Origin of the sequence: Streptomyces sp. NA04227 (genome assembly GCF_013364195.1) — a bacterium.
Classification (GTDB): Bacteria; Actinomycetota; Actinomycetes; order Streptomycetales; family Streptomycetaceae; genus Streptomyces.
In genome coordinates, this window is record NZ_CP054918.1 from 1,038,090 (window position 1) to 1,095,760 (window position 57,671).

Here is a 57,671-nt window from a genome sequence, read left to right on the forward strand (position 1 = left end):
GCTCGGGGCCGCGGGTGCGCCCGCGTTCCTCCGGCACGAGTGCGCCGTCCCAGCCGCCGAGCGGGGTCCCGGGGAAGCCCGGTGCGTGGGTTTCCGTTCGGTGACCCACGTGGGCAGCGGCTTCACTGCCGCCATGAGCTCTCACTCGCGCACTTCGCGCACTGGACCTGGCCATGCCCCCACCCTTGAGCTGACCACCGAGGTCGCGCAACACCCCGCGGTGTTCGCCGCCGCCTTCAACTCCGGTGACATCCGGGCGGTACTCGGGGTGTACGAACCCGGCGCCGTCTTCGTCCCCCGCCCGGGCCACCCGGTGAAGGGGCGCGAACTGGCCACGCGCACCGAGGAGTTCCTCGCCCTGGGCCTGCCGATCGCCCTCCGACCCCGGCACATCTACGAGACGGGCGACCTCGCCCTGCTGGTGGTCGACTGGACCATCGAGGGCACGGGCGCGGACGGGGTGCCGGTACACCTGGAGGGCACCGCGACCGATGTCGCCCGGCGGGGCGTGGACGGGCTGTGGCGTTATGTCATCGACAACCCGTTCGGAACCGTGCCGCCCGCCTGACGTCACGCCTCGCCCCGGCCAGTGGTCTGCCTCCAAGTCAGTGGATCGCCACCAAGACCGAGGGCCGGCCCGCGCGCCGCGGGCCGGCCCCTGGTGCCGGGTCCCGGTCCGCCCGGGCAAGCGGGCGGACCGGAGTAGGGGTGGGACGGGTCAGCCGATCTCGGCGCCGTAGACGGAGAGCGCCTCGGTCACCGGCTGGAAGAAGGTCTCGCCGCCGGAGGAGCAGTTGCCGCTGCCGCCGGAGGTGAGGCCGAGCGCCTGGTCACCGGCGAACAGCGAGCCGCCGGAGTCGCCGGGCTCCGCGCAGACGTCGGTCTGGATGAGCCCCTCGACCGTGCCCTCGGCGTAGTTCACCGTGGCGTTCAGGCCCGTGACGGTGCCGTCGTGGACCTGGGTGGTGGAGCCGCTGCGGGTGACCTGCTGGCCCTCGGTGGCCTCGGCGGCGCCGGTGATGGGCTGGGTGCTGCCGTTGTAGAGGTCCACCTCGCTGGGGTGCGCGGTGTCGCCCGTGTACTTCACCAGGCCGTAGTCGTCGCCGGGGAAGCTGGAACCGGCGTTCTCACCGATGACCGGGCCGCCCTGGCTCTCCGACCAGCTGCTGATCGCCTCGGTGCAGTGGCCCGCGGTGAGGAAGTGCGGGGCACCGTCCTTGACGACGTTGAAGCCGAGCGAGCAGCGGCCGCCGCCGCCCCAGATGGCGTCGCCGCCGGCGATCATCGGTTTGAACTCGCCCTTGCTGTGCTTGAGTTCGACCGTGCTGCCGAGGCCCTTGACGACCTCGGTCAGCTTGGCGAGCTCGGCGCCCTTGACCGTACGGTCCGCGGTGACGACGACCTTGTTGGCCGAGTTGTCGACGGTCCACGCGGTGCCGGGGATGGTGGCCCGGTCCTTGAGCGTGGCGCGGGCGCCGTTCAGCGCGGCGAGCGAGTTCTCCACGACTCTGGCCTTGGCACCGGCCGACTCGACGGTCTCGGCGGCGTCCTGGTTCAGGACGTTGACGACGAGGTGCCTGCCCTGGGCGTCGTAGTACGTACCCGCGGCGTCGGCGCCGAGGTCCTTGGTGAGGGAGGAAGCGAGCTTTCCGGCCGCCGTCGCCGAGAGGGAGTCGGCGGTGACATCGCTGTCGGCGTTCGCGGACTGGACCGTAAGGCCTGCGACGACCATGGCGGCGACACTGGCACCCGCGATCGCGGCACGCCTGGGGGAAACGCGTCGGTGCTTCACGTACGTCCTCCTGTGGGGGGACGGCTCCGGGGTCACGTGGGGTTCGCCCGGAACCGGAAGGCTTATCGGCACGAGCCCGGCACTCGCCCGGTGAACCGAGTAAGTGCCGCGTCCATGCCAACGGTTGCATCCACTATCCCCATGGCCGTCGGACACCGACAAGCTCCACTTCCGGTCGCGTCACAGGGGGCGCACAGACCCCCGTCCGCCTCATCCGTGCGCCGGATCGCGCCCACTCCGCCCCTTTCCTCATGCGGGTATCTCCGGGGCTCCGCTCCCGGGCACACCCGGATCGGCCTGTCCTGTTCTGGCCCGTTTGAAGGGCGAGTTGAGGTCCTGGACACCACCGGGCCCCCACCCCGCCCGCGAACACGCAGCGCGATGTGTCACCATGCGCGCCCCTTCGCCCATCGATACGCCCATCGATACGCACTTCGGTTCGCGCTTCGGTTCGCATTCCGGTTCGCGCTTCAGTACGAACTTCGGTACGAACTTCGCGCGGGCGCGCACACAACGACGCGGCCCCCGCGCACCGGATGGGTGCGCGGGGGCCGCCCTCACAGGATCAGCCGTACCGAACCGAATTCCGCCGGACGTCAGTAGACGCTGACTCCGTAGGCGCTGAGCGCCTCGGTGACCGGCTGGAAGAAGGTGGTGCCGCCGGAGGAGCAGTTGCCGCTGCCGCCGGAGGTCAGGCCGTACGCGGTGCCGTTGCTGCCGTAGAGCGGGCCGCCGGAGTCACCGGGCTCGGCGCAGACCGTGGTCTGGATGAGGCCGGAGACGATGTCACCGCCGCCGTAGTTGACGGTCGCGTTGAGGGCGGTGACCCGGCCGCTGTGCGTACCCGTGGTGGAGCCGTCACGGATGACGGTGGTGCCCACGCTCGGGGTGGCCGCGCGGGTGATGTCCACACCGTTCGCGGTACCGGGCTTGCTGATGGAGGTGTTGGTGTACCGGACGATGCCGTAGTCGTTGCCCGGGAAGCTGGAGCCCGAGGTGGAGCCGAGCGTGGTGGTGTGACCGGAGTTCGACCACCAGGTGCCCGCGCCGTCGGTGCAGTGACCCGCGGTCAGGAAGTACTGGGTCCCGGCGCTGTTGCGGACGTTGAAGCCGAGGGAGCAGCGCCAGCTGCTCGCGTAGATGGCGTCACCGCCCTGGATCAGCTTGTTGAACTTGCCGGGGGTGCGCTTGACCTGAAGAGCGTCGGCCTTGCTTCCGGCGTCCTTCTTGATCTGGGCGATCTCCGCCTTGGAGACGGTGCTGTCGACCGTGACGACCACGCGGTTCGTCTTGGCGTCGACGGCCCAGGCGGTGCCCGCGACGTCGGACTCCAGGACCGAGTCGCTGACCTGGCCGAGCTCGGTCGCGCTGAAGGTGCTCGACTCGTCGGCGTTCGCCGCGGGGATCGCGAGGGCGCCCACGGCAACCAGACCGGAGGCGACGGCGATCAGACGGGTACGTCTCGCGACGCCACTGCGGGGGGTAGTGCGCTTCAACCTCACTGACGTTCCTCCTGGGGAACTCGGGGGCCCGCGTGGGGTCGGGGCCCGTGAGACGCAGTCGGGAACCGGCGGTTCCGGGTTCCGGATCAGCCGTGCTCCTGACAAGCGCTGCTCGGAGTATTCGGGCACGGATTGAGCGGCACAAGGCTTACTTTCAGCCGTCTACTCCCGGGCGTCACCGTGCCGAGCACAGGCCACTGAGCTTCCTTGGATCCCGTTCCGGCACACATCTCACACTGAGTGTTTCTTTCCGGTGAACTCGGCGCCCTGACCACGACCCCATCCCTCACCCACTCAACTCCCTGCTCACAGCGGCCATCAGACCTCTGTGGCCCCGTCCGGCGACGGCCGGATCGTCGACAGTCGACGCTCCGGCACCCCGGCGGACCGAGCGGAGCCGCACTCCCCCGCGAAGCCAACTCCCTTGTTCTTGCGCTGACTTGAAATTAACCCTGTGGCTCGGGTTCTCATCTTGGTGTGCTATGAGACATCGGGTGAAAACCCGGTCGGGAACGGGCGGATGACGCGTCGGCGACCATTCGCTCCGGCGCCCCTGGCACACGCGCCCCGGCGCGGAGCCCGGCCACCCGGCGCCCCTCGCACGCCCCTTCACCTACCGGCGCTGCTCCGCGCCCCGCGCGTAGTACTTCTCGACGTAGTGCTGCCCGACGCTCAGCACCGAGGTGACGACCGTGTACCAGAGGGTGGCGACCAGGAGCAGCGGGATGACCTGGTAGGTGCGGTGGTAGACGAGTTGCACCGAGTAGAGCAGGTCCTGAACCGCGATCACGCTGATGATCGAGGTGCCCTTGAGCGTGCCGATCAGCATGTTGCCCGCCGGAGGCACGATGAAGCGCATCGCCTGCGGCAGCACGATCCGCCGCCAGCACCTCAGACGGCCGAAGCCGAGCGCCTGGGCGGCCTCGATCTGGCCGTGCTCGACGGAGAGGATCCCGCCGCGGACGACCTCGGCCGCGTACGCCGCCTCGTGCAGGGTCAGACCGATGACGGCGATGGTGACGGGGCCGAGCAGGTCGACCGTTCGGACGCCCAGGATCTGCGGGTACAGCGCCCCGATGTTGAACCAGAACAGCAGCTGGACCAGGATCGGCACCGACCGGAACAGCCAGACATAGCCCCAACTCACCGCGCGCAGCACGGGGTTGGCGGACAGTCGCATCACGGCGAGCAGCGCGCCCAGGGCGAATCCGAGTGCCATGACGACCGCGGTCAGCCACAGCGAGAGCCACAGCCCGCGCAGCACCGAGGCCGAGGTGAAGTAGTCGCCGACGACGTTCCACTGGAACGCCTCGTTGCGCACCACGGACTGGACGACTCCGGCCAGCAGGGCGAGCACCACCACGGCGGCGATCCACTGCCCGTAACGGCGGCGCGGGACGACGAGAAGCGGGGAAGGGTCCAGGGCGCCGGGTGTCTTCCCGGCGGTCGGCCCGGTCTTGTCGAGGGTGTCGAAGGACATGTGAAGGCTCCGAGACGTTCGGTTCGAACGCTGAACATGGCGAAGTGCCTTCACACCGGCGGGCCGCGGCGCGCCGTTCGGCCGAGCCCCTCAGCAGGGCCGAACCTTGAGAGTACGGCCGGATCTCGGCGCTCTGTCAAGGCCGTCCATACTGTGAGCCGGGCGCCCAAGGGGCAGTTGACGCACCCACGGATGCCTGTTCCACTTGTGCCATGCATCCGCGGCAGAGCCTGGTCAAGCGCTCCCACATCGACTTCGGTCGCGTGTGGTCCGCCTCGTGTCTGATATCTCCGCGAGCCTGACGGCCCGCCCCTTTGACGGCTCGACCCTCCCTAGGGCCTGACCGTCCGAGCGTTTCCTGCCCGACAGTTCGACTGCCCGAGCCTCTGGTCAGACGGTCCGGTTCGTCCACTCGTACGCAGCCGACGCCCGCCCCACTGCCTTTCCTTCTGCCTTCCCCTGCTTTCCCCTGCCTTCACACGCACCGAGCACGGTGCACCCCCTCCCCTCGCGATGCCCGTGCACCGGCCTCCCACGCCGGTGCGCGCTTTCCCGAACCTCCCTAACCTCTCCAACCTCCCGAACCATCCCGAACGACCCTCACCGATCCCGAACGCCCTTGCCCGCCCGGCGAGTTCAGCCAAAGCGGGCGGGGCCGCACGGCCGGGCCGTCCCCTGGAGTCACGTCAGCCATGAAGAGTTTTCTGCGCCCGACGGCGCGCCACACCACGCTGTTCGCCCTGATCACCGCTGCCACACTGCTGAGCCTGACGGCCTGCTCGGAGGGCGAGGCCGGAGGGCCGGGGGCGGGCGGGCCCGGCGGCGAACCGGGAGCGGTTCCCACCCAGGACGTGGTGTCCTCGGTCACCAAGGACGAGGCGGCGGCCAGGCTGCTGCCCGCCGAGGTGCGCGAGCGCGGCTCCCTGCGCCTGGCGAGCAGTGTCGGCGGCACCCCGCCCTCCAGTACCTATCTCCCGGACGGCAGAACGGTCGCCGGTGTCGACATCGACGTGGCGGACGCCGTGGGCAAGGTGCTCGGCATCAAGCTGAAGCGGGAGGTGGCGAGCTTCGAGGCGATCCTGCCCGCACTCTCCAGCGGCAAGTACGACCTCGGTACGGGCAACTTCGGCGTCACCGAACCACGCCGCAAGACCATCGACTTCGTCACCTACATCAACGACGGCCAGGCCTTCGCCGCCCGTCAGGACAGCGACTTGGACCGAGTGACGGACCTCAGGCAACTGTGCGGCCTGACCGTCGCGACGGGCGCGGGCACCACCTTCGAGGCCACCCTGGAGGACAACAAGCACGTCTGCGCCGACGCGGGCGAGAAGGCGTACGAGGTGAAGACCTATGCCGAGCAGGGCGCGCTCTGGTCGGCACTGCACCAGGGCCGGGCCGACGTGGTGATGAGCACCATCAACGGACTGCGCTACGCGGTGGCCCAGCAACAGGGACTGAAGTTCCTGAACGAGTACCACCGGCTCGATGTCGGCTTCGCGTTCAAGAAGGGCACCCCGCTGGCGCCCGCTTTCCAGGCAGCCGTCAACACCCTTATCAAGAACGGCACTTACGAGCGCATCCTGCGCAAGTGGGACACCCAGAAGTCCGCCCTCGACACCTCCCGCATCTCACCGCCCGAGATCAAGGACTGAGGCCGCGGCACCGCCTTGGCGATCCGGTGCCCACCCGCCTCGGTTCAGCAACCGCAGTCGCAGCACTCACAGCATTCGCAGCACTCACCACAGCTTCCGCAGTCACCGCAGTCGCAGTTGTTGCAGCAGCCCTGACGCGGCTGCCGCGACCAGGGATCCTCGTATTCGTCGGAGCAGCAGACCTGGCACGTACAGAAGAGGCCGAGAGCCACCGCGCACCCGGCGAGAAGTCCGCGCCGGGGCCGGTGCGGTGGCCGGGAACCGCCACCACCGCCGCCCCAGCCGCCGTCGTCCGGTCCGCCGGGTCCGGCCGGGCCGCCCGGCGCGGGCGGGGTGATCAGCGGATTCCCGTAGTTGTCGACGGGCTGGGACCACTCCGTCCCGGGCGCGGCCCCGGGCATCATCGGCTGCGAACTGCCGTACGCCGCGGGGCCGTAGGAACCGAGGGGCGCGGTGCCGCCGGAGAGCGCGGTGCCGGATGCGGCCGCGCCCGGCCCGTGGCCGCAGCTCGCCGTGCCGAAGGCGCGGTCGACGGAGCGGCGCAGTTCGTGGACGAGCAGAACGTGGACCAGCTTGCCGCGGACGAACTCGGTCTCGCGCAGGGCGAGCCGGATGCCGTGCAGCGCGTCGTCGGCGAGCCTGCGCGCCTCGGCGCGCGAGGTGCCGGTGGCGGTGAGCGGGTTCCAGGCGCCCGCCGCGGCGTCGGACTCCCTGTCCTCCACGGCGTCGAGGAGATGGGCGAGCCGCCCGAAGAGGCGTCCCGCCTCGGCGAGCGGTGCGGCGTTGTCCGGCCGCCCGGCGAGCGTCGCGGTGTACGCGAAGGCCGCGGCGGTTGCGGTCTCGGTGGGCTCGGTGACCGTGAGCAGCGGCGTGCCCGGACCGGCCAGGGCCTCTATTCGGGGCTGGCGGTCCACCGCGTCGAGCAGTACGGCGGTGTCGAAGCCGACGTCGGCGCCGGTGCGCCGCCCCGCGCGGTCCCAGCCCGAGGCCACCTTGCGCGCGGCCACGGCCAGCGGCCGGCGCGCCAACACCCCGTCCCCGTCGGTGAGATGGTCCCGCATCTTGGCCGAGGCCAGCACCAGCGAGACCGCGGCCGCCAGCCGGGCGCCCTCGCCGCGCGCCACCGAAGCGGTACGCATCCCGCGCAGCGGACAGGGTCCGGCGGTACGCCTGCCGTCCTCCACGCTGCCGGACTGAGCCTCCGTCAGAACCGAGATGAGCAGGCCGTCGTAGTTGGTGACGACCCGTGCGAACTGTCCGTGGTCGCTGCGCAGGGCCAGACAGAGTCCGCACAAATGCGCCATCCACTCGGACTTCAGTCCCCCGCCCAACCGGTGCGAGCAGGGCCTGACGATCCCGAACACGACGATTCCCCCACGGTCGTACGATCACTTTCACGGCATCGTAACGAGGGAGCCGTTCACCCGTACGCGCCGCCCGTCACCCGTACGCCGCGAAGAATCATATTTCACTCTCCATCAGCACCCGTGCCGGGCAAGATCCTTGGGAATGCGGCGAGTGTGACGGACCCTGTGAGGGCGTGTGTGCACCAGTCACGTCACGAAAAGCCCGCACGGCGGCTATCTGCTTGGCGTGAGATCCGCATCATGGACCACGATAGGGAAAAGAAACCGGAAGACCGGCTGTGAGAGGAGGCGTCCATGGGATCGGTGCGCAAGGCGAGTGCCTGGCTCGGCCTCGTCGACGACAACGCCGACGAGCGTTACTACGACGGATACGAAGACGACTCGGCCGAGGGGCCCGAGCAGGTCGAGGCGTGGGTGACCGACCCGCGGGTGCGGGTCGCGACGGAATCCGCCCAGGAGCACGGGCGCCGGATCGGCACGGTCACTCCGGACAGCTTCCGCGACGCCCGCGGCATCGGCGAGCTCTTCCGGGCCGGTGTCCCGGTCATCATGAACCTCACGTCCATGGAGCCCGCCGACGCCAAGCGCGTCGTCGACTTCGCGGCCGGACTGACCTTCGGACTGCACGGCTCGATCGAGCGTGTCGCGAACCGTGTCTTCCTGCTGACCCCGGCCAACACCGAGATCGTCACCGGACAGAGCTCCGGCCGCGCGTCCGACGGTTTCTTCAACCAGAGCTGAGCAAGGCCCTCACCCCGGGCGTTCCCGTTTACCGGAACGCGTCGAGTCCGGTGAGGGCCTTGCCCAGTACGAGCTGGTGCATCTCGACCGTTCCCTCGTAGGTGAGCACCGATTCGAGATTCGTGGCGTGCCGCATCACCGGGTATTCGAGCGAGATCCCGTTCGCGCCGAGAATGGTCCGCGAGGTCCGGCAGATCTCGATGGCCTCGCGCACGTTGTTGAGCTTGCCGAAGCTGACCTGCTCGGGGCGCAGGCGGCCGGCGTCCATCCGGCGGCCCAGGTGGTGGGCGAGCAGAACACCCTTGTGCAGTTCGACGGCCATGTCCGCCAACTTGGCCTGGGTCAGCTGGAATTGACCGATCGGTCGGTCGAACTGCTCCCTGGTCCGGGAGTACTCCAGAGCCGACTCGAACGAGGCGCGGGCCGCGCCCATCGCTCCCCAGGTGATGCCGTAGCGCGCGTGGCTCAGACAACTCAGCGGTCCGCGCAGCCCGGTGACCTCGGGCAGTACGGCGTCGGCGGGCAACCGCACCTCGTCCAGGACGAGTTCACTGGTGACCGAGGCGCGCAGGGACCACTTGTGCTTGATGTCGGGTGCCGAGAAGCCGGGACTGTCGGTGGGCACGACGAAGCCGCGGATGCCCTCGTCGGTCTGCGCCCAGACCACGGCGACCGCGGACACCGAACCGTTGGTGATCCACATCTTGCGGCCGGTGAGGATCCAGTCCGAGCCGTCGCGCTTGGCGTAGGTGCGCATCGCGGCGGGGTCGGACCCGTGGTCGGGCTCGGTGAGACCGAAGCAGCCGATGAGTTCGCCCGCGGCCATGCCCGGCAGCCAGCGCTGCTTCTGCTCCTCGGACCCGAAGCGGTGGATCGCGTACATGGCGAGGGAGCCCTGCACGGAGACCAGCGAGCGCAGACCCGAGTCGGCGGCCTCCAGCTCCAGACAGGCCAGGCCGTATTGGACGGCGGTGGCGCCCGCGCAGCCGTAACCCTGCAGGGACATGCCGAGAGCACCCAGCGAGCCGAGCTGCCTGGCAAGACCGCGGATGTCGGGAAGCTCGCCGGACTCGTACCACTCGGCGATGTGCGGCAGGACGTTGTCGGCTGCCCAGGCGCGAACGGAGTCGCGGATCGCGAGGTCCTCGGGGCTCAGCAGGTCGTCGATACCGAGCGGGTCGGCGGGGTTGAAGGGCGGCAGCTTCGAGGGTGCGGACATGGCGGGCGGCCTCCGGCGCGTAAAACTAGCAGCGGTAGTTACGATGTGTCGTCGACGGTACGACGAGCCGGGCACTACGTCCAGATCCCCCCGGTCGGCGCGGGCCGGAGCCCCTCGGTCAGCGCAGGGACTCGGCGGTGACAGGGGTGCGTGCCGACTGCGCGGGCAGCGGGACCTGGGACTTCTGCTGCCCCTCGGCCGGTGCGGCCGCGGCCTCCCGCTCGGCGCGGTCGGCTCCCGGGGCGCGCTTGGTGAGCCGGGCGCCGGCGGTGTGCTCCGTGCGCTCGGCCTTTTCCGTGGACTCCGCGGGCCCGGCGCACTCGGTGTGTTCCGCGTGCTCGGCGCCCGCGGGGCAGTCCATGGCCTTCGGCAGCCGCAGCGCGGCCACCGCTCCGAGCAGCAGCAGGACGGCGCTGACCAGGAGCGTGACATGCAACCCGGTCATGAAGGCGTCGCGCGCCGCCGCCCGCAGCGCCGCGCCCGTGGGGCCACCGAGCCGGTCGGAGACCTCGTAGGCCTCCCCGAGCGAGTGGCTCGCCTCGGCCGAGGCGCCGGAGGGGACCCCCTCGACCTTGTCCAGACCCGGCGAGTACACGGCGTTCATCACGCTGCCGAGGAGGGCGATACCGATTCCCGCTCCGAGCTGGTACGAGGTCTCGCCGATCGCGGCCGCCGCGCCCGCCTGGGACTTGGGAGCCTCGCTGAGCATCGACTCGTAGGCGCCGAAGAGGGTGACCTCGATACCGAAGCCGAGCAGGACGAAACCGAACAGCATCAGCGGTGGATTGTCCTCGCCGCCGATGCCGGTGAGCGTGACCACCGCGGCCGCCGTCAGACAGAACCCCGCGCAGACCATGCGGCGTGGCCCGAAACGCTGGAGCAGCCAGGAACCGGCCAGGCCCGCGGCCATGGCGGCGAAGGTGAGCGGCACCAGTCGCAGGCCGGTCTCCAGCGGGGACAGACCGAGGACGAGCTGGAGGTACTGCGCCGCGATGAGCTGGAGGCCGACGAGCGCGAGGAGGGCGAGGACGATGCAGCCGACCGAGGTGGAGAAGGCGGGCCGCGCGAACATCGCCAGGTCGATCAGCGGATGCGGACGGCGGCGCTGACGGCGCAGGAAGGCGGCCAGCAGCGCCACTCCGAGGAGCGTCGGCAGCAGGGTGGCGGGGCTCAGCAGGTCCTCGCCGCCGCCCGCCCGCTTGACGCCCATCACCACGCCGAACAGCCCGGACGCGGCCATCAGTGCCCCGACCACGTCCCAGGGCCCTTCCTGCTCGCCGCGGGACTCGGGCAGCAGCGCACGGCCCACGGGCAGGCTCACCAGCATGAGCGGGATGTTGATCAGGAAGACCGAGCCCCACCAGAAGTGCTCGATGAGGAAGCCGCCGAGCAGCGGTCCGACCGCGGCGCCGACCGCGGCCACGGCGCTCCAGACACCGATGGCCAGGGCCCGTTCCCTGCGGTCGGGGAAAACCTCTCGCAGGATGGAGAGCGTGGCGGGCATGATCATGGCACCGCCCATACCGAGCAGGGCACGGGCGAGGATCAGGACGACCGGGGTGTGCGCGAAGGCGGCCAGCGCGGAGGCGATACCGAACAGGGCGTAGCCGAGCAGCAGCACCCGGCGGCGGCCGATGCGGTCGCCCAGGGTGCCGAACAGGATCAGCAGCGAGGCGCAGACCAGCGGGTAGCTGTCGACGATCCACAGGAGCTGGACCGAGCTGGGACGCAGGTCCTCGCTCACCGCGGGCACGGCCACGTGCAGGACGGTGGCGTCCACGGCGACGAGCAGCAGGCTGGCACACAGGACCACGAGGACCAGCCAGCGGTTGGCGCCGTCCTCGTGACGGTGCCGGGCGGCGGCCGTGAGGCGGGACGTGGCCGTGGTCGTCCCGGACATGTACTACCTCCCTGATGTTCCTCGCACGCGGCGGGCGTGGGGGACGCTGCGCCCCGCGGGTTCGCGGTCGGCGGTGCGCCGGGCTTGGGTGGGCCCTGGGCAGCCTGCCTGCGAAAGCGAGTGAGCCGTCAGAGTACGCGAGATCATCACCCTTCCGCGTGGCGGGCCTCTCACGAAAAGGCCGAGCGAATGTGGCCCCGGCCACTTCCGCACAGGCGGTACGCCCCCGTATGCGCCCCCGGGATCACACCCCGCACACGCGGCGATACGTACCACGACGCACCGCGACCGCACCCGGGCAGCGCCCCGGCTCGCCGGGTGACGTACAGGAAAACGCGTACAAATGTCCTGGTGAACACCGTGCGGATGACCGATAAATGGGCCTGCCATGAATTCGGGGAAAGATTGCGGGAAGTCGCGTCGCTAAATCGCGGAAACGCTGCCGAATTACTCCGTCGGTGAGAGCAATGCCACATCACATGGTCATCACAAAGCCTCCGATTCGACGGGGTCACCAGCTCACTCCCTGTAGCTTCGGTTTCGTGCGTACCGAACGAAACCGCGCCCGGCTCGACCGGGTCTTCGCGCGGCTGGACCGCGAGCCGGAACGGCCGGCTCACATCGAGGTCCCCTCGATGAGCCGGCACCGGGTCGTGTTCTTCGGCGCGACTCTGGTGTTCTACGCGGCCATCATCGCCGCCGTGGTGGAGACGACCTGGCTGGTGCGCCTGGACTGGCAGGTCATGTTCTTCCGCCCGTACCAGCAGTGGCCCGAGATCCACGCCTTCCTGGACTACTACGTCGTCCTCGGGCAGCGCGGCCCGACCGCGGTGATGGTGGCGGCCTGGCTGGGCTGGCGCTCCTGGCGGCAGCACACCCTGCGCCCGCTGCTCGCCCTTGGCACCTCACTGCTGCTGCTCAACGTCACGGTGGGCGCCGCCAAGCTCGGCATGGGCAGGCTCGGCCCGCACTACGCCACCGTCATCGGCTCCAACGAGATGTGGAAGGACGGCGACATATTTCCTTCGGGACACACTGCCAACGCGGTCGTGACCTGGGGAATCCTCGCCTACCTCGCCTCCACCCCGCAGGCCAGGCGGTGGCTCTCGGCACTCTCCGCGGTGGTCGCCCTCGGCGTCGGCCTGACCACCGTCTACCTCGGTACGCACTGGCTGAGCGACGTCCTGCTCGGCTGGGCCGCCGGACTGCTCATCCTGCTGGCCCTGCCCTGGTTCGAGCCGCTGTTCGCCACCGTGGAGGCACGGCTGCTGCGGCTGCGCGACCTGGTCCGCGACCGCCGCTTCGCCGCACCGGTCCCGCTCACCCCGGTACCGGCCATGGTCCCGGCGGATCCCGCCGATCCCGTACCGGCCCGTGGCACGGATGTGGCGGCCCTGGGCACGGACATGGGCACGCGCGAGGGCGCCCGCTATCCGCGGCACGGGCACAGCGCCGCGCCCGGCGGCCTCCATCCGGTACGCGGCGAGCGCACGCCGGGTGCGCCGACAGGCGGCCGAAGACCCACGCACGGCGACCGGCTGCCGCGCACCAACCCCTCGGCCCGGCCGGTCACGGGGTCCTGAGCGCGGGGCGCCACGTGAGAGGCGGGACAGGCGGAGCGCAGGCGCCGTCGGCCGCTCACGGACCGCGGCGGCGGACGCTCCCGCGACAGCGGTGATCGCCCCGCGACGACACCGGCCGTCTCGGCGGCAACGGACGACGAAAGACGACGACAGGGGCGGGGCCCGGCTTCATGAGCCGGGCCCCGCCCCTGTGTTCGCCTGTCGTCGCCGGTCCGTGCCCGCACGGGCCCGGCCGGGCCTCAGCCCTTCCAGGAGCGGCGTACGACGCCGTCGGCGACCTCGAAGTTCACTCGGCCCACCAGGTATTCCATGGTGATGAACGCGCCCGGCGGCACGGAGCGGATGGTCGACCAGCCGCGCGCGCGGGCCCGTTCCTCGGCCTGCTCGGCGTCGAGTCCGACGTACGCCTCGAGGTCGTCGTCGGGTTCCTTGGGCGGGGTGGGGAGGGATGACATGCGGCCCACGTTAGGTGGCACGGCGGGCGGACGAAAGGCCGGGGCGGGCGAGCCGGCCCCGGCCACATACACCCAGCGTGACCGATAGCCTTCCCGTCACGCTTGTGTCACAGGTGATCAACACGGCTATCCGGGATTGCCGCTTCGCACGGCCGAGCGGTTACCCCACCGGGCGACACCCGGACGGGTTAATTCCGTGGCGGCCCGCCCGGCGGCGAAAATAACGGCCCGGAATTGCGTGCAAAACTGATTCCGCGTCATCCATTTTCCGGCCGGGAGTAATTCCCGCGAGGCGGACCGCCATCGAACCTTCACCCCGTTCGCACAGGATCCGCGTCCGACCGGAACTGGCGCTCATCACCCGGCGGCGAGAGGAAGGCGGGCACGCCATGGGCGCCCCGACCACGGACCGGCCCCTCACGGACCGGGTTCCCCGGCAGCGGAGCCGCGGCCGCGTCCTCGTGGACTGGCTCACCACGACCGACCACAAGAAGATCGGCCACCTCTATCTCGCCACCTCCTTCGGGTTCTTCCTCGTCGGGGGTCTGATGGCCCTGATCATGCGGGCCGAGCTGGCCCGGCCGGGGCTCCAGGGGCTGTCCAACGAACAGTTCAACCAGCTTTTCACCCTGCACGGGACGATCATGCTGCTGCTGTTCGCCACCCCGACCTTCGCCGGTTTCGCCAACGAGATCGTGCCGCTCCAGATCGGCGCCCCCGATGTCGCCTTCCCGCGGCTGAACATGCTCTCGTACTGGCTGTTCCTGTTCGGCGGCCTGATGGTGCTCGGCTCGCTCCTGACGCCCGACGGCGCGGCCGACTTCGGCTGGTTCGCCTACGCCCCGCTCAACGGGCCCGAACACTCCCCCGGCATCGGCGCAGACCTGTGGATCATGGGCCTCGCGCTCGCCGGTTTCGGCACGATTCTCGGCTCGGTGAACTTCCTGACCACCATCATCGGAATGCGGGCGCCGGGCATGACCATGTTCCGGCTGCCGATCTTCACCTGGAACGTGCTTTTCACGACGATTCTCGTACTGATCGCCTTCCCGGTACTCGCCGCCGCCCTGCTCGTCCTCGAATCGGACCGGCGCTTCGGCACCGTGGTCTTCGACGCGCAGTACGGCGGGGCGCTGCTGTGGCAGCACCTGTTCTGGTTCTTCGGGCACCCCGAGGTGTACATCATCGCGCTGCCGTTCTTCGGCATCATCACCGAGATCATCCCGGTCTTCGCCAGAAAGCCGATCTTCGGCTACGTGACCCTGGTCGGCGCGACGATGGCGATCACGGGACTGTCCGCGGTCGTCTGGGCGCACCACATGTTCGCCACCGGCGGGGTGCTGCTGCCCTACTTCTCGCTGATGTCCTTCCTGATCGCCGTCCCCACCGGCGTGAAGTTCTTCAACTGGTCGGGGACGATGCTCAGGGGCTCGCTCTCCTTCGAGACACCGATGCTCTGGGCGACCGGCTTTCTGGTGTCCTTCCTCTTCGGCGGGCTCACCGGAGTCATCCTGGCCTCCCCGCCGATGGACTTCCACGTCACCGACACGTACTTCGTCGTCGGGCACTTCCACTACGTCGTGTTCGGCACCGTCGTCTTCGCCATGTTCGCCGGATTCCACTTCTGGTGGCCGAAGTTCACCGGCAAGATGCTCGACGAACGGCTCGGGAAGATCCACTTCTGGACCCTGTTCATCGGCTTTCACACGACGTTCCTGGTGCACCACTGGCTGGGCGCCGAGGGCATGCCGCGCCGCTACGCCGACTACCTGGCCGCGGACGGCTTCACCGCGCTCAACACCCTGTCCACCATCGGGGCGTTCCTGCTCGGCATCTCCACGCTGCCGTTCCTCTACAACGTCTGGAAGACCGCCAAGTACGGCACCAAGGTGGAGGTCGACGACCCCTGGGGCTTCGGGCGCTCCCTGGAGTGGGCGACCTCCTGCCCGCCGCCCCGGCACAACTTCGTCGCCCTGCCCCGGATTCGCTCGGAGTCGCCCGCCTTCGACCTGCACCACCCGGACATCGCGTACCCCTCGCAGCTGCAGCGGCTGCCGGGCCACGGGCCGGGCGGCGAGGAACCGGGCGGCGACACGTTCGCCGAGCGCGGCTGAGCGCCCCGGCCCGGTTCAGCCGATGTCCACCCGCACCGACAGGTCGTTGTCGGCGGTGTAGTACGGAGTGACCCGCGCCCGCGCGCCCGAAGCTCCCGACACCGCGCCCGGGTAGACGAAGACCGGGCCGCGGTCGGCGATGTCGTCGAGCAGCCGCGCCACCCGGACCCGGGGCCCCGGCTCGCCCTCGGGCAGCAGCCACAGGTCCCAGACGCCCGCGCCCGCCGCGTCGGTGAGGTCCGCGCTCGGGACGGTCAGCGTGAAGTCGCGCCCGCTGCCGTCGAGTTCGGCGCGTACGACGGGCTTGGCGGCCTGGCGTCCACAGAGCTCCGCGTGTGCGCGGGCGCCGAGCAGCGTTCCGTGGAGCCGTCCGCGTACGGCCAACCTGCCCTCGGTGAGCACCAGTTCGGCCGCCTCCGCGTGCGGGGCGCGCCACCAGGAACGCACGCTGAGGTTGCCGTGCTTGGTGGCGTACGGGATGCGCGGGGACACCTGGCCGCCGGTCGCGTCGGGTTCCCGGTCCACGAGGCGGCGCAGGTCCAGGAGGCCGGGCAGCAGTCGCTCGGGCTCGCGGCCGGGCAGCGCGGCGAAGACGTCCCAGCGGCCCTCGGCCAGTGCGAGGGTCTCCGGCAGCCGGGCGCTCGGTCGTCCGTCGGCGTCGGGCTCGAACGGCAGCGTGACCTCGGCCGGGTCCTCGGACCCGCGCAGGCGCAGCAGCAGTTCGGCGCCGGTGGAGCCGGGAGCGTCGAGGACGAAGGTCAGGGTGCCGGATTCGTCGGCGCGGCAGTCGGCGTGCGGCGACGGGGCGGCGGGCGCCTGCCCGGCGTCGCTGAGGGCGGTGGCGTGCGGGGTGGTCATGCGGTGCGTCCCTTCGCGAGGACGGTACGGCTCAGGTCACGCAGGGCGAGGGCGCCGCCGAGCAGCGCGCCGCGGGTGCGGTGCAGCGAGCCGCGCATCCGGCCGCCGCCACGCCTGGTGAGGTCCTGGAGCAGGGATTCGAAGTGTTCGCCGACGCGCTGCGGGTCGAAGCGCTCGGAGTCCCGCAGCGCGGCGGCCGCCATCTCCCGGCGCAGGTCGTCGTCGTTGATGAGTTCGAGCAGACCGGCGGCGATGGACTTGGCGCTGCCCGGCTTCACCAGACGGCCGTCGACGCCGTCGTCGATGATCTCGCCGGGGCCGTGCGGGCAGTCGGTCGCCACCACGGGCACCCCGCAGCGCATGGCCTCGACGATGGTCATGCCGAAGGACTCCATGCTGGAGGTGACCGCGGCGATGGAGCCCTTGGCCCACTCCGGCTCTATCGGGTTGGCCCGGCCCATCAGGAACACATGGTTGTACAGGTCGAGTTGGTCGATCAGGGCGCGCAGCTTGTCCTCTTGCTTGCCCGCGCCGTAGATCCGCAGCCGCCAGTCCGGCCGGGACTCGCGGACCAGGTCGAAGGCGCGGATCAGCAGGTCGTACCGCTTGACCTTCTCCAGCCGCCCGGCCGCCACGATCAGCTTCGCCGAGCCGTCGGCCGGGGCGACCTGGGGCGCGGGCACGGAGTTGGGCACCGCCTCGATGCGTACCCCGGGCAGTCGCATGGTGGTGCGGTACGAGCGGGCGTCGGCCTCGGTGGTCGTGGTCAGGGCGTCCAGGCGAGGGTAGACGGCGGTCAACTGGCGCCGCAGCGCCTTGGAGTGGCTGTCCAGGGTCAGGTGTTCCTGGCCGATACGGACCGGGCCGGAGCGCGTCTCGCGGGCGAGGTGCACATTGAGCCCGGGCCGGGTGGCGATCACGACATCGGCCTCGACGCTCTTGAGATGGGCGGCGATGCGCCGGTCGGTGAGCGCGCTGTACTGCCCGTAGCGTCCCTCCGCACTGGGGAAGACCGAGGCGGGGCGCAGATAGTCGGGGTCCTCCCCCTCGTATCCCGGGCTGCCCTTGCGGATGTCGACCAGGCTGCGCACCTTCACCCGCGGGTCGTGGGCGAACGTCGGGCGGTCGCGGTGCCGGAAGACCGACACGATCTCGACGTCGTGGTGCTGGGCCAGGGTCTCGGCCAGGTTGTAGGTGGTCCGGATGGTGCCACCGATTCCGTACGCATTGTGCAGAAGAAATGAGATGTGCATACGGCCCCGTAATCGTGTTGTTCGATGCGAATGATCCGGACAGTTCCGGACAGTCCAGCTCATCCGCCTACCGGAAGGTTAGACCTGCGGGTTCACCGGAAGGTTGGGCTTCATCATGATCTTGTTCCAAGACTGTTTCCTCATTGAGAGGCAACCTTGGGAACTATTCGGTGTTCCCGCTGGTGGGTGAGGGTTCACGGTTGTTGGTCCGGTTTCCGCCGAACGGGGCACACGAGGTGCTGACGGGCCGTCGGGCCCGGGCGACGACGGCGCCCGCCCGGGCAAGAGGGCTTGCGCACACCACCGTTCCCGCTCCGACTGTGACGGCCGCGCCCGTGACCCGGACGGTGGATGACCCGTTGTCCTGGAATGAGCCGGGACCCACCCGGCTGCCGCACGAACCGATTCCGAGGAGCCACCCGTGCCGCGCATGCTCGACCTCAGCGACGACGTCCGTGCCGAGATCGGTGACCAGGAAGCCGACCGGCTGCTCACCGGCGGGGACACCCCGGGGAGCTACGACTGCACGTCCTGCCGCACCCCCGGCGACTCGGCGCAAGAAGCCACCAGCACCGTCCTCTTCGTCGGCGACGAGACCGCCGTCCTCGCCTTCGCCCACTCCGCGTGCCTGCCCTCGCAGGTGGTCCGGGTCACGGAGGAGGAACTCCAGGGCGCCGTACGGTCCATCACCGAGAACCAGCCCGGCGCCGGGGCCGGTGCCGATTCCGCACCGCAGCCCGCCGTCCTCGGGGTGACCAGTGGACTCGTCCTGCTCGAGGACGAGTTGCACCCCGCCCTCGTCGTGGAGCCGACCGGCCCCGTCGCCCGGCCCGGCAGCACCGCGGGCGTCGACGAGTTCCTCCCGCTGGTGATCGACCACGGCTTCCGGCCGGTACCGGCGCTCACCTCGGTGCCGCCGGTACTGCACGGCTGGTCGGTACTGGTCGCCAACGGCCAGCTGCACTCGGTGCTCCAGCCGGGCACCGACGGCGGCGCCCCGGTCGCCTGGTGGCAGGCGCACCAGCCGCTCCAGGTCACCGACAGCTGGCGCACCGCGGCCGCCAAGCTCCAGCAGATCCTGGTGTTCACGGCGCCCGCCGGTTCCATCGGCCGCCAGCCGCGCGAGGACCTGATGCGCCAGGCGCTCGACCGGGCCGCCGCGAACGGGCTGCTCGCGGGCGCGGCGATGCCGCTCGCGGGTACCTGATGCGGAGCGGCCACCGGGCCCCGTTTCGGCGACGAAACCGGCGCGGTGGCCGCATCCGAAGGACTTGTGGGTCGTTTGCCCTTACGTGCACCCCTATGACCCAAGCCGCCGCCCGCTGCCGAGTTCCATCCCGTCCATGCGCCCCGCGCACGACATGACGGCAGCCGTCTCGCCCACGCCGATCTACGACGCGCTCTACGCGGAGTACCGAAGGGCGTTCAAGGCCCTTCCGGGTGACCGGAGTGGTGAGGAACACCTGAACTTCCGTGGTTTCTCCGCCGACTTGACGGATCTGTGGGCCGGACGCCACGACCCGGTGCCCGGCGTGACGCACCACTCGGGCACGTATCAGTGGCCGCAGCCCGCCCGCCGCAAGGGCCGCCACCGTACCGACCAGCCCGCCTGGCAGCCGGTCGGCCGCCTGCCGGGCGCCGGTGGGCGGGTGCCCGCGGCGCTGCCGCCCGCGCCGCGCCGCGAACACTGAACCGCCGTGCGCCGAGGCCTCGGCGCTCCAAACGCCCCCGCACACACGACGACGGCCGCCCCTGCTGAACGGGCGGCCGTCGTCGTACGGTGAGGCGCGGGCGCGGCCGGTCGGCGCGCGCCGGTGCGGTTACTTCTTGCGGCCGCGCTTCTCGCGTACCCGTACCGAGATGTGCAGGGGCGTGCCCTCGAAGCCGAACTCCTCGCGCAGCCTGCGCTCCACGAAGCGCCGGTAGCCGTGCTCGATGAAGCCCGAGGCGAACAGCACGAAGCGGGGCGGCTTGGTTCCGGCCTGGGTGCCGAAGAGGATGCGCGGCTGCTTGCCGCCGCGGACCGGGTGCGGGTGGGCGGCGACGAGTTCGCCGAGGAAGGCGTTGAGCCTGCCGGTGGGCACCCGGGTCTCCCAGCCCGCGAGGGCGGTCTCGATCGCCGGGACGAGCTTTTCCATGTGCCGCCCGGTGCGCGCCGAGACGTTCACCCGCGGCGCCCAGGCCACCTGGGCGAGCTCGGTCTCGATCTCGCGCTCCAGGTAGTAGCGCCGCTCCTCGTCGAGGGTGTCCCACTTGTTGTACGCGAGGACGAGCGCGCGTCCGGCCTCGACGGCCATGGTCACGATGCGCTGGTCCTGGATGCTGATCTGCTCCCCGGCGTCGATGAGGACGACGGCGACCTCGGCCTTCTCGACCGCGGCGGCGGTGCGCAGCGAGGCGTAGTAGTCGGCGCCCTGCTGGAGGTGGACCCGCTTGCGGATGCCCGCCGTGTCGACGAACTTCCAGGTGACACCGCCGAGTTCGATCAGTTCGTCAACCGGGTCGCGGGTGGTGCCGGCGAGCTCGTTGACGACGACGCGCTCCTCGTTGGCCACCTGGTTCAGGAGGGACGACTTGCCGACATTGGGGCGGCCGATCAGCGCGATACGGCGCGGGCCGCCGAGAGCCGCGCCGAAGCGCTGCGCGGGCGCCTCGGGCAGTGCTTCGAGGACGGCGTCGAGCATGTCGCCGGTGCCGCGGCCGTGCAGCGCGGAGACGGGGTGCGGTTCGCCGAGACCGAGGGACCACAGCGCGGTCGCGTCCGCCTCGCCGCTCGGTCCGTCGACCTTGTTGGCACACAGCACGACGGGCTTGCCCGCCTTGCGCAGCAGGCGCACCACGGCCTCGTCGGTGTCGGTGGCGCCGACCGTGGCGTCCACCACGAACACCACGGCGTCGGCGGCCTCGATGGCGTACTCGGCCTGGGCGGCCACCGAGGCGTCGATACCGAGGACGTCCTGCTCCCAGCCGCCGGTGTCGACCACCTTGAAGCGGCGTCCGGCCCACTCGGCCTCGTAGGTGACGCGGTCGCGGGTGACGCCGGGCTTGTCCTCGACGACCGCCTCGCGGCGGCCGATGAAGCGGTTCACCAGGGTCGACTTGCCGACGTTGGGGCGGCCGACGACGGCGAGGACCGGCAGCGGACCGTGGCCCGCCTCCTCGATGGCGCCCTCGACGTCCTCGAGGTCGAAGCCCTCCTCGGCGGCCAGTTCCATGAACGCCGTGTACTCGGCGTCGCCGAGTTCGCCGTGGTCGTGCTCCGTGCCCGCGAAGTCCGCCGCAGCGTTCTCGGCGGACTCGGGCTGGCTGGGGTCGTTCATGAAGTCCGTACCTCGTTCATCGTGGTGATCGTGGACCGCGGCGCGGGCGGCCCACTGCTCAAGTGTCGCTCAGCGCCGGGTGAGACGCCGCGCGTTTTCCAGATGGGCGGCGAGCCGCTTCTGGATCCGTACGGTCGCCTCGTCCATCGCCCTGCGGGTGCGCCGCCCGCTGTGGTCACCGGCCTCGAAGGGCTCCCCGAAGACCAGGTCGATCCGGGTCCGCAGCGGCGGAAGACCGGGGATCAGTCTGCTGCGGGCCCCCGCGCTGCCCAGTACCGCGACCGGTACGACCGGTGCGCCGCTGCGCACCGCGAAGTAGGCCAGTCCCGAGCGCAGGGACGCGAAGTCGCCCTCGCCGCGGGTGCCTTCGGGAAATATGCCGAGCACTCCGCCGCCGTCCAGGACCTTCAAGGCCCGGGTGACGGCCGCGCGGTCGGCCGACTCGCGGTCGATGGAGAGCTGTCCGAGACCGTTGAGGAAGGCTCCCATCGGGCCGCGGAACATCTCCTTCTTTATGAGGAAGTGCACCGGGCGCGGTGAGGAGCCCATCAGGAGCGGGCCGTCCGCGAAGTTCGAGTGGTTGACGGCGAAGATCAGCGGTCCGGTGGCCGGTACCTTCCAGGCCCCCAGGGTCCGGGGGCGGTAGAGGCCGTGCACCACCGGCACCCCGAGCCGTCTGCCGAACTCCGCCCCGCGCGCGGACGGCGCAGGGTCGGGAGTGCTCACTTCGCGGCCCGCTTCTCCTCGACGAGGGTCACGACACACTCGATGACCTGCTGGAGGGTGAGCTCCGTGGTGTCGACCTCGACGGCGTCGCCCGCCTTGGCGAGCGGCGAGGTCTTCCGGCTGGAGTCGGCGGTGTCCCGCTTGATCAGGGCCTCGCGGGTGGCCTGGACGTCGGCGCTCTTCATCTCGCTGCTGCGGCGCGCGGCGCGGGCCTCGGGCGAGGCGGTCAGGAAGATCTTCAGGTCGGCGTCGGGGAGCACGGTGGTGCCGATGTCGCGGCCCTCGACGACGATGCCGCCCGGCGCGGCCGCCGCGATGGCGCGCTGCAGCTCGGTGATCCGGGTGCGCACCTCGGGCACCGCGCTGACGGCGCTGACCTTGGAGGTGACCTCCGGGGTGCGGATGGGCTGGGCCACATCGGTGCCGTCCACCACGATCGTCGGCGCGGCCGGGTCGGTGCCGGAGACGATCTCCGGCTTGCCCGCGGCCGAGGCGATCGCGCTGGGGTCCTCGATGTCGATGCCGTTGTTCACCATCCACCAGGTGATCGCGCGGTACTGGGCGCCGGTGTCCAGGTAGCTGAGGCCGAGCTGGGCGGCGACGGCCTTGGAAGTGCTCGACTTGCCCGTGCCGGAGGGGCCGTCGATGGCGACGATGACGGCCTGGACGGCCTCAGTGGTCTCGGCGGCGGTTTCCACAGCGAAGGACACCTTCCTGGTACGGGGAGTGAGAGCGCGAACAGGGCGAGAGAGCCCCGCACAAGGTTACTGGCTCCGCGGGGCGCCTCTTTCACGGCAGGGTCCGCCCCGGGTCCCCCACCGTACTGCGGGCGCTCCCGGCGGGCGTTGTCGCTGGTCAGCCGAGGCCGGTGGCTGCCGGTGCCGCTGGGGTCGGGCCTTCGCCGTACTCGGCAGTGCCGCCGGGTGGGCCCGGCGGCGCCCGCTCCCGCCGCCCCGGTCAGCCCCGCAGCACCCAGCCCTGCTCGGTGAGTGCGCGGGTGAGCACCGGCACGGCCTTGGGTTCGACCAGGATCTGGACGAGTCCGGCCTGCTGTCCGGTGGCGTGCTCGATGCGGACGTCCTCGATGTTCACGCCCGCCCGTCCGGCGTCCGCGAAGATCCTGGCGAGCTGGCCCGGCTGGTCGTCGATGAACACGGCGACGCTCTCGTAGACGCGCGGCGCGGCGCCGTGCTTGCCGGGCACCCGCACCTGGCCCGCGTTCCCGCGGCGCAGCACGGCCTCGACGCCCGCGGCGCCGCCGGTGCGCTTGTCCTCGTCCGCGGACTGCAGGGAGCGCAGCGCGGCGACCGTCTCGCCGAGGTCCTCGGCGAGCTCGGCGAGCAGGTCGGCGACCGGTCCCGCGTTGGCGGAGAGGATGTCGATCCACATCCGCGGGTCCGAGGCCGCGATCCGGGTCACATCGCGGATGCCCTGGCCGCACAGCCGTACCGCCGTGTCCTCGGCGTGCTCCAGGCGCGCGGCGACCAGGCTCGACATCAGGTGCGGCATGTGCGAGACGAGGGCGACCGCGCGGTCGTGCGCCTCGGCGTCCATCACCACCGGCACGGCCCGGCACAGGGAGACCAGCTCCAGGGCCAGGTTGAGCACCTCGGTGTCGGTCTCCGGGGTCGGCGTCAGCACCCAGGGGCGGCCCTCGAAGAGTTCGGCGGTCGCGGCGAGCGGTCCTGACTTCTCGCGGCCGGACATGGGGTGGGTGCCGAGGTACCGGCTCAGGTCGGCGCTGCGTGCGCGCAGTTCCCCGAGCGGTCCGCCCTTGACGCTGGCGACGTCCAGGTAGCCGCGGCCGAGCCCCTTGTCCATGGCCTCGGCGAGGGTGTCGGCGACCCGGGCGGGCGGTACCGCCACGAGGACCAGGTCGACCGGTACCTCGGGGGCCCGGTCGGTCCCCGCGCCGAGCGAGGCGGCCGTGCCCGCCTGGGCCGGGTCGTGGTCGGCGAGGTGCACGGTCACGCCGCGCGAGGCGAGCGCGAGGGCGGCCGAGGTGCCGATGAGGCCGGTGCCGATGACGAGCGCGGTTCTCACTGGGCGATGTCCTTGCGGAGGGAGGCGGCGGCGCCGAGGTAGACGTGCACGAGATCGGCGCGGGGCCGGTCGGACTCGATGTGCGCGAGCAGCCGTACCACCCGCGGCATGGCGCCCTCGACGTCGATCTCCTGGGCGCAGATCAGCGGCACGTCCACGATGCCCAGCTTGCGGGCCGCGGCGGCCGGGAAGTCGCTGTGCAGGTCGGGGGTGGCCGTGAACCAGATACTGATCACGTCGTCCGTGCTGAGGTCGTTGCGGTCGAGCACCGCCGTCAACAGCTCGCGGACCTGCTCGCCCATGTGATCGGCCGCGTCCCGGTCCAGCTGGACAGCGCCTCGCACCGCTCGTACCGCCACGGTCTCGCTCCTCGACTGCGTCGTACGGTATTGCTGGTCAACGGCCGCCGCGGTCCCCTGTGGACTCGCGTGTCCGCCCTGCCAGGGTAGTCAGCGCGGCGCGTCCGTGTGACGCCGGTCCGGTCACTGGACGCTCCGCAGTCGCACCCGCCGCAGGAAGTCCTCGACCCGGCGTGCGTCGGGCCCGTCCGGCAGCGGGCTGCCCTCCAGCGCGCGGTCGGCCTCCTCGGCCAGGCGGCGCATCCGGGACTCGACCTCGGGCCAGGCCACCTCGCCGCGTTTGACGGCGAGCAACTCCTCGCGGCGGTCGCCGACGTCGATCACCAGACGCCCGGTGCGCAGCAGGTCACCGCAGGTGGTCAGGAGTCGCAGCAGGTGCATGGCGTGCTTCCAGCGCGGCGCCCCGTGCACCCGTACGTCCGCCTCCAGCTTCTTGTACTGGCCCCGCGCGTAGCGGACGAAGGTGTCGTGGGCCTGCCGGGAGAGGAAGGCGCCGCGCAGGTCGAGGAGTTCCTGTCCGGTCTCGTCGAGGTGCTCGACGAGGGGCGAGTGCAGGCACTCCAGGATGTTCGGGTTGGCGCGCAGGGCCAGCTCGCAGAACCGCTCGATCTCCCAGGAGAACTGCTCCTCGGCCGGGCCCTCGACGTGCGTCGGCGGCTTCTCGAACCGCCAGTACAGCGGGGTCGGGGCGACGAAGACTCCCCTGCGGTCGGTGTCGCTGCTCTCCGTCGCCAGGCCGAAGGCGCGCGAGCCCATCACGCAGGAGTAGACGGTGTGCTTGCCCACGAGGTCGGTGTCGTCGTGCTGCCGCGCGGGGCCGGTGTCGTCCGTGCCATGAGCGTCCTTCGCGGGTGCCGCCACGCGAACTCGCCGTCCGGCGCCGGGCGGGGCGGCGGGCGTGCGGACGCGGACCACGAGGTCGTGCAGGGCGTCGTGGCCGCCGGGGGTGTCCGGCAGGGACGAGCGTTCCTGCGCCGCGTCGAGCACCGCGTGCAGCCGTTCGACGTCCGCGCGGACGGTGTCCGGGTCGACCTCGGCCGGGCCGTGCTCGCGCTCGCTCTTGGCCGCGACGAGGTCGGGCACATAGGCGGGCGCCTCGGGGAGTTCGGCGGCGAGGGTCGGCAGATGCGCCTCGATTCCGCCGCCGCGCATCAGGTGGATGCCGGTGAGCAGGACCCGCAAGGTGTAGAGCAGCGGCTTGAGTTCACCGGTGCGTTCGAACAGGCGCCACTGGGTCCTGGCGAAGCCCCGGTAGTGGTGCGCGTGGTGGTGGGTGAGCACCTGCGGGGCCAGCGACACGAGTGCGGCGTGCGCCTCGGTGCTGTGCACGACCAGGGGCGAGAGCAGCTGTTCCAGGACGTAGCCGTTGCGGCGCAGCATCAGGCGGACGAACTTGCGCAGGTCGTGGGTGACGAGGTCCATCTCCACGCCGTCGCGCTCCCACATCCGCGAGCAGGTCTCCTCGGGTTCGCGCAGGCCGAGGAGTTGGGCCGCCGGGAGCAGGTGCACCCCGCGCATGTCGACGTCGGAGTCGCGGGAGGGGAATCCGTACAGATGGGCTCCCGAGGCGGTCGCGAACAGGACGGGGTGGGCCTGTTCGGCGACCACCGCGCCGAGGTCCGCCTCCGGCAGCCCGGCCTTGGTCAGTACGTCCGTGTCGTCGCGTCTCACCGCTCAAGCGTCCCAGAGCGCTCCCAGCGTCACCAACTGGCTTTCGTACTCGATGCGGTCGGCCCAGTCGTGCGGCCAGGCGTCCGGGCCGTGGTACGCACCGGCCAGGGCGCCGGTGAGCGCGGCGATCGAGTCCGAGTCGCCCGCGGTGCAGGCAGCCCTGCGCAGGGCCGTCACGGGTTCGTCGACGAACAGCAGGAAGCACAACAGCGCGGTGGCCAGGGCCTCTTCGGCGATCCAGCCCTCGCCGGTGGCCAGGCACGGGTCGGTCTCCGGGGAGACGGTGCGCAGCGCGTCCCGGACTCGTTCGAGCGCCGCCAGGCAGTCGTCCCAGCCGCGTGCGACGAAGGCGCCGGGCGAGGCGTCGTGGGAGCGCGTCCACAGGTCGCCGAGCCAGCGCCGGTGGTACGTGTCCCGGTTGTCGAGCGCGTACGAGCGCAGCCGTCCGACCAGACCGGCGGGGTCGGTGCCGGTGGCCAGCAGCCGTATCGCGTGGGCGGTGAGGTCGGAGGCGGCGAGCGCGGTGGGGTGGCCGTGGGTGAGCCCGGCCTGCAACTGGGCGGCGCCCGCGCGCTGTTCGTCGCTCAGGTGCGGCAGCAGGCCGAGCGGGGCGACGCGCATATTGGCCCCGCAGCCCTTGGAGCCGATCCTGCTGGCGTCCTGCCAGGGCAGGTCGGGGTCGGCGAGCAGTTCGCAGGCCCTCAGACAGGTGTGGCCGGGCGCCCGGTTGTTCTCGGGCGAGACGGACCAGGCGACGAAGGCCTCCCGCAGCGGCCGGTGCAGGTGCGCGGCGTCGAGCGGGCCGCGGTCGGTCACCTCGCGCAGGGCGTGTCCGAGGGCGAGGGTCATCTGGGTGTCGTCGGTGATGAGGGCGGGTTCGGGCAGCTCCATCTCGCGCCAGGGGCCGCACTTGGCGAGGATCGCGGGCACGTTGTCGAACTCGGTCGGACAGCCGAGAGCGTCACCGAGGGCGAGTCCGAGCAGGGAGCCGGTGGCGGCGCGTCCGGCGGTACGGGTGGGCAGGGTCATCAGGGTCGTCCTTCCGGTCGCAGAACCGGCGGGTGCAGGGCGGTGGCCGGGCCCGCGCGGTGCAGGGCGGCGGGTTTGCCGCGGCCGCCGGTGAGCCGGGCGGCGCCGGGGACCTGCTCCACGAAGCCCGGCGTGGCGAGCACCTTCCGGCGGAAGTTGGGCCGGTCCAGGGCGGTGCCCCACACCGTCTCGTAGACCTGCTGGAGCTCCCCGAGGGTGAACAGCGGCGGGCAGAAGGCGGTGGCCAGGCAGGTGTACTCCAGCTTGGCGCGGACGCGTTCGCGCGCGTCGGCGAGGATCGTGTCGTGGTCGAAGGCGAGCGGTCCCGCCTCCTCGCAGGGGACCCAGTCGGCCCGCGCCGCGTCGCCGCCACCCCGGGGCTCGGGCAGATCGGGCACGAGAGCGGTGTAGGCGACGGAGACCACCCGCATCCGCGGATCGCGGTCCGGCTCGCTGTAGGTACGCAGTTGTTCCAGGTGCAGGGAGCCGGTCAGCCGCTCGCCGAGCCCGGTCTCCTCGGCGAGTTCGCGGCGGGCCGCCGTCTCGGCCGACTCGGCGGGCAGCAAGAAGCCGCCGGGCAGGGCGCGTTGGCCCGCGTAGGGCTCTTGCCCGCGTTCCACCAGGAGGACCTGGAGCCGTCCCGACCGGACCGTGAACACCGCCAGATCCACGGTGACGGCGAAGGGTTCGAAGGCGTACTTGTCGTAGGCGGGTGGCATCTGCGGATGTGCGCTCATGGGCCCTCCCCCGTCCCAGAGGCTGCCGCCCCGGACGCTGTCGTCGTGGCGGCTGACGTCGTAGCTGCTGACGTCGTGACTGCCGACGTCGAGGCGACCGACGTCGTAACGGCCGCGGTCCCGGTCAGATCCGGCAGCGGGTCGGTGAAGTGCCAGCCCGCGGCGAGCAGTGCGTCCACGGCGGTCACCGCGGTGGCCAGGCGCTCCTCGTGACTGCCGCCGAGCATCACGAACGGTCTTGCGGTACGGGTGAGTTCGGCGTGGAAGCGCCCGGTCATCCAGGGGCGCAGTTCCTCGCCGTCGCGCAGTCCGTCGTCCTCGAAGGGCACGCCCTCGTGATCGGTGAGCAGCCACAGGTGGCGCTGCGTCCGCCCGGCGAGTTCGTCGACGCTGGGGTTGCGGCCCCCGACGTAGCGCTCGTGCCAGACGGTGGTCGCGAACGCGTCGGTGTCGCAGAACAGGACCGGACCGCCCTCGCCCGCCGCCCGCTCCTCCCGCTCGTTCTGCCGCTCGGCGATCAGCGGGAACTCCTCGCCTCCCAACTCCACGTCCTCCCAACGGGCTTCGGGCCACCGCTGACGCAACTCCCGAAGCCTGCGCTCGCTGTGCTCGCGCCCGTACTCGGGCACCCAGCGCGTCCCGGCGAACGCGCCCCCGCGTTCCCGGTAGTGCGCGGCCAGGGCGCGGGCCATCGTCGTCGTACCGCTGGACTCGGCGCCGAGCACCACCACCCGCCGGGCCAGGCCCGCCCGCACCGGGGGCGCGAGGTGGTGCCAGTGCGCCACCGGGTCGGCGCGTACCGCCGTACCGGAGACGGGAAAGGCGCGGCGCTCCGGGTCCACCGGGACGTGCGCGGCGCCGAACCGGCGGGCGAGTTCGGCCCCGTAGGACTCGGAGGTGAAGACGGCGTCCACCTCGCCCTCGACGCCCTGCCGGAAGATCCGCACATGGGCGTCCCAGATCTCCGGGTCGTCGAGGTCCATCGGGACGTCGTCGACAAGACCGACGATCCGGCAGTCCGGGTGGACCGCGCGCATCCACGCGACCCGCTCGGCCAGCGGCACCGACTCCACCGAAGCCGCACAGACCAGCACGGTCAGCTCCGCGCACCGCGCCCGCGCGGTACGCACCAGATGGTGGTGGCCCGCGTGCGGCGGATAGAACTTGCCGAGGACCAGGCCGTGGCGGTGACGCCTCATGCCATCGCCCCCGCCGTCCGCGCGCCGGGCACCAGGTCCCGCCGCCAGTCGCGCAGCCCCACGCAGCACAGGGCGAGGAAGCCCACGTAGAGCAGCGAGGTCAAGTACAGCTCCTTGTACGCGTACAGCGGTACGTAGACCACGTCGGCGGCGATCCACAGCCACCAGGACTCCAGGCGTTTACGGCACTGGCCGTAGGTCGCCATCAGCGAGAGCCCCGTGGTCAGCGCGTCCCAGAACGGCACGGTGGAGTCGGTCTGCCGGTCGAGCAGCACGGTCAGGGCGAGGGTGCCCACCACCCCCGCCGCGCACAGCCACAGCCATTCGGTACGGCTCGTACGGCCGACCTCCTGTCCTGGGGAGCCCGGGCCACCCCCGTGGGTCCAGGTCCACCAGCCGTACGCGGCAAGGGAGATGAAGACGATCTGGAGACCGGCGTCGGCGTACAGGCCGGAGTCGGTGAACAGCAGGACGAACAGCAGGTTGTTGGCGATACCGATCGGCCAGTTCGCCGTCCGCTGCCGCGCCACGAGCCAGACGCACAGCGCCCCGCTCCCGAAGCCGAGCACCTCGGTCCAGCTGACCGGGGTGTCGAGCAGGGTGAAGAGCGGCTGCCGCAAGGGATCGAGAACGCCCGAGAGACTCGCGAGACTCACGCCCGCCTCCTTAATAGTCACTCAGACCATAAAGGGGCGTGGTGTTCTCACGCAAGCCTCTTTCGGGGGTGGTGGGCGGGGCGGCGGTTCGGTGAAGTGCCTTGGCTGGGTGAGGGGTTGGCGGGTTGGAGGTTGGCGGGTTGGAGGTTGGCGGGTTGGCGGGTTGGCGGGTTGGCGGGTTGGCGGGTTGGCGGGTTGGCGGGTTGGCGGGTTGGCGGGGTAACAGCGGCGCGGTACGAGTGGTGGCGGTACGGGCGGCGGGTACGCGAGAACGGCGGCGGCCGGTGCCGGGAGAGTTCCCGTGCACCGGCCGCCGCCGTTGTGCGGCCGCGGAGGGCCGCCGTAGTCCTGGGAGGGGCGCGCCGCCGAGGCCGCGCCGCCCGCTACCCGTCGCGCCCTACAGCTCGACCTCGCGCATCAGCATGCCGACCTCGGTGTTGGACATCCTGCGCAGCCAGCCGGACTTCTGGTCGCCGAGAGTGATGGGTCCGAAGGCGGTACGGACCAGCTTCTCGACCGGGAAGCCCGCCTCGGCGAGCATGCGGCGCACGATGTGCTTACGGCCCTCGTGCAGGGACACCTCGACGAGGTAGTTCCGGCCGGTCTGCTCGATCACCCGGAAGTGGTCGGCGCGGGCGTAGCCGTCCTCGAGCTGGATGCCGTCCTTGAGCTGCTTGCCCAGGTCGCGCGGGATCGGGCCGTAGATCGCCGCGACATAGGTCTTGCGCACGCCGTACTTGGGGTGGGTCAGGCGGTGTGCGAGCTCACCGTGGTTGGTGAGCAGGATGATGCCCTCGGTCTCGGTGTCGAGACGCCCGACGTGGAACAGACGCGTCTCGCGGTTGGTGACGTAGTCGCCGAGGCACTGGCGCCCCTCCGGGTCCTCCATCGTGGAGACCACGCCCGCGGGCTTGTTCAGCGCGAAGAACTGGTACGACTGCGTGGCGACGGTCAGGCCGTCCACCTTGATCTCGTCGTTCTCCGGGTCGACCCGCAGGCCCTGCTCCACCACGATGGCGCCGTTGACCTCGACCCGAGCCTGCTCGATCAGCTCCTCACAGGCGCGCCGCGAACCGTATCCGGCCCGGGCCAGCACCTTCTGGAGCCGCTCGCCCTCCTGCTCGGCACCCGGGAACGTCTTGGGCAGCTTGATGTCCTTCTTGCCCGCGTACCGCTCGCGGTTGCGCTCCTCGGCCCGCGTCTCGTACTCCCGCGAGCGGGCCGGGGCGCTGCGCTGGTCGCGCTGCTGCGGCTGCTTCGGGCCGCCCTTGGCACCGCCGCGCGCGGTGGTGCCCCGGCCCTTGCGCCCGCCCTCGCCGGACTGACCGCCCGAGCCGCCGGAGCCGCCCACGTCGTAGCGGCGCTCCTCGGGGCGCGGGCGACCGGCACGCTTCTGCTTGTCGTCGCGTGATCCTCCCGTCTTCGACCGGGAGGTGCCGCCACCTGCCCCTCGGTTGTCGCGGCCGCTGTCGCCGGCCCTGCTGTTCTTGCCGCTGCTTCGCATCAGTGATCCGTCTTGTCGTATGCGTCCTCGGAATCCGGTGCGTCCGGATCGAACGACGGCACGCCCTCCTGCGTCTCGGCCTCGATCGCCTCCGCCTCCGGGAGGAAGGGCGCGAGCTCCGGCAATTCGTCCAGGCCGCGCAGGCCCATCCGCTCCAGGAAGTAGTTCGTCGTCGTGTACAGGATCGCACCTGTTTCGGGTTCCGTGCCCGCCTCCTGGATCAGCCCGCGCTGCAACAGGGTCCGCATCACGCCGTCACAGTTGACCCCGCGGACCGCCGAGACCCGCGATCGGCTCACCGGCTGGCGGTACGCGACCACCGCCAGCGTCTCCAGTGCCGCCTGGGTGAGCCGCGCCTGCTGACCGTCCAGGGCGAAGCCCTCCACGGCCGCCGCGTACTCGGGCCGGGTGTAGAACCGCCACCCCCCGGCCACCAGCCGGAGCTCGAATCCGCGCCCCTGCACCGTGTACTCGTCGGCCAGCTCACGCAGCGCGTCCGCGACCTTGCGGCGCGGCCGCTGGAGCAGTTTGGCCAGATGCTCCTCGGTGGCCGGCTCGTCCACCACCATCAGTACGGCCTCCAGGGCGGGCTTCAGCTCGAGGTCCGCCACGGCGGCGCCGGGCACCGGGCCCGCCGCAGCGTCCTCGTCGGGCGCACCGACGGCGCCGCCGGCACTCGGGCTGGTCATACGGGCTCCTCGGTGGGGGTGGTCGGGGCGGGCTCGGCAGCGGGAGCGGTCGGGGCGGGCTTGTCCTTGTCCCTGCCCTTGTCCTTGCTCTTGTCGCCCTCGGCGGGCTTGCTCTCCTGGTCGAACTCGTCGGTGACGCGTACCTGCGTGTCCTCGGCCCCGGTCCAGCGGACCATCAGCTCGCCGAGTGCCTCCTCCTGCTCCAGGGCCACCGCCTTCTCCCGGTAGAGCTCCAGGAGGGCGAGGAACCGCGCCACCACGGTCAGGGTGTCCCCGGCGTCCTCGATCAGCGTGCGGAAGCTGGCCTCGCCGACGGTCCGGAGCAGGTCCACCACCAGCGCGGCCTGTTCCCGGACGCTGACCAGTGGGGCGTGGATGTGGTCGACGTACACCTGCGGCTTGGCCCTCGGCTGCATCGCCTTCACGGCGAGCTTCGCGAACCCCTCGGCGCCGATGCTGATGACCACCTCGGGCAGCAGCTCCGCGTGGTGCGGCTCCAGGCCGACCGTACGGGGATGGCGGCGGGCCTCCTCTTCGAGCCGGGCGCTGAAGATGTCGGCGATCTGCTTGTACGCGCGGTACTGCAGGAGCCGCGCGAACAACAGGTCCCGCGCCTCCAGGAGCGCCAGGTCGGCCTCGTCCTCCACCTCGGCGGCGGGCAGCAGCCGGGCGGCCTTCAGGTCGAGCAGGGTCGCGGCCACGACCAGGAACTCGGTGGTCTGGTCGAGGTCCCAGTCCGGGCCCATCGCCCGGATGTACGCCATGAACTCGTCGGTGACCTTGGACAGCGCCACCTCGGTCACATCGAGCTTGTGCTTCGAGATGAGCTGGAGCAACAGGTCGAACGGCCCCTCGAAGTTGGCGAGCCGGACGGTGAACCGGCCGTCGTCCGGGGCCTCTTGGCGTGGTGGGGCTTCCTGAGGTTCCTGGCCTTCCTGGGTTTCCGGGACTCCCTGGGCCTCCGGAACCTGGGCTTCCGGGGCGTTCTCTGGCGCCTGGGAGTCCGGCTCGCCCTCCAGCGCTCCGGCGAGCGAACTCCCCGTGTTCTGCGGGGGGTTGGGGTCGGCTTCGGGAGCGGCGGGCGCGAGGACGGCTTCCGCGTCGAGATCGGCAACGGGCGGGTCGAGCGCGGTCCCGGACTCGGACAGACCCGGCTCGGGCTCGGGTTCCGACAGCTCGGGCTCGGACAGCTGGGAATCGGGCTCGGGGAGCGCGGGCGCAGGCACCGACGCAGGCATGAGGTCGGGCTCGGGCTCGGCCTCACCCCCCGGGCGTACCACCGGAGCCGCGCCCGGCCCCCGGCCCAGGCTGCGACGGCGGCCGCGGGAGGGCTGGGCGGGCTGCTCGTCGGAGGTCGGCATGGTGGTCCAGGGTGCGGGGGGTGTACGGGGCGGTGCCCGGCGGGTTCTCGACGGGGCGGAACGGGCGACGGGCGGGCAGGCTATCGCCTCCCGCCCCGGCCGCGGGGGACCCGCCCTCGCTCAGGCGGGTCCGCCGGTGCGTGCCTCAGCGCCCGCGCAGCCGCCGTACGAGAATGCTCGCTTCCCCGCGCGACTCCAGGTCCGCGAGGACCACCGCGACCGCCTCGCGGACGATCCGGCCGCGGTCGACCGCGAGGCCGTGCTCGCCGCGCAGTACGAGCCGGGCGTGTTCGAGGTCCATCAACTCCTCGGCGGAGACGTAGACCGTGATCTTCTCGTCGTGCCGCTCACGGCCGCTCGGCCTGCGCGGGGCCGCCCGGCCGCCGCCCTGACGGCGACGGGCGCCGGAAGCGGCGTCGCCCTCGGCGGCGGTCCGCTGCGTCTTGCGGCGTGCGCCGCCGCGCGGTCCGCCCTCCTCGCCGTGGCCCGCGGAACTGTCCCGGGTGTCCGCGGACTCGCCGTCGCCCTCGGCCGTCGCGTGCTCGGGGCTCGCGGCGTCCTCGGAGCCCGCGGGGTCCTGCCGCTCGTCGGCGGCGTTCGGGTCGCTCTCCCCCGCGGGTGCCGGGACCCGCGGTTCACCGTTGACCTGGCGCTTGGGGCTGGACGCCTGCAGCGCCGTCCCCCCGGTGGTGCGGAACAGCTCGTCGGCTCCGGGCAGACTCACTCGGCGTGACACCGGGCGAGCACCTCCCTGGCGAGCTGGCGATAGGCGGCGGCGCCGACGGAGTTCGAGGCGTACGTGGTGATCGGCTCACCGGCGACCGTGGTCTCCGGGAAGCGGACGGTACGGCCGATCACGGTGTGGTAGACGTGATCGTCGAACGCCTCGACCACCCGCGCGAGCACCTCACGGCTGTGCACCGTGCGCGAGTCGTACATCGTGGCGAGGATGCCGTCGAGCTCCAGGTCGGGGTTGAGCCGCTCCTGGACCTTCTCGATCGTCTCGGTCAGCAGCGCCACTCCGCGCAGCGCGAAGAACTCGCACTCCAGCGGGACGATCACCTTGTGGGCCGCCGTGAGGGCGTTGACGGTCAGCAGGCCGAGCGAGGGCTGACAGTCGATCACGATGTAGTCGTAGTCCGACATCAGCGGCTTCAGCGCCCGCTGGAGGGTGGACTCGCGCGCGACCTCGGAGACGAGCTGGACCTCGGCCGCCGACAGGTCGATGTTGCTCGGCAGCAGGTCCATGTTGGGCACGGCGGTCTTCAGGAGCACCTCGTCCGCCGCCATGTTCCGCTCCATGAGCAGGTTGTAGACGGTGAGGTCGAGCTCCATCGGGTTCACACCGAGACCGACCGACAGGGCACCCTGCGGGTCGAAGTCGACGAGCAGCACCCGGCGGCCGTACTCGGCGAGCGCGGCACCCAGGTTGATGGTCGAGGTGGTCTTGCCGACCCCGCCCTTCTGGTTGCACATCGCGATGATCTTGGCGGGCCCGTGGTCGGTCAGCGGGCCCGGGATGGGGAAGTACGGCAAGGGGCGTCCCGTGGGGCCGATGCGTTCACGCCGCTGGCGGGCGGCGTCGGGCGCGAGGGTTGCCGCGTACTCGGGATCGGGCTCGTACTCCGCGTCCGGATCGTAGAAGTGACCCTCGGGCACCTCTTCGTAGTCTGCGAGGTGACGGGTTGCCGATGGGGTGTCCCCGCTGCGGTCCGGGACCATGGCGTTCACGTGAGGGCCATCCATGCTCTGGTGTGCTGGTGTCGGGATCGGGCGGTCGGGAAAGGCGTGGACAGCGACGGAGCCGACACCTTCGAGCCCGGCGGGATGCTGGTCCCGCTGCGGCATTCCTGGTTGACCACCCCCGGGAGCAAATGTCGACTCATTCACAAGTCGTCTTACCTCCTTGGTGACCAGGAAACTTCTAGACAGGTCAGCGTGGCACCATGCCGACGTTTGGCGACTCTATGGCGTGTCACCACTCCGCAGCAACACAATCCACGGGACCCGACTCGATGTGTCGAAGCCTCAACACCCTTCTGTCAAGGGCAAGTGGTGCCCGTCGGCGACGAATTCCGGGTGTACGAATCGGTCGAAGCCTTACGTTCGAGGCGAGTTGAGCGTGCCGTGGTCGAACACCGCAGAACGGGTCGCACAGTGACGCGATACACACGCATGTGTGTACGGCAGAGCACACCGACATGCGTACGGCCGGACCTCGTATCAAGGTCCGGCCGTACGCGTGGTGTTGACGGGTCCGGGTTGACGGACCCGCCGAACTAGCCGAGCAGGGTGTCAAGTTCGACGTGCTCCAGGCCGTGGGCCTCGGCGACCTCGCGGTAAACCACCTTGCCGTCGTGCGTGTTGAGGCCCTTGGCCAGCGCCGGGTCGCGGCGCAGCGCCTCCACCCAGCCGCGGTCGGCGAGCTCGACCACGTACGGGAGGGTGGCGTTGGTCAGGGCGTAGGTCGAGGTGTTGGGCACCGCGCCGGGCATGTTGGCCACGCAGTAGAAGACCGAGTTGTGCACCGGGAAGGTCGGCTCGGCGTGGGTGGTCGGACGCGAGTCCTCGAAGCAGCCGCCCTGGTCGATCGCGATGTCGACAAGGACACTCCCGGGCTTCATCCGCGAGACCAGCTCGTTGGTGACCAGCTTCGGGGCCTTGGCGCCGGGGATGAGTACGGCGCCGATGACGAGGTCGGCCTCCAGGCAGGCGCGCTCCAGCTCGAAGGTGTTGGACATGACGGTCTGGATCTTGGTGCCGAAGATCCGGTCCGCCTCGCGCAGCTTGTTGATGTCCCGGTCGAGCAGGGTCACATGGAAGCCCATGCCGATCGCGATCTGCGCCGCGTTCCAGCCGGAGACGCCACCGCCGATGACAACGGCCTTGCCCGCGGCGACACCGGGCACGCCGCCCGGCAGCACACCGCGTCCGCCCGCGGGACGCATCAGGTGGTACGCGCCCACCTGCGGGGCGAGCCGGCCGGCGACCTCGGACATCGGGGCGAGCAGCGGCAGCGCGCGGTTGGTCAGCTCCACCGTCTCGTAGGCGATGGCGGTGGTGCCGGAGCCGAGGAGGGCGTCCGTGCACTCGCGGGAGGCGGCCAGGTGCAGGTAGGTGAAGAGCGTCTGGTCCTTGCGGAGCCGGTGGTACTCCTCGGCGATCGGCTCCTTGACCTTGAGCAGCAGGTCCGCCGTCGCCCAGACCTCGTCGGCCGTGTCCAGGATCCGCGCACCCGCGGAGACGAACTCGTCGTCCGCGATCGAGGAACCGAGTCCGGCCTCGCGCTCGATGACGACCTCATGGCCGTGCCGGACGAGCTCGTGCACCCCGGCGGGGGTGATGGCGACACGGAACTCGTTGTTCTTGACCTCGCGGGGGATACCGACCTTCACGTCGATCACGGTCCTTGGCTCAGGGGGTTCATGTGGGGGGTGCCCCCCGTACAAACCCTATTCCTTGGGGATGAGGCGGGAATACACCGCATACACCGCGTGAAACCGCGGCGGAGCCAGTCTAATGAAGGATTTCCCTCTGTCTAGCCTTCCATTGCAATAATCTTCATCCGATCGACCATGAGTTTCCTAGGCGGAGGATCGGGTTCCACGGGTGTCCCGACCTCGCCCGAGCGGCCCCGGGGCGGCAGCGCCCGGTCACGGAGCGTCCGCCGCCGCAGGTGGGCCCGTGCGCGCTCGCCCGCGCGACCCGCGGCCCGGCCCGCGTCACCCCGGCACCCGCCCGTTCACTCTCCGGCACGGCCTGTCCACCCGGGCCGCTCCGGCCTGGGTCGGCAGGATGGCGACGGCCCACGCTCACCCTCCACGGAAGGTCCCGACCCGGTGAACAACGAGTTCTTCGCACGCAAGATGGACCTGCGCTTCGACACCTTCGACGCCGACAAGGACGGCGTCATCAGCAGGGACGACTTCGTCCGGATGGGTTCGCGCGTCCTGGAGGCGTTCGGGCTCGCCGCGGACTCCCCGAAGGGCAGGGCCGTACTCGACGGGGGCGACCGCTTCTGGGAGAACCTGGCCGGGGCGGCCGACACCGACCTGGACGGCACACTCACCCGCGAGGAGTTCCGGCGCGGGGCCACCGAGTTGCTGCGCGGAACCCCCCAGGGCTTCGCCCAGACCGCACGGCCCTGGACGGAAGCGGTCATCGCGGCCGCCGACACCGACGACGACGGACGGCTCAGCAGCGACGAGTACAGCGGCATGCTGCGCGCCATGGGCGCGGACGAGGAAGCGGTCAGGAACATCGCGTCCCACGTCACGGACCCGAACAACTCGGTCTCGACCGACGCGGTACTCCGCGCGGCACTGAGCTTCTACACGAACGACAAGCCCGCCGCTCCGGCCACCTGAGCCTTCGGGACGCGAGCCGGCCGGTCCGGGCTTCCGGGCCACGCGGCCCGGTTCGCCGGGGCGTGGCCCCGGGAAACCCGGCGGCCTTCAGGAGTTCGCCGGTCCCGGAGGCTCCGTTACGTCGTCCTCGGCACGGCTCGCCCCGGCCGGGTCCTGCTCACCACGGCCCAGTTCTGCTCGCCCCAGTTCTCCAGGGCCCCGCTCTCCCGGGCACTTCCGCTGTTCCTCAGGGGTCTCGTACGGCGACACCTCGGACAGGTCGGACGGGGAGAACGCCTCCGACGAGGAGAGCGCATCCGACGAGGAGCGCGCACCCTCGGGTCCGGGCCGCTCAGCGTCCGGCTCCGGCTCTCCAACTCCCGCCGGACCGGCTTCCGTTCCTGGGCCGACTCCGGCTTCCGCTCCTACGGCAGGGGCCACTTCCTCGCCCGCGCCCGCATCCGGGCCCGCGCCTGTACCCACATCCGGGCCCGCGTCCCTGTCCTCGTCGCCACTGACGCCTTCGCCGACTTCGACTCCCCCGGCCTCCCCCACCACCGACCGCATCGACGGTTCCGGTTCTGTCCCCGTCCCTGCCTCCACCCCCGACTCCGTCCCCGACTCCCCGCCAGACTCCCCCCGCCCCCGGCCCTCCGGCGCCAGCATCCGCTCCGCCACCGCCCGGTGGAGCCCGGCCGCCGCGGGGTCGCCGAGGCGGTCCAAGAGATCGGCGAGCTGAAACTGCAGACCGGCCTGGAGGCCCGTGTCGCCGACGCCGCGCGCCCGCTCCACCGCCTCGTGACAGGTACGCAGCGCCTCGGTGCCCTCGCCCGCCGACACCTGCACCCGGGCCAGCTCGCCGAGGGCGCGGGCCTGGGCCGGAACGTCCCGTACCCGGCGGTGGCCCGCGGCCGAGGCGCGCCAGCTCCGCTGGGCCGGTGCGTACTGACCGCCGCTGGCGAGCACCGAGCCGATCCGGCCGTGCAGAACGGCGGCCTCGGCGCTCTCGTTGCGCGACTGACACTGGGCGAGGGCCCGGCCGTACCAGTCCGCGGCGCGCTGCCAGTCGCCGAGGGCCTCGTGCGCGGAGCCGATGCACTCGGTGGCACGGGCGACTGCGTGCGGATCGCGCGCGGCGCGGGCCGCGTCCAGTGCGTCGCGGTAGCGGTCGAGGGCGGCCTCGGTGCGCCCCGAGCGCGCATCGAGGTCCGCCAGACCGAGCAGGGCGGCCGCCGCTTCCGCGTGCAGGCCTCGCCGCCCGGCGACTTGGTGCAGGAGGTCGTACAGGGCGTAGAGGTCGTCGGCCGTGCTCTCGGTGCCGTGGTGCGCGGCGAGGGCCTGGAGCAGTGCGGAGGCGAGCCGCCGGGCGAGGGTGTCGAGCTGTCCGTCCGCCACCGCGCTGCGGGCGGCGGCGAGCAGCGCGGGCCTGCGTACGGTGAGCCAGCGGGCGGCCGCCTCGGTGGAGGGGAAGCGCTGCGCGCCCGGCTGTTGCGCGAGCTGTGTCCTGGCCGGTGATCCCTCGGGCTCGGCGAGAATCCGGCAGGCGTGCAGCAGTCGTACGGTCCGCTCCAGCATCCGGGCCCGGGCCAGCTGGAGTTCGGCCGCGCGGTCGTGCACGGTGCCGAGCTGTCGCAGGTGCGGCACCAGGCAGCCGGGGATCTCGTACTGCGCGAGATCGCCGGGCAGCCGGCGCAGCAGACCGGTCGCGGTGAAGTCGTCGAGTGCCTCGGCCGCGTCGGACACCGAGCACCCGATGAGCGCGGAGGCGGTCTGGGTGTCGACGGTCCCGCCGGGTGCCAGGCACAGGCTCCGCAGAGCGCGGGCGGCGGGCACCGGCAGGCTCTCGTAGACGTGGCGGAACACCCGGGCCAGCGCGGTCCGTTCGGTGACCTCGCCGTGCAGCCGCCGCGCGAGGTCGGAGACCGAGGCCTGCGGGCGTACGGCGAGCCACCCGCCCGCGAGGGTCAGTGCGGCGGGCTGTCCCGCGCACTCCTCGACCAGTGCCTCGGCGGCCCTCGGGTCGACGGTGATGCGTACGCTGCCGGTGAACCGGGACAGGAACGTGAGCGCCGCTTGGGTGTCCAGGCCGCCGAGGGCGCAGGGGCGGACGTCGGGGATGCCGGTGAGCGGGCCCCTGGCGACCGCGACGGCCAGGCAGTCCGGGGCGTCCGGCAGCAGGGCGTCGACCTGGTCGGCGCCCACGGTGTCGTCGAGCAGCAGCACCGCCCGGCGCCCGGCGAGCGCGGCGCGCAGTGCCTCGGTGAGTTCGTCCTCGTCGGCGCCGGGCGGGGCCGTCCGGCCGAGGGCGTCGAGGAGTTCGCGGGCCGCCCGCGCCACCGGGACCGCGCTGCCGTCGGCTTCGGCGAGTCGTGTGTACAGCACGCCGTCGGGGTAACCGTCCGCGACCTCGGCGGCCAGCGCGCGGGCGAGCGCGGTGCGGCCGGAGCCCGGCTTGCCCGCGATGAGCAGGACCCGGGCGCGGGGCGCCTTGCGGCCGGTGAGGGTGTCGAGTCCGGTACGGGCGATGTCGGCGTGGAGCTCCTTCAACTCCCGCGTACGGCCGAGGAATTGATCTTCCGTCACCGCGAAGTCGGACTGCGGTTCCCGCGGTGCGCCGGGCAGCTGCGGGCCCCGGATGTCCACCGCCTGATCCGTCACGGGCCACGCTCCCGTCGCACTGCGCACCTTGGGCCGACGGAATTCCGCCCGGCCATTGTCCGAGCCTAGTTCACTCTCTGCTACGGACGGTGCGGAGCGCGGCGGCCGCTTCGCTCGTTCGGATCAGCCGATGGTCACACCGTCCGGCCGGAAGATGTTCGGGCCGAGGTGTTCAGGCGGGGAAGGGCCGCGCGGACCACGGTGCTTCGGCGCGGCGCAACGACTCGACGCCGTCGCCCGCCCGGACCGCGGTGAGCGAAAGCACGCCGAGGGCAAGGCAGTTGTTCTGCAGATCGCCCGCGAGCACGGACCGTACGAGTTCGGCGAGCGGTACCCGTGCGATCTCCATGTCCGCCTCCTCCTCGGCCACTTCGAAGCGCTCGCCCTCGGCCTCGGACAGGTCACGGGCGAGGAAGATACGCACGGCCTCGTCGCAGCCGCCGGGCGTGGGGTAGACGTCGGTGAGCACCCGCCAGTCCTCCGCCTTGACGTGCGCCTCTTCGTAGAGCTCGCGCTGGGCGGCGTGCAGCGGGTTCTCGCCGGGCACGTCGAGCAGTCCGGCGGGGATCTCCCAGAGCTTGCGGCGTACGGGGTGGCGGTACTGGCGGATCACCAGGACCCGGTCGTCCTCGTCGACGGCGAGCGCGGCGACCGAGCCTGGGTGCACCTGGTAGTCGCGGCGGACCACCGAGCCGTCCGGCATGACCACGTCGTCGGTGCGCACCGAGGTCTTCTTGCCGGTGAAGGGGGTCGCGCTCGCGCTGATCTCCCACTCCTCAGCGGTGTCCTTGATCCCCATGCCGAAGTCCTCCCAGACGACCCACAACTGTCCGGCGCGATACGCGAACCGGGGTGCGCGCCCTGCGGCGCACACCCCGGCAACGTTATCCCGGTCCTGCTCAGCCCGCGGTGCCGGACGCCTCCTGGCGGCGGGCGACGGCGGCCTTCACCAGGCCCGCGAACAGCGGGTGCGGGCGGGTCGGGCGCGAGCGCAGTTCGGGGTGCGCCTGCGTGGCGACCAGATAGGGGTGCACGTCGCGCGGGTACTCGACGTACTCGACGAGCTTGCCGTCCGGGGAGGTGCCGGAGAACTGCAGGCCCGCCTTCTTCTCCAGCTCGGCCCGGTAGGCGTTGTTGACCTCGTAGCGGTGGCGGTGGCGCTCCTCGACGTACTCCTTGCCGTCGTACACCTCGCGCACGATGGAGCCCTCGGCGAGCTTGGCCGGGTACATGCCGAGCCGCATGGTGCCGCCCATGTCGCCCTCACCGGCGACGATGTCGAGTTGTTCGGCCATGGTGGAGATCACCGGGTGCGCGGTGCCGGAGTCGAACTCGGTGGAGTTGGCGTCCGGGATGTCCGCGACGTTGCGCGCGGCCTCGATGACGATGCACTGGAGGCCCAGGCACAGGCCGAGCAGCGGGATGCGGTTCTCGCGGGCGAAGCGGATCGCGCCCACCTTGCCGCCGACACCGCGGTCGCCGAAGCCGCCGGGGACACAGATCGCGTCCACGTCGCCGAGCTGTTCCTCGGCACCGGCCGCGGTCTTGCAGTCGTCCGAGGTGACCCACTTGATCTTCACCCGGGCCCGGTTGGCGAAGCCGCCCGCCCGCAGCGCCTCGGTGACCGACAGGTAGGCGTCGGGCAGGTCGATGTACTTGCCGACCAGGGCGACGGTGACCTCGTGGTCCGGCTTGTGCACCCGGTCCAGCAGGTCGTCCCAGGTCGTCCAGTCGACGTCGCGGAACGGCAGGTCGAGCTTGCGCACGACGTAGGCGTCCAGGCCCTCGGTGTGCAGCACCTTGGGGATGTCGTAGATCGACTTGGCGTCGATGGCGGCGACCACGGCGGCCTCGTCGACGTCGCACATCAGCGAGATCTTGCGCTTGATCGACGTCGGCACGTGCCGGTCGGCGCGGAGCACGATCGCATCGGGCTGAATACCGATGTTCCGCAGCGCGGCGACCGAGTGCTGGGTGGGCTTGGTCTTGAGTTCACCCGAAGGACCGATGTAAGGGAGCAGCGAGATGTGCACCACGAACACGTTGTCCCGGCCGACCTCGTGGCGGACCTGGCGGACGGTCTCCAGGAACGGCAGCGACTCGATGTCGCCGACGGTGCCGCCGACCTCGGTGATGACCACGTCAATGTCATCGGCGCCGGTGGCCAGGCGTCGAATGCGGTGCTTGATCTCGTTGGTGATGTGCGGGATGACCTGCACGGTGTCGCCGAGGTACTCGCCGCGGCGCTCCTTGGCGATGACCGTGTTGTAGACCTGGCCGGTGGTGACGTTCGCGCTGCCGTCGAGGTCGACGTCGAGGAAGCGCTCGTAGTGACCGATGTCCAGGTCGGTCTCGGCGCCGTCGTTGGTGACGAACACCTCACCGTGCTGGAAGGGGTTCATCGTGCCCGGGTCGACGTTCAGATACGGGTCGAGCTTCTGCATGGTGACCTTGAGGCCACGGGCTTTCAGCAACGCACCCAGGCTGGAGGCCGTGAGCCCCTTGCCGAGGGAGGAGGCGACACCCCCGGTGACGAAGATGTGCTTGGTCGTCGAGTTCGAGGATCGGGGCGGCATGGCCAAGAGGGGGCTCCCGTGGTCGCGGTCTGGAGTGCGGCGCGGGCCCGGCTTTCAGGCGCTCGACAGCGTGCTCTGATCACTTGGGGCGGTGCCGCTGCGGTCGGGGGCCTCGCCCACCGGTCCACGGGCTACCAGGGTAACAGCGACCGGGAGGGTCTGCTTCCGGCCACGCTCCGCGCACGCAATGCCGCGCAAGTCACCCACCGGCCGCCCGTTCGGCGCACCCAGGTTGCCGAAGACGGTGCACGGAACCTTCAAGTCGGACGTATCCTGCTCGGACCACTCGCCGACGAGCACGGGACCCGGGCACGTGGCGCGCCCTGAACCGGGTGTCCGAGTGACGCGGGGAACGCCGCTGCCACGAGCCGCGTCTTTCTCCCAAAGAGCTCATGAGCTGGCGATTCACACAGAATCCTTGACCCGCACTGCAAGGCCCCCGAGCGGGCACCGTGGCCGTTTTGACTGGAGATGTACGTGGCCGGGCGCATCGAGGACTACGCACTTATCGGAGACATGCAGACCGCCGCGCTGGTCTGCCGGGACGGCACGGTCGACTGGCTGTGCCTGCCCCGCTTCGACTCGCACGCGGTCTTTGCGGGACTGCTGGGCACCGAGGAGCACGGCTTCTGGAGACTGGGACCGGCGCCTGCGCACGGCTCGGATCCGGCCGCTGCCACACGGCGCAGCTACCGCGGCGACTCCCTGATCCTGGAATCGGAGTGGGACACTCCGCGGGGCACGGTCAGAGTGACCGATTTCATGCCTCCGCGCGACGGAGCACCGCAGCTGGTGCGCATCGTCGAGGGCGTCACCGGCCGGGTGCCGATGCGCTCCGCGCTGCGGATGCGTTTCTCGTACGGCCGGATCGTGCCGTGGGTGCACAAGGTCGACGGCCGTACGGTCGCCGTCGCGGGCCCCGACTCGGTGTGGCTGGACACCGGTGTGGACACGTACGGCGAGGACCTCACCACGTACGCGGACTTCACCGTCTCGCCCGGGGAACGGATCGCCTTCACGATCTCCTGGCAGCCCTCGCACCACGAGCCGCCGCCGCTGCCGGAGCCGGAGCAGTCGCTCGACGCGACCTTGGACTTCTGGCGCGAGTGGACCGACCAGTGCACGTACCACGGGCCCTATCGGGAGGCCGTGATCCGCTCGCTGGTGACCCTGAAGGCGCTGACCTACGCGCCGACCGGCGGCATCGTCGCCGCCCCCACCACCTCGCTGCCCGAGGAGATCGGCGGGCTGCGCAACTGGGACTACCGCTACACCTGGCTGCGCGACGCCGCCATCACGCTCTCCTCGCTGCTGCGCACCGGCTACCGGGACGAGGCGAGCGCCTGGCGCGAGTGGCTGCTGCGTGCGGTGGCGGGCGACCCGGAGAACCTGCAGATCATGTACGGGATCGCCGGTGAGCGTGAGCTCGGCGAGGCGGAACTGGACTGGCTGCCCGGCTACGAGAATTCGACCCCGGTCCGGGTCGGCAACGGCGCCGCGCACCAGCTCCAACTGGACGTCTACGGCGAGGTCACCGAGGCGCTGCACCTGGCGCACATGACGGGCCTGGCCCGCAACGACCACGCCTCGCTGCTCCAGATCAGGCTGATCCGGCACCTGGAGGACCACTGGAACGAGCCGGACGAGGGCATCTGGGAGGTGCGCGGCCCGCGCCGCCACTTCGTGCACTCCAAGGTGATGGCCTGGGTCGCGGTCGACCGCACCATCAAGCTCATCGAGTCCGGGGACGCGGAGGGACCGCTGGAGAAGTGGCGCGAACTGCGCGACGAGATCCACCGTGACGTCTGCGAGAAGGGCTACGACCCGGAGCGCAACACCTTCACCCAGTCCTACGGTTCGCGGGAACTGGACGCCTCGCTGCTGCTCATCCCGCAGATGGGCTTCCTGCCGCCCGACGACAAGCGGGTCATCGGCACCATCGAGGCGATCCAGCGGGAGCTGTCCACCCCGGACGGGTTCATCATGCGCTACCCGACCTCCGGCGAGGAGGAGGGTGTGGACGGTCTGTCCGGCGACGAAGGCGCCTTCCTGGCCTGCTCGTTCTGGATGGCCGACGACCTCGCGATGATCGGCCGGGTCGACGAGGCCCGCAAGCTGTTCGAGCGGCTGCTCGCCCTGCGCAACGACCTCGGGCTGCTCGCCGAGGAGTGGGACCCGGTGCTCCAGCGCCAAGTGGGCAACTTCCCGCAGGCGTTCAGCCATGTCCCCCTGATCGACACGGCGCTGCGGCTCACGGCGTCGGGGGCGTACGGCGGCTAGCCGAGGCCTGCGCCCGCACGGACAGAACCGGACAGAACCGGTCCCGGCTCCCGTACAACTCGCGTACGGGAGCCGGGACTTGTCGGTTCAGGAAGCGGCGTCGAACTCCCTGGCCACCTGCGGAACGGCCTCGAGGACCGTCCCGTAGTGGTCGAGCGTGCCCATGTCGGTGAGCTTCTGGTCGGCGCCGCGGGCCGTCAACTGGCCTTGGCAGTGCAGGGAGTTGGCGTACGGGACGTCCTTGTCGCCCGGTGCGTGGAACAGGTGCACCGGGACGTCGGGCCGCCAGTCACAGGTGTTGTCCATCTCCGTGAGCTTTTCCCGCAGCTCCCCGGTGGGGGTGCGGATCTTTCGCAGAAAGTCCTCGGTGAACAGGTCCTTGGAGGTCTTTGGCAGTGCGGCCGCGATCTGCGGCGCCTTGTGGTTGCCGTCGAAGAGGGTCTCGATCTCCTTGCCGTACGGGGCACGGAAGGCCTCGTCGGGTTTCTCGTAGAGGCCGTACAGCCTGTTCCACGCGGTGCTGAAGTAGGCCAGGTAGAGCGACGAACGGGCGACCTTGTCGTCGGCCGCGGCGGCCTCGAAGCCACTGAGGTCGAACGGTCCGGCGATCGGGGCCAGGGCGGCCGGCCGGAAGTACGGGTCGACGCCGTCGTGCAGGGCGCGGCCGACCAGCATCGTGGCGGGCCCGCCCTGCGAGAAGCCGCTGATGAACACGCGCCGGCCGACGTCGCGGCCGTCTCGCCGGGCGAACTCCCGGGCGGCGCGCAGGGCGTCGACCGAGGCGGTCACGGTCGCCTTCGGGTGGCCGTAGGGGTGGATTCCGGGGCCCTTGCCCAGGCCCAGGTAGTCCGGGGCGGACACCGCGCGGCCGGTCGAGGCGAACAGCAGGGCGGCGGCCCGGTCGGCGGACTCGTCGTTCACCGAGGCGACTTCGCCCCGGTACACCTCGGTGCCGTGCAGCCAGGACACGGCCCGCAGTTCGCGTGCGTCGTTCTTGGGCAGTACGACGAGTTGGCTGGCCGTGGTGGGTTCGCCGTCGGTGCCGACGGTGCGGTACACGATCCGGTGAGCGCGGACGCCGTGGCGGACCTGCGCCGGGTCCATGCCGGTCCCGGTCAGCAGGGCGGCGACCTGTTCGGCGTCCAGGTCCGCGACGGGCGTCGCCGAGACGATCTCGCCGCGCTCCCCGGACTTCCCTTCACCCGGCGGCTGGTGGGTGGCCGAAGGGCCTGGCGGTTTGTCGCGCGTTTCGTTGTGCGTTTGGTTGTGCGTTTCGTTGTGCTGTTCGTTGCTCCCTTCGTCGCCGCAGCCGGTCGCGAGGAGCGCGGTGAGGGCGCAGGTCAGGGCGAGGGCGGCGGTCGCGGATGCGCGTACGGCGGTCTTCGGACGGCGTGTTGAACGCTGGTGAATGATCATGGTGCGACTCTGCCGTTCCAGGCGCCTTCGGCACACTGGGGCAGCCGCCCGAGTCGACAGGGGGTTGGCCCTACCTCCGGGCCGGTCGCGGAGGTTCCGCTTGGCCGGTCAACTCGTCGTAGACACTGAGTACTTGGGCGACCATGTCGTCCTCGGTGGGCCAACTCCGGGTCTGCGTACGTGCGGTGAGCCTGAGGGCTGCGCGGCGGCGCGGCTCACAGAGCAGGGCGGTGACCGCGGCCGCCAGCGCGCCCGGGTCGTCCGGAGGCACCAACTCCGCTGCCGCGCCGACCAGTTCACTCATCCCCGGGGAGGCCGCGACCACCAGCGGCACCTGGGCGAGCAGTGCTTCCCGGGCGAGGACCGAGGGCACCTCGCGGCTGTGCGGTACGAGGACGACGTCCGCCGCGGCGAGCAGCTCCCGGACATCCGTGCGGCGACCGAGCAGCCGTACCGGCAGGTCCTCGCGCGCGATACGCCGCTGGAGCGCGGCCCACAGCGGGCCCTCCCCCGCGACGAGGAGCAGTGGCTGCGGCGCCAGGGGGCGCCAGAGTCCGGCCGCGTCGAGGAGCGTGTCGTGCCCTCGGCCCGCCTGGAGGGCGGCCACGGTCAGGAGCAACGGGCGGCCCACGGCGCCCAGTTCGGCCCGGGTCTTCTCGGCGTCGGTGCGCTGCTCGGCCTCGGTGCGCTGCCGCGCGAGGGACGGCTCGGCGGGTTCCGGGACGTGCGGGTCGGCGGGCTCGGCGCCGGGGAAGGCCGCGAGCGAACCGAGGCGTGCGTCGCGCGCGCCCCGGGCGCGGGCCCGGTCCACGAGTTCCGGCGAGGTGGCCAGGACGACCGAGGCCGCACGGGCGACCCTGCGCTCCATGAGCTGCTGGAGCCGGGCCCTGGCGCCGCTCGACGGAGCCCCGGCGTGCCAGGTGACCACCATCGGCACGGTGCGCGCGCCGAGCGCGAGCCGGGCCCTGGCCGCCGCGTGCAGTCCGTGCGCGTGCACCAGGTCGGCCGTGGCACAGGCCTGCCGCAGCGCGGCGAGCGCCGCCGGGTCGCCACGCCGGGGCACCGGCACATGCCGCGCCCCCAAGTCACCGAAGCGGTGCAGGAGTTCGGCCTCGCGCGGCGCGCACACCGTGACGCTCACCCCGCGCGCCACCAGACCGCCCACCAGCGCACGCACCTGCGCCCCACTGCCCGCGCTGCGACCGCCGAGCACCTGCACGGTGTGCAACGGCGCGGTGCCGCGCGGCGCGACGGTGCTCACTGGGCGCTGTTCCTCGTTTCGTGGGCCGCCCGGCCCGGGGACGGGACCGACGGCAGGCGCTGGTACGACAGATACGACGGGTACGACAGATGCGACGGATATGACACGGACAACGCGTACGACTCCTACGACCCGTACGACACGGCAGGACCGGCCGGGGACGGCATTTGGGCCCGTGGGCACAGAATGCCAGGCCCAGGCGGTCACCGGGGCGTCATGGCGGAGTCGCGACCGCGTCCCCGGGGTGAGCGCAGGGTGTCGCTCCACCTGAAAGGGGGAAGCGGGAACGGACGTTGACGGACGGCGGCGCGGTGCTGCGGCGGAGCCGGAGCTCCCCGCGCCGGGACAGCTCGTCAGGCGTCGGACCGCGCCGCGGCGAGCAGTTCCTCCGCGTGGGCACGGGCCGTTTCGGAGTCCTCCTGGCCGGCCAGCATGCGCGAGAGTTCGCGTACGCGCTCCTCGCCGTCGAGGACCTTCACCCCGGACCGGGTCACCGAACCGTCGTTGGTCTTCTCGACCAGCAACTGCCGGTCGGCGAAGGCGGCGACCTGGGGAAGGTGGGTGACCACGACGACCTGCGCGGACTTGGCGAGGCGGGCGAGCCGCCTGCCGATCTCGACCGCCGCCTTGCCGCCGACGCCCGCGTCCACCTCGTCGAAGAGATAGGTGGGTACCGGGTCGGTGCCCGCGAACACCACCTCGACGGCGAGCATCACCCGGGACAGCTCACCGCCCGAGGCGCCCTTGGCGATCGGCCGGGGCGGCGCGCCGGGGTGCGGGGCGAGCAGCAGCTCGACCTCGTCGACCCCGCTCGGGCCGTAGGCGACCGTCCTGCCGTCGACCTCCACGCCGTCCGGTGCCTCGGTCTGGCGGAGCTCGAAGGAGACCCTGGCGTGCGGCATGGCCAGGGAGGCGAGTTCCTCGGTGACGGCCGCCGCGAAGCGTTCCGCGGCCGCCCGGCGCACCTGGGTCAACTCCTGTGCCAGGGCGCCGAGTTCGCCGTGCAGTGCGTCGCGTTCGGCGGCGAGTTCGCCGATCCGGTCGTCGTCCGAGTCGAGTTCGCCCAGGCGGGCCGCGCTCTGCTCGGCCCAGGTGAGGACGGCCGTGATGTCCTCGCCGTACTTGCGGGTCAACTGGCCGAGCGCGGCCCGGCGTTCCTCCACCGCCGCGAGCCGCAGCGGGTCGGCGTCCAAGTCGTCGGCGTATCCGGCGAGTTCACCGGCCACGTCCCCGAGCAGGATGCCGATCTCGCCGATGCGGTCGGCCAGGTCGGCGAGCGAGGGGTCGTGCGAGCGGACCGCCTCGACGGCCCGGTGGGCGCCCGCGACCAGCGTGTTGGCGTCGACGCCCTCGGGGTCCTCGGGGTTGCCCGCCAGCGCCGCGTGGGCGGCGGTGGCGGCGGAGGCGAGTGCCTCGGCGTGGCCGAGCCGCTCGGCCTCGGCGGCCAGTTCGGTGTCCTCGCCGGGGCGTGGCTCGACGGCGGCGATCTCCTCCAGGCCGAACCGCAGATGGTCGGCCTCCTGCGCGCGCTCGCGGGCCCGGGTGGTGATCTCGTCGAGTTCCCCGGTGACGGTGCGCAGCCGGCGGTAGGCCGCCGTGTACTTGGCGAGCGGCCCGGTCACCGCGTCGCCCGCGTACCGGTCGAGCGCCTGCCGCTGGCGGGAGAGCTTCAACAGGCCCTGCTGGTCGGTCTGGCCGTGCACGGCCACGAGTTCGTCGGCGAGTTCGCCGAGTACGCCGACGGGCACCGAGCGCCCGCCGAGATGGGCGCGGGAGCGGCCCTCGGCGGAGACGGTTCTGCTGATCAGCAGCGAGCCGTCGTCGAGTTCGGCACCGGCCTCCTCGGCACGCACCGCGGCCGCCGCGCCCTCGGGCACGGTGATCCGGCCCTCGACCACGGCCGACTTCGCGCCGATCCGCACCAGGGCGGGGTCGGCGCGGCCGCCGAGGAGCAGCCCAAGGCTGGTCACGACCATCGTCTTGCCCGCCCCGGTCTCACCGGTGACGGCGGTGAATCCGGGCGACAATTCGACGACCGCGTCGTCGATGACTCCGAGCGACCGTATCCGCATCTCCTCCAACACGGACACGACCTTACGAGGTCCGGCGCCCGCTGTGCGACGGGCCCCGGGCTACGGGTACGAAGACGCAGGTGACGGCCGTGCGCACGGGAGGGGGGTCACCCGCCTGAGTGGGCGGGTCCCGACCGGGCGGCGGCGAGCGCCTCGTCCCGGCGACGTACCTCCGTGCCGTCTACTGCGGCGCCCCGCGCCAGCCCGACACCGGCAGCGCGAACTTGGCGACGAGCCGGTCGGTGAACGAGGCGTGGTGCAACCGTGCGAGGCGTACCGGGACGGCGCCCCGGCGTACCTCCACCCGCGCCCCGGCGGGCAGTTCGACGGTACGGCGCCCGTCGCACCACAGCACGCCGTGCGGGGTGTGCGGCTGGACCTCCACGGCGAGCACCGAATCGGGCGAGGTGACCAGGGGCTTGGCGAACAGGGCGTGCGCGCTGATCGGGACCATCAGGAGGGCCTCGACCTCCGGCCAGACCACGGGTCCGCCCGCGGAGAAGGCGTACGCGGTCGAACCGGTGGGCGTCGCGCAGACGATTCCGTCGCAGCCGAAGCCGGACACCGGCCGCCCGTCGATCTCCAGGACGACTTCGAGTATCCGCTCGGGCGAGACCTTCTGCACCGCGGCCTCGTTCAGCGCCCAGTCCCGGTGGACCACATCGCCGTTGCTGTGCACGACGATGTCGACGGTCATCCGCTCCTCCACCTCGTAGGCGCGGCTGACCACCCGGTCGACCACCTTGTCGAGGTCGTCGCGTTCGGCCTCGGCGAGGAAGCCGACCCGGCCGAGGTTCACCCCGAGCATCGGCACCCCGGAGGCGCGGGCGAATTCGGCGCCGCGCAGCAGGGTGCCGTCGCCGCCGAGAACGATGAGCAGTTCACAGCCGTCCAGGGCCCCGGGGGTCGCCTCGGCGACGAGTTCGACACTGGCCGGCAGCGGCAGATCGCACGCCTCCGACTCCAGTACGCGCACGCCGAGCCCGGAACGCAGCAGTCCCTGGACCACGAGTTCGGCGCTGCGGACGGCCGCCCGCCGTCCGGTGTGGGCGAGCAGGAATACGGTACGAGCTCGGTTCTCGGTCAACGTGGCCCCTCCGCGACGGCACGGTCAACGTCTGCCGGGTCCAGCTCGGGAGCACCGGCGCACAGCCACAAAAAGTACTCGACGTTGCCGGAGGGACCGGGCAGCGGGCTGGCCGTCACGCCTCGCACTCCGAGCCCAAGTGCCCAGGCCTGCTGGGCGACTTGGCGTACCGCCTCGGCCCGCAGCTCGGGACTGCGTACGACACCGCCGCTGCCCAGCCGCTCCCGGCCCACCTCGAACTGCGGCTTCACCATCAGCACCAGATCGGCGTCCGGGGCGACGCAGCGCACCAGGGCGGGCAGCACCAGACCGAGCGGGATGAAGGAGAGGTCGCCGACGACCAGGTCCACCGGGACCGCGCCGATGTCCGCCAGCGTGAGCTCGCGCACGTTCGTACGGTCCTTGACCGTCACCCGGTCGTCGCTCTGCAGGGACCAGGCGAGCTGTCCGTAGCCGACGTCCACCGCGACCACATGGGCCGCCCCCGCGCGCAGCAGAACGTCCGTGAAGCCGCCCGTGGACGCGCCCGCGTCGAGCGCGCGCCGCCCGGGGACGACGAGCCCGCGGGGGACGAAGGCCGCGAGGGCGCCCGCGAGTTTGTGCCCGCCGCGCGAGACGTACTCCGGGTCGTCGTCGTCCTTGGTGACCACGATCGCGGCGCTGGTCTCCACCTGGGTGGCCGACTTGCTCGCGGTGGTGCCGCCGACGGTGACCCGTCCCGCGGCGATCAGCTGGGCGGCGTGCTCGCGTGAGCGGGCGAGCTTCCGGCGGACCAGCTCGGCGTCGAGGCGGCGGCGTGCCACTCCTGCCACGTTCGGTTCAGCTCCTGTGTCCGTGCCCGGGTTGCCCCGGCCTGGCGTGTCCCGGATTCCGGCTGTCAGCGGCCGTGTCCGTGCGGCGGGGGTCCCGGTGCGGGCGGCCCCGGCCTGCTGTCGAGGGCGGTCAGGGTGTCCCGCAGTCCGCGGTGCACATCCTCGTACACCGCCAGATGGTCGTCGGTGCCGAGGTGGTCCGCGTCGCCCAGCCGGGCGAGGTGCGTATCGACCTCGGCGTTCCCCGTCTGCTGCCGTTCCACGTCGAGCGGCGCGGGGGCCGATGGATCGTACTCCGGCTCGGCGGGGAGCTGCGGCTCGGCCCCGGTCGGGGAATCGGATTCGGCCGGTGACTCGGATCTGGCCGGTGACTCGTGACCGGCCGCCTCGGGACCCGGGCCCGCCGCCGTGTCCGTGTCCGTACCCATGCCCGTGCCGGAGTGCACCTCCGCGTCCGAGCCCGGGTGCGCCGACGCGTCCGCGGCTACGTGCCCGCCCGCGTGCGCGCCGGGGAGCGTGCCTGTCTCCGGCCGGTCCGGGCTCGCCATGGTGTCGCTCATGCCCAGACGCTACCGCGCGGGGCTGCGGTAGCGTCGAGCGCGATGGCCACGATCGAGGAGTGCCGGGCCGCGCTGGAGCGGCTCTCGGACAGCATGGCCGCGGCCAAGGGCGCCGCGGGCCGGGCCGCCGCGCTGGACCGCTCGCTGAGCTGCCACCTCACCGACCTCGACATGAGCCTGCTCGGCCGTCTGCGGGCGCGCCGCGTCGACGTGGCCGAAACCGTGCCGGGGCCGCCGCCCCGAAAGGCGCAGATCCGCCTCGCCACGACCAGCGACGACCTGGTCGCCATGATCGACGGCGAACTCCACTTCGCCAAGGCCTGGGCCTCGGGCCGGGTGAAGGTGGAGGCGCCCCTACGGGACCTGCTGCGCCTGCGGGGGCTGCTGTGAACGGCCCCCTTGGAGCGCCGTGTTGAACGCCGGTTCCACGCGCTACTCGCTACCCGCTGCCCTCCCCGGTGACCGCTGCCCCGCCGACCGTCAGACGCCCTTGCCCACCGCCGCCGTACGCGCCGCGCGCGCCGCGGGCACGACCAGCGGGGTCCCGGTCTCCGGATCCTCGATGACCTGGCACCGCAGGCCGAACACCTCCTCGACGAGCTGTGCGGTGACGATGTCGCCGGGCGCGCCCTCCGCGACGACCCGGCCCTCCCGCAGCGCGATCAGATGGGTGGCGTAACGGGCTGCGTGATTGAGGTCGTGGAGTACGGCCACGAGGGTCCGGCCCTGCTCCTCGTGCAGTTCGGCGCACAGGTCCAGGACGTCGATCTGGTGCTGGATGTCGAGATAGGTGGTGGGCTCGTCGAGCAGCAGCAGGGGCGTCTGCTGGGCGAGCGCCATGGCGATCCACACCCGCTGGCGCTGCCCGCCGGAGAGCTCGTCCACCTGCCGCCGGGCGATCGCCTCGACACCGGTGGCGGCCATCGACTCGCGGACGACCTGCTCGTCCTGGCGGGACCACTGGCGCAGCAGCCCCTGGTGCGGATACCGGCCGCGGGCGACCAGATCGCCGACGGTGATGCCGTCCGGGGCGATGGAGGACTGCGGCAGCAGACCGAGGGTGCGCGCGGCCTGCTTGGCCGGTACGGACTGGATGACCTGCCCGTCCAGGAGGACCCGCCCCCGGCTCGGCTTGAGCATCCGGGCCAGCGCGCGCAGCAGGGTCGACTTGCCGCAGGCGTTGGGTCCCACGATGACGGTGAAGGAGTTGTCGGGGATCTGCACCGAGAGCCGCTCGGCGATGACGCGCTGGTCGTAGCCGAGGGTCACGTCGTCGGCGATCAGCCGGTTCACTGCGGCACGCTCCTGTTCGGGGTCGGGTTCGGGGTCGGGTTCGGGGTTGGGGTCGGGGGGTGTTCGGGACGTAGGGGGCGGTGACGGTGAGCGGCGTACGGGAGGGTCGGCCGAACCCTTGACGGCCGCCCCTCCCCCGTACGGCCGTTCATATCCGCCCCGTCCGGCGCTCGGTGACGAGCAGCCAGATCAGATACGCGCCGCCGAGGACCCCGGTGAGCACGCCGACCGGCAACTGGTCGGCGCCGAAGACCCGTTGGGACGTCAGGTCGGCGCCGACGAGCAGGGCGGCGCCCATGACGGTGGCGGGGCCGAGGTTGGGTCCGGGCGCCCGGGTGAGCCGCTTGGCGAGCTGGGGCGCGGTGAGGGCGACGAAGCCGACCGGACCGGCCGCGGCGGTCGCACCGGCGGTGAGCACGACCGCGGCGAGCATCAGCAGCATGCGGGTGCGTTCGACACGTATCCCGAGCGCCCCGGCGCAGTCGTCGCCCATTTCGAGCATCCGCAGCGCGCGGCCCCCGCCGAGTGCCAGGGGTACGAGCACCGCGCACAGCGCGCACAGCGGCCAGACCTGGTCCCAGCCGCGGCCGGAGAGCGAACCGGTCATCCAGACCAGGGCGCGGGCGGCGTCCACCAGGTCGGCCTTGGTGAGCAGATAGCCGTTGACGGCGGTGACCATGGCGCAGACGCCGATGCCGACCAGGACCAGACGGTAGCCGTGGACCCCGCGCTTCCAGGCGAGTACGTAGATGGCGAGGCCGGTGACCAGTCCGCCGACGAGCGCGCCGCCCGCGACCTGGAGGGAGGTGCCGCCGAACAGCACGATGACGACGAGCGCGCCCGCCGTGGAGCCCTGGCCTAGACCGAGGATGTCGGGGCTGCCCAGCGGATTGCGGGACAGGGACTGGAAGATGGCGCCGCCGAGGCCGAGCGCGGACCCGACCAGGAGGGCGACCAGGACCCGCGGCAGCCGCAGGTCGTTGACGACGAACTCCTGGCCGGTGCTGCCGTTGCCGAGCAGGGTACGGATCACGTCGGCGAAGCCGATGGGGTAGTCGCCGGTGCCGATGAGGACGACGCTCACCGTGAGCGCGGCGGCGAGCAGACCGGTGACGACCACCGTGCTGCGTATGTCGAGCCTCAGCGAGTAACCGGCGCGGGTGCGGATCGACTTCACAGCTGCGCCATCCTCTGCCGCCGTACGAGCAGGACGAAGACCGGTCCGCCGATCACCGCGGTGACGATGCCGACCTGGAGTTCCGCGGGCCGCGCGATCACCCGGCCGAGCACGTCGGCGCCGAGCAGCAGCACCGGCGAGAGCACCGCCGAGTACGGCAGGATCCAGCGCATGTCCGGGCCGGTCAGGCCGCGTACGACATGCGGGATCATCAGGCCGACGAAGGCGATGGGGCCGCAGGCGGCGGTGGCCGCACCGCACAGCAGGGTGGCCGCGACCATGGCCAGGGCGCGGGTGCGGCCGAGCCGGGTGCCGAGCGCCTTCGCGGTGTCGTCGCCCAGGGCGAGGGCGTTGAGCGGGCGGGCCAGGGCGAGGGCGAGCAGGGTGCCGAGCGCGAGGAAGGGCAGGACCTGGGTCAGGGTCTCGTCATTGGCGTACGAGAGCGAACCGACCGTCCAGAAGCGCATTTTGCCCAGTGCGGCATCGTCGACGATCATCACGGCCTGGAGATAGCCGGACAGGGCCGCGGTCAGCGCGGTGCCCGCCAGGGCGAGCCGGACCGGTGTCGCGCTGCGGCTGCCGCCGAGGGCGTAGACGAGGACCCCGACCGCCGCGGCTCCCGCGAAGGCGAACCAGACGTAGCCGCGCAGCGAGGTGACGCCGAGGAAGGTGATGGCGGTGACCACCGCGGCCGAGGCTCCGGCGTTGATGCCGAGCAGTCCGGGGTCGGCGAGCGGATTGCGGGTCAGCGCCTGGAGCACGGCTCCGGCGAGTCCCAGCGCCGCTCCGGCGAGCAGCCCGAGCGCGGTGCGCGAGAGCCGCTCACCGACCACGACGTCGCTGAAGGTGCCCGAATCCTGGAAGAGGCCGTGCCAGACCTGGTCGAGCGAGAGCGGTTTGGCGCCGACGGCGACACTCGTGAGCGCGAGAACGGCCAGTACCGCGACGGCCGCGAGCAGACCGGCGCCGCGTATCGCGCCTCGGGCGCGGGGCACGACGGGGCTCGCCGTGCGCTGTTCGGGAGGACCTTCAACCAACACAAGGTTAGGTTAGCCTACCCTGCTTTACGGGGGGGGGTGGGTGGTCGGCCGCAGTCACCTCAGCAGTAACGGCAGCCGCCTGGGGATTCGGTCCCACCGGCGGGTGGGACCGGCCTCGCACCCACCGGCCGCCCCGCCCTCACCCCCTCAAAGCCCCAGCCGCGCCAGCGCCTTGCCCGCGTCCCCGCGCCACGCGTCCTCACCCCCGGCGCTCCAGGCCGCCGCGCACAGCGCCCGCAACCCGTCCAACGGCGCACCCTCCCCCGCCAGTTCGAGCCCGTCGGAGGAAGTGCTCGCGGTCCAGCCACCACAGGTGAACCGGCCCTCGCCGCCGCCGACTTCGGGCTGCGGCCCGAGCAGGCCGCGCAGATCGGCGTCGACGTACGTGGGCCGGTGCGCGGGCACCGCCGCGAGGAGCTGTGCGGCGTCGGTCACGCCGGTGAGGACGAGCAGGGAGTCGACGCCGCCGTTGAACGCGCCCTCGATGTCGGTGTCCAGACGGTCCCCGATCACCAGCGGCCGCCGTGCGCCGGTGCGCAGCACGGTCTCCCGGTGCATCGGCGGCAACGGCTTTCCCGCCACCTCGGGTTCGGCCCCGGTGGCGATCCGTACCACCTCGACCGCAGCCCCGTTGCCCGGGCCGATACCGCGTGCGCCGGGGATGGTCAGATCGGTGTTCGAGGCGAACCACGGCACCCCGCGCGCCACCGCGTACGAGGCCTCCGCGAAGCGGGACCAGGGCAGTTCGGGCCCGCCGTATCCCTGCACCACCGCGGCGGGATCGTCGTCCGCGGAGTCGACCGGAACGAGCCCGCGCTCGCGCAGCGCCACCCGCAGCCCCTCGCCGCCGATGACCAGCACCCGCGAACCGGCCGGAATCCGCTCGGCGATGAGCCGGGCCACCGCCTGCGCCGAGGTGATCACGTCCTCCGCGCCGGCGGGGACGCCGAGTTCGGTGAGGTGCCGGGCCACCGCGTCGGGAGTGCGCAGCGCGTTGTTCGTGACGTACGCCAGGTGCATGCCGTGCGCGCGGGCCTCGGCCAGCGACCCCACCGCGTGCGCGATGGCGGCACCGCCCGCGTACACCACACCGTCCAGGTCGAGCAGGGCCGTGTCGTACGCCCTGTCGAGGGGCTCGGCGCTGCCTGCGGGCCGCGTCCTGACAGGGTGGTTCATGGTGTTCTCGTTCCTCTCGACGTCGCTCACCCGCTCATCTTCCCCGCCGTGAACGCACATACGATGCACGGATGACGAACGCAAGTCCGCCAGCCACTCCGCACCCCCGTGGTCTCGAACTCACCCCGTTCCGAGGCCTCCGCTACGACCCCGACCGGGTCAGCTCCCTCTCCGCGGTGACCTCGCCCCCGTACGACGTGGTGGTACGTCCCGACGGTCTGCACCATCTCGAATCGGCCGACCCGTACAACATCGTCCGTCTCATCCTGCCGCAGGCCGCCGACCCCTCGGCGCGCGGCGAGCAGGCCGCCGGGACGCTCAACCGCTGGCTCGCGGAGGGCATCCTGGCCGCCGACGAGACGCCGGGCTTGTACGTCTACGAACAGCGCACCGGAAGTCTCCTCCAGCGCGGAGTGATCGGCGCGCTGCGGCTCTCGCGCCCCGAGGAGGGCGTGGTCCTGCCGCACGAGGACGTCATGGACGCGGTCGTCGCCGACCGTGCCGCGCTGATGGGCGCCACGGCCGCGAACCTCGAACCGCTGCTGCTCTCCTACCGCAGCGACGGCGCCGCCTCCGCGACCGCCGAGGTCATCGAGCGCACCGTGACCCGCGAGCCGGTACTTCGGACCACCACCGAGGACGGCGTTCGCCACTCGCTCTGGCCGGTGACCGAGACCGCCGAACTCACCGCCGTCCAGGCCGAT

49 protein-coding genes and 2 pseudogenes (2 of these 51 cut by a window edge) are annotated in these 57,671 nt (G+C 71.7%); 11 read left to right on the forward strand and 40 right to left on the reverse strand.

Translation table 11 applies throughout. The features are described from left to right. On the reverse strand, positions 1-109 hold the beginning of the coding sequence (locus HUT18_RS04210; protein ID WP_254878413.1) for a helix-turn-helix domain-containing protein. Its footprint begins 359 nt before the window's first position; only the first 109 of its 468 coding nucleotides appear in the window; the start codon lies at positions 107-109; the stop codon falls past the left edge of the window. A 24-nt stretch (positions 110-133) separates the two neighbouring features. Here HUT18_RS04210 and HUT18_RS04215 point away from each other — a divergent pair, with 24 nt between their 5' ends. Further along, positions 134-568, forward strand: coding sequence for a DUF4440 domain-containing protein (locus HUT18_RS04215; protein WP_176097932.1), 435 nt, complete (start codon positions 134-136; stop codon positions 566-568). 150 nt (positions 569-718) lie between these two features. On the opposite strand, the gene HUT18_RS04220 is transcribed toward HUT18_RS04215, so the two are convergent. From HUT18_RS04220 to HUT18_RS04230, 3 genes are all read right to left on the reverse strand, one after another. Continuing rightward, the gene (locus HUT18_RS04220; protein ID WP_176097933.1) at positions 719-1,792 is read right to left on the reverse strand and encodes a S1 family peptidase; all 1,074 of its coding nucleotides are present in this window, start codon (positions 1,790-1,792) and stop codon (positions 719-721) included. Positions 1,793-2,388: 596 nt separating this feature from the next. Next, positions 2,389-3,294, reverse strand: a complete 906-nt coding sequence (locus HUT18_RS04225; protein ID WP_176097934.1) for a S1 family peptidase — start codon at positions 3,292-3,294, stop codon at positions 2,389-2,391. Positions 3,295-3,907: 613 nt separating this feature from the next. Beyond that, entirely contained in the window at positions 3,908-4,774 is an 867-nt protein-coding gene (locus HUT18_RS04230) for an amino acid ABC transporter permease (protein ID WP_176097935.1), read from the reverse strand. 692 nt (positions 4,775-5,466) lie between these two features. Here HUT18_RS04230 and HUT18_RS04235 point away from each other — a divergent pair. Next, positions 5,467-6,429 carry an ABC transporter substrate-binding protein gene (locus tag HUT18_RS04235; RefSeq protein WP_176097936.1) on the forward strand — a complete coding sequence of 321 codons (963 nt, stop codon included), beginning with the start codon at positions 5,467-5,469 and terminating at the stop codon, positions 6,427-6,429. Between the two features lie 44 nt (positions 6,430-6,473). Here the strand turns inward: HUT18_RS04235 and HUT18_RS04240 are convergent, their stop codons facing one another. Then, positions 6,474-7,793, reverse strand: a complete 1,320-nt coding sequence (locus HUT18_RS04240; RefSeq protein ID WP_176097937.1) for a DUF5685 family protein — start codon at positions 7,791-7,793, stop codon at positions 6,474-6,476. A gap of 297 nt (positions 7,794-8,090) precedes the next feature. On the opposite strand from HUT18_RS04240, the gene HUT18_RS04245 reads away from it, so the two are divergent. After that, positions 8,091-8,537, forward strand: coding sequence for a cell division protein SepF (locus tag HUT18_RS04245; protein ID WP_176097938.1), 447 nt, complete (start codon positions 8,091-8,093; stop codon positions 8,535-8,537). Between the two features lie 28 nt (positions 8,538-8,565). Here the strand turns inward: HUT18_RS04245 and HUT18_RS04250 are convergent, their stop codons facing one another. After that, complete coding sequence (locus HUT18_RS04250) at positions 8,566-9,756, reverse strand: acyl-CoA dehydrogenase family protein (RefSeq protein ID WP_176097940.1); 1,191 nt, start codon at positions 9,754-9,756, stop codon at positions 8,566-8,568. Positions 9,757-9,874: 118 nt separating this feature from the next. Next, positions 9,875-11,656, reverse strand: coding sequence for an MFS transporter (locus HUT18_RS04255; RefSeq protein ID WP_176097942.1), 1,782 nt, complete (start codon positions 11,654-11,656; stop codon positions 9,875-9,877). Between the two features lie 542 nt (positions 11,657-12,198). Here HUT18_RS04255 and HUT18_RS04260 point away from each other — a divergent pair. After that, entirely contained in the window at positions 12,199-13,239 is a 1,041-nt protein-coding gene (locus HUT18_RS04260; RefSeq protein WP_176097944.1) for a phosphatase PAP2 family protein, read from the forward strand. 239 nt (positions 13,240-13,478) lie between these two features. On the opposite strand, the gene HUT18_RS04265 is transcribed toward HUT18_RS04260, so the two are convergent. Next, positions 13,479-13,694, reverse strand: coding sequence for a proteinase inhibitor I78 (locus HUT18_RS04265; protein WP_176097946.1), 216 nt, complete (start codon positions 13,692-13,694; stop codon positions 13,479-13,481). Positions 13,695-14,083: 389 nt separating this feature from the next. On the opposite strand from HUT18_RS04265, the gene ctaD reads away from it, so the two are divergent. Then, positions 14,084-15,808 carry a cytochrome c oxidase subunit I gene (gene ctaD / locus HUT18_RS04270; protein WP_176097948.1) on the forward strand — a complete coding sequence of 575 codons (1,725 nt, stop codon included), beginning with the start codon at positions 14,084-14,086 and terminating at the stop codon, positions 15,806-15,808. A 15-nt stretch (positions 15,809-15,823) separates the two neighbouring features. Here the strand turns inward: ctaD and HUT18_RS04275 are convergent, their stop codons facing one another. Continuing rightward, on the reverse strand, positions 15,824-16,666 hold the full coding sequence (locus tag HUT18_RS04275) for a hypothetical protein (protein ID WP_176097950.1): 843 nt from the start codon (positions 16,664-16,666) through the stop codon (positions 15,824-15,826). Then, positions 16,663-17,919 (reverse strand): glycosyltransferase family 4 protein, encoded by a 1,257-nt coding sequence (locus HUT18_RS04280; protein ID WP_176097952.1) that lies wholly within the window; start codon positions 17,917-17,919, stop codon positions 16,663-16,665. Before HUT18_RS04280 ends, HUT18_RS04275 begins: the two co-directional genes overlap by 4 nt. A 421-nt stretch (positions 17,920-18,340) precedes the next feature. Here HUT18_RS04280 and HUT18_RS04285 point away from each other — a divergent pair, with 421 nt between their 5' ends. After that, on the forward strand, positions 18,341-19,126 hold the full coding sequence (locus HUT18_RS04285) for a hypothetical protein (protein ID WP_176097953.1): 786 nt from the start codon (positions 18,341-18,343) through the stop codon (positions 19,124-19,126). Between the two features lie 85 nt (positions 19,127-19,211). Continuing rightward, complete coding sequence (locus HUT18_RS04290) at positions 19,212-19,610, forward strand: hypothetical protein (protein ID WP_176097954.1); 399 nt, start codon at positions 19,212-19,214, stop codon at positions 19,608-19,610. A 129-nt stretch (positions 19,611-19,739) separates the two neighbouring features. On the opposite strand, the gene der is transcribed toward HUT18_RS04290, so the two are convergent. The 17 genes and pseudogenes from der to ald form a co-directional block, all read right to left on the reverse strand. Beyond that, positions 19,740-21,239, reverse strand: coding sequence for a ribosome biogenesis GTPase Der (der, locus tag HUT18_RS04295; RefSeq protein WP_176097955.1), 1,500 nt, complete (start codon positions 21,237-21,239; stop codon positions 19,740-19,742). 69 nt (positions 21,240-21,308) lie between these two features. Then, positions 21,309-21,965, reverse strand: a complete 657-nt coding sequence (locus HUT18_RS04300) for a 1-acyl-sn-glycerol-3-phosphate acyltransferase (RefSeq protein ID WP_254878414.1) — start codon at positions 21,963-21,965, stop codon at positions 21,309-21,311. Continuing rightward, on the reverse strand, positions 21,962-22,663 hold the full coding sequence (gene cmk, locus HUT18_RS04305; RefSeq protein ID WP_176097957.1) for a (d)CMP kinase: 702 nt from the start codon (positions 22,661-22,663) through the stop codon (positions 21,962-21,964). The genes HUT18_RS04300 and cmk overlap by 4 nt, the downstream gene beginning before the upstream one ends. A 259-nt stretch (positions 22,664-22,922) precedes the next feature. Then, positions 22,923-24,008: a prephenate dehydrogenase gene (locus tag HUT18_RS04310; protein ID WP_176097958.1), complete on the reverse strand. Its 1,086-nt coding sequence runs from the start codon at positions 24,006-24,008 to the stop codon at positions 22,923-22,925. After that, positions 24,005-24,367, reverse strand: coding sequence for a chorismate mutase (gene aroH, locus HUT18_RS04315; RefSeq protein ID WP_176097959.1), 363 nt, complete (start codon positions 24,365-24,367; stop codon positions 24,005-24,007). The genes HUT18_RS04310 and aroH overlap by 4 nt, the downstream gene beginning before the upstream one ends. Before the next feature lie 123 nt (positions 24,368-24,490). Beyond that, positions 24,491-25,153 (reverse strand): nucleotidyltransferase domain-containing protein, encoded by a 663-nt coding sequence (locus tag HUT18_RS33245; protein WP_303246572.1) that lies wholly within the window; start codon positions 25,151-25,153, stop codon positions 24,491-24,493. Positions 25,154-25,267: 114 nt separating this feature from the next. Continuing rightward, positions 25,268-25,999: pseudogene (locus tag HUT18_RS33250) on the reverse strand (nucleotidyltransferase domain-containing protein); the annotation flags it as partial. Positions 26,000-26,041: 42 nt separating this feature from the next. Continuing rightward, complete coding sequence (locus HUT18_RS04325; RefSeq protein WP_176097961.1) at positions 26,042-27,067, reverse strand: ADP-ribosylglycohydrolase family protein; 1,026 nt, start codon at positions 27,065-27,067, stop codon at positions 26,042-26,044. Continuing rightward, entirely contained in the window at positions 27,067-27,804 is a 738-nt protein-coding gene (locus tag HUT18_RS04330; protein ID WP_254878415.1) for an NUDIX domain-containing protein, read from the reverse strand. Before HUT18_RS04330 ends, HUT18_RS04325 begins: the two co-directional genes overlap by 1 nt. Further along, positions 27,801-29,003 (reverse strand): AAA family ATPase, encoded by a 1,203-nt coding sequence (locus tag HUT18_RS04335; RefSeq protein ID WP_176097963.1) that lies wholly within the window; start codon positions 29,001-29,003, stop codon positions 27,801-27,803. Before HUT18_RS04335 ends, HUT18_RS04330 begins: the two co-directional genes overlap by 4 nt. After that, positions 29,000-29,680, reverse strand: a complete 681-nt coding sequence (pnuC, locus tag HUT18_RS04340; protein ID WP_176097965.1) for a nicotinamide riboside transporter PnuC — start codon at positions 29,678-29,680, stop codon at positions 29,000-29,002. Before pnuC ends, HUT18_RS04335 begins: the two co-directional genes overlap by 4 nt. A 376-nt stretch (positions 29,681-30,056) precedes the next feature. Beyond that, positions 30,057-31,163, reverse strand: coding sequence for a pseudouridine synthase (locus HUT18_RS04345; protein ID WP_176097967.1), 1,107 nt, complete (start codon positions 31,161-31,163; stop codon positions 30,057-30,059). Beyond that, the gene (gene scpB / locus HUT18_RS04350) at positions 31,163-31,852 is read right to left on the reverse strand and encodes an SMC-Scp complex subunit ScpB (RefSeq protein ID WP_254878416.1); all 690 of its coding nucleotides are present in this window, start codon (positions 31,850-31,852) and stop codon (positions 31,163-31,165) included. The genes HUT18_RS04345 and scpB overlap by 1 nt, the downstream gene beginning before the upstream one ends. Further along, positions 31,849-33,213 (reverse strand): segregation/condensation protein A, encoded by a 1,365-nt coding sequence (locus HUT18_RS04355; protein ID WP_176097969.1) that lies wholly within the window; start codon positions 33,211-33,213, stop codon positions 31,849-31,851. Before HUT18_RS04355 ends, scpB begins: the two co-directional genes overlap by 4 nt. Before the next feature lie 145 nt (positions 33,214-33,358). Further along, positions 33,359-33,949, reverse strand: coding sequence for a hypothetical protein (locus HUT18_RS04360; protein ID WP_176097971.1), 591 nt, complete (start codon positions 33,947-33,949; stop codon positions 33,359-33,361). Continuing rightward, on the reverse strand, positions 33,934-35,061 hold the full coding sequence (locus tag HUT18_RS04365; protein WP_176097972.1) for a ParA family protein: 1,128 nt from the start codon (positions 35,059-35,061) through the stop codon (positions 33,934-33,936). Before HUT18_RS04365 ends, HUT18_RS04360 begins: the two co-directional genes overlap by 16 nt. 431 nt (positions 35,062-35,492) lie before the next feature. Then, positions 35,493-36,608 carry an alanine dehydrogenase gene (ald, locus tag HUT18_RS04370; RefSeq protein ID WP_176104283.1) on the reverse strand — a complete coding sequence of 372 codons (1,116 nt, stop codon included), beginning with the start codon at positions 36,606-36,608 and terminating at the stop codon, positions 35,493-35,495. A 444-nt stretch (positions 36,609-37,052) separates the two neighbouring features. On the opposite strand from ald, the gene HUT18_RS04375 reads away from it, so the two are divergent. Then, the gene (locus HUT18_RS04375; protein WP_176097974.1) at positions 37,053-37,580 is read left to right on the forward strand and encodes an EF-hand domain-containing protein; all 528 of its coding nucleotides are present in this window, start codon (positions 37,053-37,055) and stop codon (positions 37,578-37,580) included. A gap of 639 nt (positions 37,581-38,219) precedes the next feature. On the opposite strand, the pseudogene HUT18_RS04380 reads toward HUT18_RS04375, so the two are convergent. The 3 genes and pseudogenes from HUT18_RS04380 to HUT18_RS04390 form a co-directional block, all read right to left on the reverse strand. Next, positions 38,220-40,181, reverse strand: a pseudogene (locus tag HUT18_RS04380) (NB-ARC domain-containing protein); the annotation flags it as partial. Between the two features lie 208 nt (positions 40,182-40,389). Further along, positions 40,390-41,016 carry an NUDIX hydrolase gene (locus tag HUT18_RS04385; protein WP_176104284.1) on the reverse strand — a complete coding sequence of 209 codons (627 nt, stop codon included), beginning with the start codon at positions 41,014-41,016 and terminating at the stop codon, positions 40,390-40,392. Positions 41,017-41,116: 100 nt separating this feature from the next. Further along, positions 41,117-42,793, reverse strand: a complete 1,677-nt coding sequence (locus HUT18_RS04390; RefSeq protein WP_176097978.1) for a CTP synthase — start codon at positions 42,791-42,793, stop codon at positions 41,117-41,119. Positions 42,794-43,270: 477 nt separating this feature from the next. Here HUT18_RS04390 and HUT18_RS04395 point away from each other — a divergent pair, with 477 nt between their 5' ends. Then, on the forward strand, positions 43,271-45,073 hold the full coding sequence (locus HUT18_RS04395; protein WP_176097980.1) for a glycoside hydrolase family 15 protein: 1,803 nt from the start codon (positions 43,271-43,273) through the stop codon (positions 45,071-45,073). 87 nt (positions 45,074-45,160) lie between these two features. On the opposite strand, the gene HUT18_RS04400 is transcribed toward HUT18_RS04395, so the two are convergent. From HUT18_RS04400 to HUT18_RS04425, 6 genes are all read right to left on the reverse strand, one after another. Continuing rightward, positions 45,161-46,489, reverse strand: a complete 1,329-nt coding sequence (locus HUT18_RS04400) for a hypothetical protein (RefSeq protein WP_254878417.1) — start codon at positions 46,487-46,489, stop codon at positions 45,161-45,163. Positions 46,490-46,559: 70 nt separating this feature from the next. Next, the gene (locus HUT18_RS04405) at positions 46,560-47,750 is read right to left on the reverse strand and encodes a glycosyltransferase family 4 protein (RefSeq protein WP_176097981.1); all 1,191 of its coding nucleotides are present in this window, start codon (positions 47,748-47,750) and stop codon (positions 46,560-46,562) included. A 353-nt stretch (positions 47,751-48,103) separates the two neighbouring features. Next, positions 48,104-49,822 carry a DNA repair protein RecN gene (gene recN / locus HUT18_RS04410; RefSeq protein WP_176104286.1) on the reverse strand — a complete coding sequence of 573 codons (1,719 nt, stop codon included), beginning with the start codon at positions 49,820-49,822 and terminating at the stop codon, positions 48,104-48,106. A 181-nt stretch (positions 49,823-50,003) separates the two neighbouring features. Continuing rightward, positions 50,004-50,909 carry an NAD kinase gene (locus HUT18_RS04415; RefSeq protein WP_176097982.1) on the reverse strand — a complete coding sequence of 302 codons (906 nt, stop codon included), beginning with the start codon at positions 50,907-50,909 and terminating at the stop codon, positions 50,004-50,006. Then, positions 50,906-51,721 (reverse strand): TlyA family RNA methyltransferase, encoded by an 816-nt coding sequence (locus tag HUT18_RS04420; protein ID WP_176097983.1) that lies wholly within the window; start codon positions 51,719-51,721, stop codon positions 50,906-50,908. Before HUT18_RS04420 ends, HUT18_RS04415 begins: the two co-directional genes overlap by 4 nt. 65 nt (positions 51,722-51,786) lie before the next feature. Then, positions 51,787-52,149, reverse strand: a complete 363-nt coding sequence (locus HUT18_RS04425; RefSeq protein ID WP_176104287.1) for a hypothetical protein — start codon at positions 52,147-52,149, stop codon at positions 51,787-51,789. A 174-nt stretch (positions 52,150-52,323) separates the two neighbouring features. Between HUT18_RS04425 and HUT18_RS04430 the strand changes: the two genes are divergently transcribed. Next, positions 52,324-52,671 carry an SCP2 sterol-binding domain-containing protein gene (locus tag HUT18_RS04430; protein WP_176097984.1) on the forward strand — a complete coding sequence of 116 codons (348 nt, stop codon included), beginning with the start codon at positions 52,324-52,326 and terminating at the stop codon, positions 52,669-52,671. A gap of 90 nt (positions 52,672-52,761) precedes the next feature. Here the strand turns inward: HUT18_RS04430 and HUT18_RS04435 are convergent, their stop codons facing one another. The 4 genes from HUT18_RS04435 to HUT18_RS04450 form a co-directional block, all read right to left on the reverse strand. Continuing rightward, positions 52,762-53,574, reverse strand: coding sequence for an ABC transporter ATP-binding protein (locus HUT18_RS04435; RefSeq protein ID WP_176097985.1), 813 nt, complete (start codon positions 53,572-53,574; stop codon positions 52,762-52,764). A gap of 148 nt (positions 53,575-53,722) precedes the next feature. Continuing rightward, a complete protein-coding gene (locus HUT18_RS04440; protein ID WP_176097986.1) occupies positions 53,723-54,751 on the reverse strand; it encodes an iron chelate uptake ABC transporter family permease subunit in 1,029 nt (342 codons plus the stop codon). After that, positions 54,748-55,791 (reverse strand): iron ABC transporter permease, encoded by a 1,044-nt coding sequence (locus HUT18_RS04445; RefSeq protein WP_176097987.1) that lies wholly within the window; start codon positions 55,789-55,791, stop codon positions 54,748-54,750. Before HUT18_RS04445 ends, HUT18_RS04440 begins: the two co-directional genes overlap by 4 nt. A 147-nt stretch (positions 55,792-55,938) precedes the next feature. Then, on the reverse strand, positions 55,939-56,967 hold the full coding sequence (locus HUT18_RS04450; protein ID WP_176104288.1) for an HAD-IIA family hydrolase: 1,029 nt from the start codon (positions 56,965-56,967) through the stop codon (positions 55,939-55,941). 71 nt (positions 56,968-57,038) lie between these two features. Between HUT18_RS04450 and HUT18_RS04455 the strand changes: the two genes are divergently transcribed. After that, positions 57,039-57,671 carry the beginning of a DUF1015 family protein gene (locus tag HUT18_RS04455; RefSeq protein WP_176097989.1) on the forward strand. 654 nt of this gene lie beyond the right edge of the window, so the window shows 633 of its 1,287 coding nt (coding positions 1-633); its start codon is at positions 57,039-57,041; the stop codon falls past the right edge of the window.

Excerpts from the sequence above, each read along its gene's own strand:
- HUT18_RS04215 (WP_176097932.1), top strand. The coding sequence starts at position 134 with ATGAGCTCTCACTCGCGCACTTCGCGCACTGGACCTGGCCATGCCCCC.
- HUT18_RS04230 (WP_176097935.1), bottom strand. The coding sequence starts at position 4,774 with ATGTCCTTCGACACCCTCGACAAGACCGGGCCGACCGCCGGGAAGACA.
- HUT18_RS04235 (WP_176097936.1), top strand. The coding sequence starts at position 5,467 with ATGAAGAGTTTTCTGCGCCCGACGGCGCGCCACACCACGCTGTTCGCC.
- HUT18_RS04245 (WP_176097938.1), top strand. The coding sequence starts at position 8,091 with ATGGGATCGGTGCGCAAGGCGAGTGCCTGGCTCGGCCTCGTCGACGAC.
- HUT18_RS04250 (WP_176097940.1), bottom strand. The coding sequence starts at position 9,756 with ATGTCCGCACCCTCGAAGCTGCCGCCCTTCAACCCCGCCGACCCGCTC.
- HUT18_RS04255 (WP_176097942.1), bottom strand. The coding sequence starts at position 11,656 with ATGTCCGGGACGACCACGGCCACGTCCCGCCTCACGGCCGCCGCCCGG.
- HUT18_RS04265 (WP_176097946.1), bottom strand. The coding sequence starts at position 13,694 with ATGTCATCCCTCCCCACCCCGCCCAAGGAACCCGACGACGACCTCGAG.
- ctaD (WP_176097948.1), top strand. The coding sequence starts at position 14,084 with ATGGGCGCCCCGACCACGGACCGGCCCCTCACGGACCGGGTTCCCCGG.
- HUT18_RS04275 (WP_176097950.1), bottom strand. The coding sequence starts at position 16,666 with ATGACCACCCCGCACGCCACCGCCCTCAGCGACGCCGGGCAGGCGCCC.
- HUT18_RS04280 (WP_176097952.1), bottom strand. The coding sequence starts at position 17,919 with ATGCACATCTCATTTCTTCTGCACAATGCGTACGGAATCGGTGGCACC.
- der (WP_176097955.1), bottom strand. The coding sequence starts at position 21,239 with ATGAACGACCCCAGCCAGCCCGAGTCCGCCGAGAACGCTGCGGCGGAC.
- HUT18_RS04325 (WP_176097961.1), bottom strand. The coding sequence starts at position 27,067 with ATGACCCTGCCCACCCGTACCGCCGGACGCGCCGCCACCGGCTCCCTG.
- HUT18_RS04330 (WP_254878415.1), bottom strand. The coding sequence starts at position 27,804 with ATGAGCGCACATCCGCAGATGCCACCCGCCTACGACAAGTACGCCTTC.
- HUT18_RS04335 (WP_176097963.1), bottom strand. The coding sequence starts at position 29,003 with ATGAGGCGTCACCGCCACGGCCTGGTCCTCGGCAAGTTCTATCCGCCG.
- HUT18_RS04345 (WP_176097967.1), bottom strand. The coding sequence starts at position 31,163 with ATGCGAAGCAGCGGCAAGAACAGCAGGGCCGGCGACAGCGGCCGCGAC.
- scpB (WP_254878416.1), bottom strand. The coding sequence starts at position 31,852 with ATGACCAGCCCGAGTGCCGGCGGCGCCGTCGGTGCGCCCGACGAGGAC.
- HUT18_RS04355 (WP_176097969.1), bottom strand. The coding sequence starts at position 33,213 with ATGCCGACCTCCGACGAGCAGCCCGCCCAGCCCTCCCGCGGCCGCCGT.
- HUT18_RS04365 (WP_176097972.1), bottom strand. The coding sequence starts at position 35,061 with ATGCCGCAGCGGGACCAGCATCCCGCCGGGCTCGAAGGTGTCGGCTCC.
- HUT18_RS04385 (WP_176104284.1), bottom strand. The coding sequence starts at position 41,016 with ATGGGGATCAAGGACACCGCTGAGGAGTGGGAGATCAGCGCGAGCGCG.
- HUT18_RS04390 (WP_176097978.1), bottom strand. The coding sequence starts at position 42,793 with ATGCCGCCCCGATCCTCGAACTCGACGACCAAGCACATCTTCGTCACC.
- HUT18_RS04400 (WP_254878417.1), bottom strand. The coding sequence starts at position 46,489 with ATGATCATTCACCAGCGTTCAACACGCCGTCCGAAGACCGCCGTACGC.
- recN (WP_176104286.1), bottom strand. The coding sequence starts at position 49,822 with ATGCGGATACGGTCGCTCGGAGTCATCGACGACGCGGTCGTCGAATTG.
- HUT18_RS04425 (WP_176104287.1), bottom strand. The coding sequence starts at position 52,149 with ATGGGTACGGACACGGACACGGCGGCGGGCCCGGGTCCCGAGGCGGCC.
- HUT18_RS04430 (WP_176097984.1), top strand. The coding sequence starts at position 52,324 with ATGGCCACGATCGAGGAGTGCCGGGCCGCGCTGGAGCGGCTCTCGGAC.
- HUT18_RS04450 (WP_176104288.1), bottom strand. The coding sequence starts at position 56,967 with ATGAACCACCCTGTCAGGACGCGGCCCGCAGGCAGCGCCGAGCCCCTC.